Raw genomic sequence first — 57,671 nt, 5'->3', positions numbered from 1 at the left:
TTACGTTGATGGGATTGTTTACTACACCTGATGTATTTAAGGCAGGAGCCGCATTAAGACCCGTAACCGATTGGGCTCATTACAACCATGGATATACAGCCAATATTTTAAATGAACCAGTGCAAGATTCTATTGCTTATGCAAAATCATCTCCCATCAATTTTGCAGGGGGCCTAAAAAATCATTTATTGATTTGTCATGGCATGGTAGATGTGAATGTGCATTTTCAAGATGTGGTGCGCTTGTCTCAAAAACTCATTGAACTCAAAAAAGAAAATTGGGAACTTGCGGTATATCCAATGGAAGACCATGGCTTTGTAGAGCCTAGTAGTTGGACCGATGAATATAAAAGAATTTTGAAATTGTTTGAAGAGAAATTGAAACCCTAAACCATTGGTATTACCAAATCATGAACACAAGGTTATCATAATGTAACCATATAATTATCAAATAGTTAAGAAGGGCCGCTGCTATAGCGGCTTTTTTTATTGCAGTATACTTTCGCGCTTGAATAAAACAAAACTGCATTATGAAAAACTTTTTACAAAAAACTGTTGGCTTGCTCGCACTTATTTTAGTGATGATGCAAACTCAGTTGGTTCATGCACAAACTACGGCAGACCTTATGGGTACTGTACTAAATGAGAAAGGAGACCCACTTCAAGGGGTAACAGTAGTACTTCAAATAAAAGGAGCAAGCAGCCAAACGGTTAGCACCAATGAAAAAGGAATTTATAGCATTAAGCAATTAACCGTAGGTGCTAAGTACAATTTAAAATTTTCGTACGTTGGATATGCTGAATTAGAACAGACTGTTTCCTTCACCAAGTCTGGTAATAATATTGTTACCAGAATGAGTTCAACGGCTGGAGAATTGAATGAAGTGGTAGTAACTGCATTGGGAATTAAGAAACAAGAAAAAGCTTTGGGCTATTCTGCACAAACTATGAAAGAGAGTGATGTGCTAGATGCTCGTTCAAATAACTGGGTTAGTTCTTTATCAGGAAAAGTAGCAGGATTAAATTTATATTCTGCTGGTTCTGGTCCTGGTGGATCGGTAAGGGTTTCTTTAAGAGGAGACGCTTCAATGAACCCAGACGGAAACAATGCATTGATTGTATTAGATGGAGTACCCATGAATGGTGGTGGTACCAGTTCTGGTGTAGGCAATGCTTATGGTGCAGGATCTGGATCGGATGTGCCGGTTGATTTTGGAAACGGTATTTCAGATATTAATCCCGATGATATTGAGAGCATAACAGTATTAAAAGGACCGGGTGCTACTGCATTATATGGAAGCAGGGCTGCAAACGGTGCTTTATTAATTACTACTAAATCTGGTGCCAGAAAAGACAAGGGTATTGGTGTTTCTTTCAATTCGAATGTGAGCATGAACACTGTGTTAAGATGGCCCGATTATCAATACGAGTACGGTCAGGGTACTGGCAGAGCGTTGAATGCTGCTGGAGAAAAATATTATAGCTATGGGGCTTCAGCTGATGGAGGAAGTACAAGCGGAACCAGTAGTGCATTTGGTCCAAGATTCAATGGACAATCTTATTTTCAATATGATCCAAATGTGGAAGGACAGTCTGCAACAAGATTGCCTTGGGTAGCACAGCCCAATAATATCAAAGGCTTCTGGAGAACAGGTTCTACCATCACCAATAATATTTCTTTGGAAAGCGGTAATGAAAACGGATCGGTTAGGGCTTCATTAACTCATTCAAAAAATGAATGGATTATGCCGAATACTGGTTTTGAAAGAATGACTGCTGCATTGAGTGTTAGTCAAAAAGTATCAGAGAAGTTGAAGTTTGTTGCTAAAGTGAATTACACCAATAAGTCTAGTGATAATTTACCTGCAACGGGTTATAATAACCAGTCGATTGCCTATTTCATGATTTTCCAAAATCCGAATGTAGACTTGAGTTGGTATAGACCTATTTGGAAAAAGGGACAAGAGCAAGTAGATCAAGTACACCCGTTCAGCAGCTTTATAGATAATCCGTATTTGATTGCATATGAAATGACCAATGGGGTAAAAAGCAATGCCTTCTTAGCAAATATGGCAGCTACTTATACCATCAATAAAAAATTTGATTTAATGCTTCGTTCTGGTATAGATTTATCTAGCGAAATAAGAAAGCAACAAAGACCCTATTCTTCTGCCAACTATTTAAGGGGTTTTTATAAAGAGCAAAATATTCAGGATTACGAAATCAATAGCGACTTCTTATTGTCTTATAAAGACAAAATAGGATCAGACATTAATGTAACGGCTTCTGTTGGAGGAAATGCCATGAGTACCAATTACAATAGAATGGATGCAAGTGTAATTGGATTAGTGATACCTGGCGTATACATGTTAAGCAATGGAGTAGGTACCCCAGAAGTAATCAATATTGCTAGAAATAAAAGAGTGAATTCATTATACGGAACAGCTTCGTTTTCTTATAAAAATAAATGGTTTGTAGACGTTACAGGAAGAAACGATTGGTCAAGTACTTTGCCTGTTCAAAACAATTCTTTCTTTTATCCTTCTATTAATACCAGCATCATCTTAAGTGATATATTAAGATTACCCGCAGCTGTATCTTTTGCAAAACTTCGTGTATCAGCAGCTCAAGTAGGTAATGATACCGATCCTTACAAAACCAGCAAATACTATGGTACCAGTCCTTTCCCTGGTTCAGGTTCTGTTCCTACCTTATTACATAATGTAAATTTTAAACCAGAAATTTCTACCAACTATGAAGCTGGTTTAGATATTAGATTATTCAAAAGCAGACTGAATTTAGATTTAACAGTATACAGCAATACTACCCGTAACCAAATTTTAGAAGTGCCAATGGATCCAACAACGGGATATGCTAGAGCTGTATTGAATGCAGGTGCTGTAAGAAACCAAGGGATTGAAGTGGTATTAACTGGAAGCATTATTAAAAAGAAAAACTTTAGTTGGAACACTATTTTAACCTGGGCTAAAAACCAAAACCGTGTGATGGAATTAGCTGAAGGCATGGAGGGAAAACAAGATATTGGTTATGGCGGTAATGCAACCATTCAAGCAAGAGTAGGTGGAACAACTGGAGATATTTATGGTTTTGGTTTCTTGCGTTCTCCTGATGGACAAATTGTTTACAATGCAACTGGTTTGCCAGCACGACCACAAGAAATTCAATACATCGGTTCTGCTTATGCCGATTGGAAAGGGGGTATCAGAAATGAATTTACTTATAACAATTTCAGGTTTAGTTTTTTAGTAGATGGACAATTGGGTGGAATGATTTATTCTCAAAGCCACCATAAAATGATGGAGCAGGGAAAGTTGAAATCTACATTAGCTGGTCGTGAAGAAAACTTTATTATTGGAGCAGGGGTGGTACAAAATCCTGACAAGTCTTATTCACCTAATACTAGAAAAGTATTACCAGTTGAATATTATGGAGATTATTATAGAAGAGCCAATGTTGAGTCAAATAGTTTTGATGCTTCTTATTTAAAACTACGTGAAGCCAGGTTAGAGTACAATTTTCCTAAGTCAATTTTAGGTAAATCATTCTTTAAACAATTAAGTGTAGCCCTTTATGGTAGAGACTTATTGATGATCACCAGCTTCCCCATTTTTGATCCAGAAACAGCTGCTTTAAACGGCTCTACTATTTTACCAGGAGTAGAAATGGGTCAATTGCCTTCGAGCAGAACCATTGGAGCCAATATCACCGTTAAATTTTAATTGACCTCCAATTGTATTCAGCCCTACACACACAAAAAAAAACTCATGAAAAATAAAATATCAATTGTCTTTTCCGCACTGATGCTATTATTTATGGCGTCTTGTACTAAAAATTTTGAAGAAGTTAACACCGATCCAAATAGGGTGAATAAAATAAGCCCAGGAACTTTATTGAATCCTATTTTGTATGAAGTCTCTTCTTTCAATATGCGTCAATCGGATAATTTTACCTTCAGCTTAATGCAAGATATGTTGCCTTTCCCTAGTACTTCAGGTGGAGTGCACAGATATGATATCACCGAAACAGCAGGTAATTCAACTTGGACCACTTATTACAGATGGTTAACCAATGTAAAAGAAATGTATACTGCTTCGGTAGAACAAAAAGATCCCAATTATCAGGCCATTGCTATGACTTTAAACGCAATGATTTATTCAAACTTAACGGATTGTTTTGGGGATATTCCTATGGAAGAAGCAACCAAAGGAGATGAGGGAATTTTTAGACCGAAGTTTACTACTCAGCAAAAAGTGTATGAAAAAATTATTGCAGATTTAGATTCTGCCAATAATTTATATGTAACAACCAGGCCAATGGTTTTTGGAACTGAAATGTTGTTTGCCAATAATGTAGCTAGTTGGAAAAGATTTACCAACTCATTACAAATGCGTTTGTTGTTGCGATTGTCTAAGCGAACCGAAATGGGAACCTTAGCTAAATTAAAAACCATCATTGATAATCCTGTTAAGTATCCCGTATTCACATCTAACGACCAAGGAGCATTGGTAAAGCTATCAGGCGTAACGCCTTTTGTTTCACCATGGGGAAGAGCTATTGACTTTACTACATTTAGAGCAGCTGGATTATTTTTTACAGACAACTTAAATGATTTGAATGATCCAAGAAGAGCTAGATGGTTAACTCAAGCAAGAAACAAAATTGGTAATGCTAATATTGGATATAAAGGAATCCCCAGCGGATATGCTGGAAGCGATAATCAGTTTGATTATATTCCTTCTAACAAAAATATTGCTTTGGTAACTGCTCCACTAAGTGTGATTTTAATGAGCTATGCTGAAGTAGAAATGATTAAAGCAGAAGTAGAGTTTAGAAATAATAATGCAGTAGCAGCAAAAGCAGCCTATGAAAAAGGCGTAAAAGCTTCCATAGAGCAGTGGGGTGCCGTAATGCCAGCAGATTATTTTACCAATACCAAAGCCGCCTATAATGCTACATTGGAGCGAATCATGTTGCAAAAATATTATGTCTTGTATTTTACCGATTTTCAACAATGGTTTGAGTATAGAAGAACTGGCTTTCCTGTTGTGCCAACAGCAGATGGTATGTTGAATAATAAAATTATGCCTGTACGCTATCGCTATCCGCCAGCCGTGCAAAGCACTAATACCGAAAACTATAATCAAGCAGTTCAAGCAATGGGCGGAGACAATATCAATATTAAAGTTTGGTGGCAGAAATAATTTACCTGTTTAAAATTTCATTATGAAAAGAAGAAACTTTTTAAAAAACTTAGGATTAACAGGTGGCGTGTTTGCTTTGCCCGCTGCATTAACCGAAACTAATGCAGCTGCATTTGAAAAAGAAAATGAATTAGTAGTAAAGGGTAAAGTGGTGAGTGAAGGAAAAGGTATTGCCAATGTAGTTATAACAGATGGTACCCAAGTTTTTAAAACCAACCAAAAAGGGGAGTACCAGTTTACGGTGAAAGAAAATGCTGATTTTGTTTATATCAGTTCACCAGCAGGCTATGCTTTTGACCATGATAATTATATTGCTAGCTTCTTTATTTCTGTAAAAGGAAAGCGAGGAACTTTGAATCATGATTTTGTATTAACCAAATTATCCACTAATGATGCGCAACATAATTTTGTAGTATGGGCCGACACACAAATGATATCTGCATCAGATTGTGAACAGTTAAAAGCAACTACTGTTCCCGATTTTAAAAAACTGATGCAACAATATCCAGCTAATACTTTGTTTCATGGTATTGGTTGTGGAGATTTAGTTTGGGATAAGTTTGAGTACTTTAAAGATTATAAAGAAGCCATTGCAATGACTGGTGTTCCATTTTATAACGTGATTGGTAATCACGATATGGATTTGAACTCAAGAACCGATGATTATTCTGCAGAAACATTTAAAGCACAGTTTGGACCAACTTATTATTCTTTTAATAGAGGTGCTATTCACTATGTAGTGCTGGATGATGTTTTCTTTATTGGTACAGCTAAAAAGTATATTGGTTATTTAACCGAGAATCAATTGGCTTGGCTTGAAAAAGATTTGCAAATGGTTGCACCTGGAACAACGGTGGTGGTGAGTTTACATATTCCCACATTTACGGGTGCACCCAAAAGAAATAAAAAAGAAGAAGACTTTGGTGGAACCGTTTCCAATAGAAAGAAACTCTACAGTTTACTAGCGCCATACAAAGTACATATTCTCTCAGGTCATACGCATTTTAATGAAAGTTGGGAAGAAGGAAATATCATGGAACACAACCATGGAACTGTTTGTGGCGCTTGGTGGACCGGTCCAATTTGCGGTGATGGAACGCCAAGAGGTTATGGGGTATATGAAGTAAACGGAAGTGATATTAAATGGTATTACAAAAGCACCGATAAAGAAAATAATCACCAGCTACGTATTTATCCTAAAGGATATGCCAAAGCATATCCAGAGGAACTAGCCGTGAATATTTGGAACTGGGATGCAAAGTGGTCCATTGAGTGGTTTGAAGATGGGATTTCTAAAGGCGCTCCCGAACAAAGGGTTGCCAAAGATCCTTGGGCCATTGAGTTATACGAGGGTCCATCGCTCCCACAAAAACATAAGTTCATTGAACCCACATTAACCGAGCACTTGTTTTTTATAAAACCTTCTGCTACTGCAAAATCAATTAAAGTAAAAGCGACCGATCGATTTGGAAAAATATTTGAAGAAGCGATAATGATCAGTTGATTTCTGGGGGCAGACATCAAAAAAAGGGCACCGTTATCTAGCGGTGCCCTTGTCAATTATATTCAGTCAAAAAAATTATCTATTCATACTTGCTAAGAACTCTTCGTTGCTTTTGGTTCCGCGCATGCGCTTGAGTAATTCGTTCATAGCTTCTTCTGGATTCATATCATTTAAGAATACACGCAGAATATTCATTCTTTGTAATACATCTTTATCTAATAATAAATCGTCTCTACGAGTAGAAGAACCTACTAAGTCAATGGCAGGGAAAATACGTTTGTTGGCTAATTTTCTTTCCAACTGTAATTCCATATTACCGGTACCCTTGAATTCTTCAAAAATCACTTCATCCATTTTACTACCGGTTTCAACCAAGGCAGTAGCTAAAATGGTTAATGATCCACCGTTCTCAATTTTACGGGCTGCCCCAAAAAACTGTTTGGGTTTTAGTAAAGCGTTGGCTTCAACTCCCCCACTTAAAACCTTACCACTTGAAGGTGCAACGGTATTATGGGCTCTAGCTAAACGAGTAATAGAGTCTAATAAAATAACCACATCGTGTCCGCATTCTACTAAGCGTTTTGCTTTTTGTAAAGCAATAGCAGAAACTTTCACGTGTTTTTCGGCGGGCTCATCAAAAGTGGAAGCAATAACTTCTGCGTTTACGCTGCGCTCCATATCGGTTACCTCCTCTGGACGTTCGTCTATCAATACCACCATCAAATAACACTCGGGGTGATTGGCTGCAATGGCATTGGCCACTTCTTTCAACAACATGGTTTTACCCACTTTTGGTTGAGCTACAATCAATCCGCGCTGACCCTTACCTATTGGGGTAAATAAATCAATAATACGGGTGCTATAATTGGTAGGTGAAGTAAATAAGTTCAGTTTCTGAAAAGGAAACAAAGGTGTTAAGTAATCAAATGGTACACGATCACGCACTTCGTCGGGGCGCTTACCATTAATGAAATCTACTTTTAATAAAGCAAAATATTTTTCGCCTTCCTTAGGTGGACGCACAGATCCTGTTACCGTATCACCTGTTTTTAAACCAAATAATTTGATTTGAGACGGAGATACGTACACATCATCCGGAGAAGATAAATAGTTGTAATCGGAAGAACGCAAGAAACCATATCCATCGGGCATCATTTCTAAAACACCCTCACCAGGAATTACCCCTTCAAACTCAATGTTGAAAACGGGCTCTTTTTTAATAGGTTGGTGTCTGGGACGTTCTTGTTGTAAAGTGGTTTCTGGTGCTTGAGCAGATTCACTATTGTTATCACTTGCTTCCAAAGTTTGAATAATGGCCGCTGCTATATTAGCTGTTGGGTCATTCTCTGGTTCATCATTGTTATTGGTTTCTGGTGCTTCGGCAGGCTTATCTGTTCTAGGTCTTGGGCCAGGTCCCTTTTTAGTAGGTGGCATGGCTTTTCTAATGGGTCTGGCTGCACCTGCATTTTCATTGTTCCTTTGATCAGGAGCAGCAGCTGAAGCTGGAGCGGCTTTTGCAATGGGAGCAGGTTTTGCAATGGGCGCAGCTGGCGCTTCTTGCATTACTTCTGCTTCTTCCGTAGCGCCAGTAGAAGTTTTAATATTCACGGCCTTCTTAGGACGACCCGCTTTTTTAGGTGCTCCATTCTCTTTAGCGGTACTTTCTTGTACAGCTTGCGAATCAAGGATCTTGTAAATTAAGCCCTGTTTGTCTTGTTTTTTTGCACCAGTGATTTTTAAACGTTCTGCTATATCCAGTAACTCTGGTAGTAGCATGTCATTTAACTGAAGAATGTCATACATAAATGGAAAAATTGTTTGGGGGGTATCAAATTCAGACTATAAAAAAGGTTAGGCCTGTCTAAGGAAAAAAAGCTCAGAAAGGTTTATTGGGTTGATTTGGAAAGAGAGTAACTGAAATTTTGGAGCTCAATAACGGGCTAATCAGCATTGTTTCCACTGCAATGTTACAAAATTTTTGATAAAACCTAAAAAAATGCTTTTTAAGTGCTTTTTATATAGATTGTTTGAGAGGGGAAAGCAAATTCAATTTTTTTCTCTTTAAAGCTGCTTGCAATAGACAAACAAATTTGTTGATGGGTATCCATATATTTAATAAAATCATCACTTAATACAAAATAGACCACTTCGTAATTGATGCTTGAGTCTGCAAAACCAGACAAGTGACATCGAATCAATTCTGTGTCTGCTGTTTTACTGATGATGTCTTTTATAATATTGGGTATTTCAGCAAGTACTATAGGGTCTGTACTATAAGTGACGCCAATCAAAAAAAGCTTTCTTCTTTTCTCTAATCTTTTAAAATTTTTAATGGTTGCTTTTACCAATTCTGAATTAGGCATAATTAGTTGCTCACCACTAATGCTTCTCACATGAACTGTTTTTACACCAATTTTTTCAATGGCTCCTTGTTCGTTGCCAACAACAACAAAGTCTCCTACTTCAAATGGTTTATCAAAAAAGATAACGAAATAACTGAATAGGTCGCCAAGTATATTTTGGGCAGCCAAGGCAATGGCAATTCCACCAACGCCTAGTCCTGCAATAATTGTAGTTATATCGTAGCCAATATTACTTGCCAATAAAAGAATCCCTAAAAACCAAATGATTACTTTAATTACAGTAAGAATACCGGTCAATTGTTTCATTCTTCCCGAAGGCTCAGCCTTCATTTCCATATAGGTCCTTACGCCATAATGAATGGCATAATTAATCATATTAACAATAAAAATCATTGTAATTAAACTAACAGCTACACTTAAAACTCTTTCCGCTTTTGTAGAAAGGGTTAAAATATGTATGAGCGAATAGTTCACCATTAAATAAACAATGGGGAGCGCAAAACGATCAACTGCATTAACAATTACATCGTCAAACTGATTGGCAGTCTTGGAAGCCCAACGGGTCAATTTTTTTACAGCTAAGTGTTTTATTAGTCGTAAAAAAACCCAAGCCAGTATCATTCCCCCCAAAACCAAAAAATATTTTTCTAGACTATTGCCCCAATAAATTGTATTCAAAATTTTTTCCATAATAAGCTGTTTTTATTCAACCTGATTCATCAAAAGAATAGAGCCGGCCCCTTGTTTGCTTATATTTGCAAAAACCTTGCCCAAATAAGCAATTCAATCGTAAAATCATGTTTAACACTAGAATCAAGATAAAAACCCTGTTGGCTGCTGGAAAGCCAGGCGATCAGGTAACTTTAATGGGATGGGTGCGTACATTTCGCAACAACCAGTTTATTGCATTAAATGATGGGAGCACCAATAATAATTTGCAAGTTGTAGTAGCGTTGGGATTATTAGACGACGAAACTTTGAAAAGAATTACAACAGGGGCATCACTGAAAGTAATAGGGGAAGTGGTGGAAAGTGTAGGTAAAGGACAGACCATTGAAGTAAAAGCGGTATCACTAGAAATATTAGGAGATTCAGATGCAGAGAAGTATCCGCTCCAACCGAAAAAACATAGTTTAGAATTCTTAAGAGAGAAAGCACATTTGCGTTTTCGTACCAATACATTTGGTGCAGTATTTCGCATTCGTCATTCGTTGGCGTTTGCAGTACACCAATTTTTTAATGATAAAGGATTTGTGTATTTACACACCCCAATCATTACTGCAAGTGATGCAGAGGGCGCAGGTGAAATGTTTAGAGTAACTACTTTACCCATGGATGGTTCTGCACCAAAAGATGCTGCTGGTAATATTGATTATACCGAAGATTTTTTTGGTAAGAGCACCAACCTAACGGTGAGTGGACAATTAGAGGGGGAACTAGGCGCCATGGCATTCTCGGAGATCTACACTTTTGGACCTACTTTCAGGGCAGAGAATTCGAATACAACCCGCCACCTAGCTGAGTTTTGGATGATTGAGCCTGAAATGGCTTTTCATGATATTGAAGACAATATGAATTTGGCTGAAGAATTTATTCAGTACCTGATTCGTTATGCAATGGAGCATAATAAAGAAGACCTTGAATTTTTAGATCAGCGCTTGGCGGAAGAAGAAAAACAGAAGCCACAAAATGAGCGTGCAGAAATGGGCTTGTTAGATAAGTTGAATTTTGTAATCAGTAACCAGTTTGAACGCATTACTTATACAGAAGCCATTCAAATTTTATTGGATAGCCCTGCATATAAAAAGAAGAAATTCAAATACGATGTTAGCTGGGGTATTGATATGCAGAGCGAGCACGAACGCTACCTGGTAGAGAAGCATTTTAAAAAGCCAGTGATTGTAACTGGTTATCCAGCAAAAATTAAAGCATTTTATATGCGATTGAATGATGGTTGCGAGCCAGGCAAGGAAACCGTAGCCGCAATGGACATTTTAGCACCAGGTATTGGAGAAATAGTAGGTGGATCTCAAAGAGAAGAGCGGTTAGAAAAGTTGGAAGCTAGAATGAAAGAAATGCATATTCCTGCCGAAGAAATGAGCTGGTATTTAGATACCCGCCGTTTCGGAACCGTGCCACACGCGGGTTTTGGCTTAGGCTTTGAAAGAATGGTGCAGTTTGTAACGGGCATGACCAATATCAGAGACGTGATTGCATTTGCTAGAACTCCAAAGAATTGCGAATTCTAAAGAAAAAAATAGTGGATAATGCGTGAATAACCATTCCACTCCTTATATTTGCAGCCCCGAAGGGGAAATATCTACGGAAGGTGCGGTAGCTCAGTCGGTAGAGCAAAGGACTGAAAATCCTTGTGTCGCCGGTTCGATCCCGGCCCACACCACAACAACCTCAACAGCAATGTTGGGGTTTTTTGTTGCCCATATCTTTACAGATTAAATCAAAACTTGAGCTAAATAAAAATTAAATTAGCTGACAAAGATTTAGTTACTCCTCGAATAAATATACAAATGTCAAAAAAGACAATCATAGTGATTCTTGTACTAATATTTGTTTTATATAAATTCTTTGATTCAAATTATTTAGTAGTTCAAAAACATGAAAAGTTTGCTAATGAAATAGCAGAACTACTCTCTCCCAAATATTTTTCTAATAAGCTGACTGGAAAGCTTTACTCTGTTCGTGAAATAATTCAACCTACCGACTCTATTTTTAAGGTTTTAAAACAAAAAGGAATCATCAACGATCAATCCTATTTTTCCTATTCAACCGAAGGATGTATCACTTTGGTTTCTAGAAAATCAAAAAAAATTCTTGGAGGATTCTCAGATATTATGATAACTAGAAACGAAAATGGAGAACAATTCATGTGCGGTGTTAATGCTATTTATTCACTGAATAACGACGAAAATGCAGAGTCCTTAAATATTCAATGCCACAATCTCGCCGGCCATATGACTCTAGCTTTTATTAGTACTCTTTTTTAGTATTAAGTGCTATGACACGCATTGATTTTCTTAAATAGAAAGATTGACTCCAATGCGGTGATTAATAACTTTATTCTCCGCAAAATTTAAGGCGAAAATTGCAAATGCGGTAATTATTTGGTATATTCACCGCAAATAATGCGGAAAATGTCGGTTTATATTCACCAATTACCTCAGTGGCCAAAGTTTAGCTGGAACCAAGAAAGCTTAACAACTTTGCTGACTTACATCAGAAATAGGCAAGGACGGTTGATGGGTAGAATGGAAGCGATGGGTTTTCAACTGAAAGCAGAGGCCAACCTTCAGACACTTACATTGGATGTTTTGAAGTCAAGTGAAATTGAAGGAGAACTTCTGGATGTAGAACAGGTTCGGTCTTCTATTGCCCGTAAACTGGGGATGGATATAGCTGGCTTGGTACCAACAGACCGTTATGTGGATGGTGTAGTAGAAATGTTGCTCGATGCCACCCAAAATTATCAGCATCCTTTGTCTGCCGATAGGTTGTATGGTTGGCACGCGGCTCTTTTTCCAACAGGCAGAAGTGGCATACACAAAATTACAGTTGCGGCCTGGCGAGATAATACAAAAGACGATCCAATGCAGGTAGTTTCTGGTGCATTAGGAAAAGAAAAAGTACATTTTGAAGCACCGAACGCAGACCGCCTTGAAGCAGAAATGAGGCAATTCATAGACTGGTTTAATGAGGACATAAATATGGACCCAGTTATAAAAGCGGCAGTGGCTCACTTATGGTTTATTACCATACATCCCTTTGATGATGGCAATGGCCGTATTGCTCGGGCTATAGCGGATATGCTGCTTTCACGTGCCGATGAATCTGCCCAAAGGTTTTACAGCATGAGTGCTCAGATAAGAAAAGAACGAAAGCATTATTACGAAATCCTAGAAAGCGCACAGAAAGGTTCAATGGATATTACTGAATGGCTCACCTGGTTTTTACATTGCCTTGATCACGCTCTTGAAGCGAACACTGAAACACTTTCAGGCGTATTAAAAAAAGCGCGTTTTTGGGAAAAACATGGGACAACTATTTTAAACATACGACAGCAAAACATGTTAAATATGTTACTAGATGGATTTGAAGGAAAACTGAATTCATCGAAGTGGGCAAAAATTACCAAAACTTCTTCGGATACTGCATTGAGAGATATTCAGGATTTAATGAACAAAAACATTCTAATGAAGGAAGTAGATGGAGGAAGGAGTACAAGTTATGTATTGATAGAATGACAAATCTAATATGATCTATTCAATTTATAAAATTGCATAAGCAACCCATCAATATCGTCTGGTTTAAAAGAGACCTTAGAACCCAAGATCATGCAGCATTGCAGGCGGCAGAGCAAGCCGGGTTGCCTTATTTAATTGTTTTTGTGTTTGAACCATCTATCATTCAATATCCAGATACCAGTGTAAGGCATTTACAATTCCAGTACCATTCAATTCTAGCATTAAATAAAAAGTTAGCCAACTACAATAGACAAGTCTATTTATTTTATGCAGAAGCGGCAGAAGCTTTTCAAGAGATAGCTGAACAATACAAACTTCAAACCATTTTTAGTTACCAGGAATCGGGCACACAAATAACTTACGACAGAGATAAAGCGATTGCTACATTTTGTTCAAGCAATCAAATTCTTTGGCAGCAGTTTCAAAGAGATGGAATTATTAGAGGAATCAGAAACAGAAAAGACTGGGATAAAAAATGGAATGTTACCATGCATAGCCCCATCATCAACAATGAGTTTAGCCAAAACAAACTTCCGCTTTTAAACCGCGTCAATGTTTGCCCATAGAATTTGTACAATCTCTTGAGGTTTATCCATCTGTATTTCAACCCGCTGGTGAAGACAATGCGTTCAAGTACCTCGAAAGCTTTATTGCAGAGCGAGGAATGAACTATAGTAAGCATATTAGTAAGCCAGCCGAAAGCAGAAAAAGCTGCACTCGTCTTTCTCCTTATATCAGTTGGGGTAATCTAAGTGTAAAGCAAGCTTATCAAGCATTGAACGAAGCGCAAAAAATCTCCAATTTTAAAGGACCTATTAAAAATGCCATCACAAGATTAAAATGGCATTGTCATTTTATTCAAAAATTTGAAGTGGAGGGAAACTATGAATTTAAGTGCATTAACAAAGGATATGAATTACTTGCGCATCCTAAAAATGAATTATTTATTAAAGCATGGGAAGAAGGAAAAACTGGTTTCCCCTTAGTGGATGCTTGTATGCGCTGTTTAATTACAACGGGTTGGATTAATTTCCGGATGCGCGCTATGCTGATTTCTTTTTTATGTCATCATCTTTACCAAGATTGGAGACAAGGCGTTCATCATGTGGCCAGACAATTTTTAGATTATGAACCAGGTATTCATTATCCGCAATTTCAAATGCAGGCTGGTACTACTGGAGTGAATACTATTCGAATTTATAATCCTGTTAAGCAATCCAGCGACCATGATCCCGAAGGAATCTTTATTAAACAATGGATACCTGAATTACAAAATATTCCAAATTCATTCATTCATGAACCGCATAAAATGAGTTTGATGGAGCAGCAACTTTGCAATATTATCATTGGGAAAGATTATCCTTTTCCAATTTTGGATGCAACTATTGCAGGCAAGGCTGCTAGAGATAAAATATGGGGTCATCGAAGAGAGATACTCGTAAAACAGGAGAGTGCTCGAATTTTATTCACCCATACTAGAAACTGATATATTTGTATTGATTGCTTTTTTGCACTATTTTCAAGCGAGCCAATATCATAATAAATATTTGAACCCAGTATTTCTAAAACAATGGTCAATAATAAAAGAGAAGAGATTCTATTGTTTCCAGATGCTGATTCTTCGCAATTAGGTCAATCCCCTGACGAAACGGTCTTTTTCATCAATGGGGTTAAATGTATAAGTGGTCTTTTTACTCCAAAGTTGGAAGTGTTTGTTCCAGCGCAAAAGGCAAATGAACTTTCCATTATTATCTGTCCTGGTGGCGGATATGAAAAACTAGCTATTGACCTTGAAGGAAATGAAGTTGCAGAAAAATTAAATGAGTGGGGAATAACTGTTTTTGTTTTGAAATATCGGCTGCCCCATGGGGAAATTGCTAATAGCAAAATTCCCCTACCCTTAATTGATATTAAAAAAGCATTTTCCGTAGTTCAAGAAAGAGCCAATGATTGGGGCTTAAATCCTTCATGCATCGGATTAATGGGATTTTCTGCTGGTGGACATTTGGCTTCTATTGCCTCTTCTATATTAAGTAGTGTAAATAATGGAATGAATGATTTGAAATTATTGCCACCTCTTTTCTCCATACTTATATATCCAGTTATCAGTTTCTCTAATGAAATAACTCATTTGGGCTCAAGGAATCGTTTTATTGGTCTTAATCCCAGCGTTGAACTAATTCAACAATATTCTGCTGAATGTTTAGTGCATCCATTGTCTCCACCTGTTTTTTTAGTGCATTGCTCCGATGACAAAGATGTATCTGTTGAAAATAGTATAGCATATCATAAAGCCTATATTAATAATGGGGTATCTGCTGAAATGCATATATATCATAGAGGAGGGCATGGTTTTGGGATGCTTAATACACTAGTAGATGAAAGTTGGATGGATCATCTTCAAAAATGGTTGTTACAATTTTCTTCGATTGCTACAAAATTTTAAAAGGTTTATTATTCATGCCCAAGAAATTACAGAACCAACTTTTATTTCTAATTATACTGGGATTTATTTCACTCAAAATTTCAGGGCAGAATAATATTCATTTTAATCGTTTTTCGGTTGAAGATGGATTGTCTTCGGAATCTGTGTTGTCTATTACTCAAGATAAAAAAGGGTTTTTGTGGATTGGAACTATGGATGGGCTAAATCGGTTTGATGGTAAAAGGGTTAAAGTGTTTAAGTCCTTTTATAATGAAAATCCTATTGGACCTAGTGTAAAAATTACCTGTTTATTATCTGATAGCTTAAATAGAATTTGGATTGGTACCAACAACGGTTTGTATATATATGACAATAGGTCTGATTCTTTTTCCTTTTTATTTCATTCACCCAATGATCCCTTCAGTATATCGAACAATTCGATAAACACTTTATATGAAGATCGAAAAGGTAATATTTGGGTAGGAACAGCTAAGGGATTAAATAAAGCTGTATTAAGAAATGATACTACTTTATTTATTCATATTCAATTGAATGAGTATCCTGAATTAGCGTTTGCAAATATTTCGTGTACTTATGATTCCGATAATGGTAAAATATTGATTGGTAGTACGAAGGGGCTTATTGAGCTGGCAATTGATAATAAGAAGGAAGAATACAAAATTGAAAAGACAATATTTAATAAGCTTGATGTGACTTCGGTTACGAGGGATAGCCTTACCAATTATTGGATTGGAACATCTAATAATGGTGTTTTTGTAGTCAATAAAGATTTTAAAATTACCCAACATTATCAGCACAATATTGGTACTCAAAAACTACTTAGTAATGTGGTGCGTAAAGTTTACACAGATCAATTAGGACAAATTTGGGTAGGCTCTTTAAAAGGATTGGATTTGTTTTCCCCAAAAGCAGGAAATCATTTTTCTTTTATTCATCATCCAGAAAATAAGTATTCGCTTACTTCAAATTCTGTTTATCAATTAATGGAGGATAGGCAAGGTAATCTCTGGGTAGGCACTTTTTTTGGAGGATTAAATTATATTGAAGCAAATAGCTCACCCTTTATTATTCATCAGCAGTCTATAAACAAAAATTCCATTAGTAGTAATATCATCAGTGGAATTGTGGAAGATCAAAAAAATAATCTTTGGATTGGAACAGAAGCTGAAGGGCTTAATTATTTTGATAGGAAAAAACGGCAATTCAAAAATATTATTTACGATGAAAGCGACAAACCTAAGCTTAGTTCTAACCTAGTTAAGTCATTGATAATTGATGATCAACAAAATTTATGGGTTGCCATGCATGGTGGAGGTGGTGTTAATGTGCTTGATAAAACTGGCCGAAAACTAATTGAGTTCGGCAGAAATAAAGGCAAAAACACTATTAGTTCAAATGCAGTAAATGCTCTCTTGTATGATGATAAGCAAAATATTTGGATAGGAACTGAGGAAAGTGGAATTGATATTTTTAGTCGCGCTAATAGAAAAATTGAAACTTTCAGTAATTTCTTCAAAGGGCAGGTATTATCTAATGAATCTATTACTTATTTATTTGAAGACTCCCAAAAAAGTATTTGGATTGGAACAAAAAAAGGGATTAATCTTTTGTCGAATATTGATGGCAAAACACGAATTTTTTTAAAAGGTAATAATGAAGACCAATTAAAATCGGACTATATTAATTGTATAGCGGAGGATAAGTCAAATCAAATTTGGGTGGGAACTTATGCTGGTTTATCTGTATTTAATAGAGAAACGAATCAGTTTAAAACGTACACAGTTAAAGATGGTTTAGCTGGAAATAGGGTTGTTGGAATAGTTGCTGATGACGAAAATAATTTATGGGTAAGTACTAATAACGGCCTTAGTTTTCTTGGTCCTGATAGAAGTAAGTTTTATACATTTAATACTTACGATGGGTTGCCCGGTAACGTTTTTAATTATCGCTCTTTTTTAAAGGATAAGCAAGGAAACCTTTTATTTGGAACGCACAATGGATTGGTTGAATTTGATCCAAAAAAAATTTCCTTGAACTTAAAAGCCCCTGAAATAATATTTACAGGTTTAATGATCAATGGTCAGCCGATTAACAGTTTTGATTCATCTGGTATTTTATCTAAAGATATTTCGCAAACCAATAATTTAATATTGAATTACAATGAGAATGTAATTTCAATTGAATACGCTGTAATAAACTTTATTAAATCATATAAGAACAAGTCGGCGTATCTGCTGGAAGGATACAATAAAGATTGGATTTACACCAACGATCAGAAAGCAGCGTTTACCAATGTTCCATCAGGAAATTATAATTTATACATCAAGGCTTCTAATAATGATGGTGTATGGACTGAATCTCCTTTAGTCATTCAAATAACCATTCTTCCGCCGCCATGGAAAACATGGTGGGCATATACTTTATATGTTCTAGTTATTTCGTTAATTTCTTTCTCCATTATATTTTTTATTTCATCTCGTATTGCTCTAAAACGAAAACTACGTTATGAACATTTAGTAAATGTTAAACAACAAGAATTGCATCAGATGAAAATGGACTTTTTTACCCATATTTCTCATGAAATAAGAACACCCCTAACTTTAATCATGGGTCCAGTTGAAATGCTATCTGGGTTATTGTCTCAAAATGGGCAAGTTCAAAAGTTATTATTGACCATTAAGGGAAATGCGGATCGACTTTTGAGGTTGACAAACCAATTGCTTGATTTTAGAAAAGCAGAATCAGGTCATACTCATCTAACTATTAGCTGCTCAAATATTGTAGCATTTGCAAAAGGACAATTTGAAAAATTCATCAACGAAGCTGATGCAAAAAAAATTGCGTATACTTTTAATTCTTCAAAAGAAAATATCCCCTTGTATTTTGATTCACATTACATGGAAATTGTGCTTTCAAATTTGTTATCTAATGCTTTAAAGTTTACCGCTGACGGGGGTATTGTTTCAGTTGATTTGTTGGAATCTACTCCTGAGTTTATAGAGATAAAAATCTCTGACAATGGCATTGGAATTCCACCAGAAGCACATAGTAAGATATTTAATAATTATTATCAGGCCGATACGGGTAGCTTGAAACATATTGGATCAGGCATTGGTTTGGCTTTTTCAAAAGCTTTGATAGAATTGCATAAAGGAAAACTTAGTTTTTATTCTAGCATAAATAAAGACACAGGATCTAATGAAACCTGTTTTATAATTAACTTACAAAAAGGATATAATCATTTTGATGGTAATTTCACAATAGTTGAGTAGTGCCCAATTTATTAATATGGGAAACAAAAAAATTTTGATTATTGAAGACAATGATGAACTAAGGGGTTTTATCAAAAACTGCCTAGAGCATCTTTATGAATTATATGAAGCGCCAGATGGCAAGAAAGGTTGGGAAATTGCGGTGAACGAGCTACCAGATTTGATTGTTACCGATGTGATGATGCCTGAAATGGACGGCAACGAGTTTTGTAAAAACTTGAAAAAGGACGAAAGAACTAGTCATATCCCTGTGATTATGCTTACCGCAAGAGCAGCCGAGGAACACCAAATTGAAGGACTTGAAAGCGGGGCAGACATTTATATTAGCAAGCCTTTTAGTGTACTTGTCTTGCAAAACTATATCACCAATATTTTAAAATCAAAGGAATCATTAAGGCAGCACTATAGTCAGAAAATATTTTTAGAACCGTTAGATGTAGAAGTTGGTACTGTTGATAAAAAATTTATGGAAAGACTAATGGCTATAGTTGACGAAAACTTAGAGGAGCCAAATTTTAGTGTGCCAGTTTTATCAAAGGAGTTAGGCATGAGTAAGGCTGTTCTCTATAAAAAGTTTAGTGCATTGGTAAAAATTCCTATTGGAGAGTTTATAAAATCTTTGCGCCTTAAAAGAGCAGCTAATTTACTTATAAAAGATAAGTTGAATATTTCTGAAATTGCTTGGAAAGTTGGATTTAATGATCGAAAGTATTTCAGTAAAGAGTTTAAAAGATTTTATGGAAAATCTCCATCTGAATACTTAACCGAATACGAAAAGGGGTCAGATTCTGCAATAAAATAAAAAACAACCCCTATTTCAAGATATTTCTACCCCTTTTGTTTTAAAGAGATTGTTAAGATTTGTGTATTGGTCATTTAACGAAAAAAGCTTGCCAATATGCAGTTAAAAAAGACGCTCTACAGAACGATTGTTCTGTTTGTTCTTATCACCTTTTCCTTTGCTTTTGTTTTTATTGAAAATACCGACAACAAAGCGAAGCCTATAAAAGAAGTGATGGAAGTTGCAAAACAGCAGTATAGTCAAATGCTTAAGCACTCCTCTGAACTTAAGAACTATCCTAGAACAACCGATAAAAATGGGAATACTAAATATGTGTCCATTGACGACTGGACTGGAGGATTCTGGCCTGGTAATCTTTGGTATTTATATGAGTATACCCAAGATGCTAATTTTAAAAAAGAGGCTTTAAGGTGGACGGAAAGCTTAGAGAGTAATCAGTTCAACAAAAGCCACCATGACCTAGGCTTCATGATGTATTGTAGTTACGGAAATGCTTATAGAATCACCCAAAACAAAAAATATAAAGACATATTAATTCAATCAGCTAAATCGTTGATTTCAAGGTTTAATCCAACGGTAGGCAGCATCAAATCTTGGGATTATCGTGCTTCATGGGATGGTAAAACTGTTTGGTATTATCCTGTTATTATGGATAACTTAATGAATCTTGAATTACTTTTCTTTGCTACAAAAGAAACTGGAGATCCAATCTACAGAAACGTTGCTATCAAGCATGCAGAAGCAACTTTAAAAAATCACGTTCGAAAAGATTATAGCTCTTATCATGTGGTTAATTATGATTCGGTTACTGGAAAAGTATTGAATAGGCAAACCTGTCAGGGATATGCTGATAATTCAACTTGGGCTCGTGGACAAGCTTGGGGAATTTATGGATTTACAATGATTTACAGAGAAACGCAAGACGTTCGCTTCTTGGAAGCTGCAAAAGGAATGGCTAATTTTTACATCAACCACCCAAATCTTCCATCAGATAAAATTCCTTATTGGGATTTTAATGTTAATCAAAAAGGGTTCACTCCAGACTGGAAATACAATCCTAATTTATTTAGCTATATTCCAAGAGATGTTTCTTCTGCTGCAATTGTTAGCTCTGCTTTGTTTGAGTTAAGTGAACAGTTAGGGATCAACGGAAAAGAGTATAAAGACTTTGCCTTATCTACCATCAATACCCTATCCTCTTCAGCCTATTTGGCAGATACTGGTACCAATGGGTATTTTATTCTTAAACATTCAGTTGGAAGTTTTCCGCACGGTAATGAAATTGATGTACCTCTTGTATATGCAGACTATTATTTTCTTGAAGCGTTATTGCGAAATAATCAACTCACCAAAATTAGTGCCCCATAAATCAACTTTTTTTAATTGCTAAACATTATATATGAAAAATTGCTTGCTTGCTTTAATTCTGCTTTTAATTGCAGATGGACTACTTGCTCAATCAGTGGTTATTAAAGGTGTCGTTACTGGCGCTGATGGAAAGCCCTTAGAAGGCGTTTCTGTAATTGCAAAAGGAACCAAAATAGCTACTGCATCCAACGGAACAGGTAGTTATAGTATTAGTGTACCACAAAAAAGTGTAACATTAGTTTTTTCATCTGTTGGATATAGCAACAGAGAAATTTTGGTTGAAAAATCTACCACGTTGAACATTTCGCTTAAAGAAACCATAACCGAAGATGAAGAAGTTGTTGTGATTGGTTATGCAACGCAAAGAAAGAAAGATGTAACAGGATCAGTTGCTAAAGTTAATGTTCAAGATTTAGACAAAGCACCTGTAAGGTCATTTGATGAAGCTTTAGCTGGAAGAGTAGCGGGTGTTCAAGTAAGTTCTGAAAGTGGTCAACCTGGATCAGGTATTAATATTGTTATTAGGGGAAACAACTCTATCACACAAGATAATTCACCATTGTATGTTGTAGATGGTTTCCCAATAGAAAACCAAGATAACAATATCATTAATCCTAAAGATATTGAATCCATAGAAGTTCTAAAAGATGCATCTGCTACAGCCATTTATGGAGCACGTGGCGCAAATGGTGTAATCATAATAACAACTAAAAAGGGAAAAGAAGGACCTGCTGTAATTAGTTTTGATGCTTCATACGGTGTTCAAAATAATTTGAGAAAAATTCCAATGATGAGTGCTTATGATTTTGTGAAATATCAAATTGAGTATGATCCAACGCCAGTTTCTCCAACTAATTTTCCTTCTCCTACTCAAGTTTATTTAGCTAATGGTAAAACATTGGATGATTACAAATCTGTAAAGGGAACTGATTGGCAAGATCTTGTTTTGAGACAAGCACCCATGGCGAATTATAATTTATCAATAAGGGGGGGGAATGCTCAAACAAAATACTCAATTTCTGGCTCTGTGTTAAATCAGGATGGAATTATGATTGGCTCAGGATATAAACGGTATCAGGGTAGAGTAGTGTTAGACCAAACAGTAAATAGCAAACTTAAAGTTGGTATTAATGCAAACTATAGCAGCCTGCAACAATCAGGTATAAGTCCTAGTCAATCCGTTTTTGCTTTTTCTCATAATATTATGGTTGCGGTTTGGGGAGCTAGACCTGTTACACCCAATGTTGATGATATTGAAAACGTTTTACAAGATCCTAGTATAGACCCTGCCAATGATTACAGGGTTAATCCAGTTATCAACCTGAATAATTTAGTTCGCGAAAACAAAACAAAAAGTTTAGGAGTAAACGCCTATGCGGAATATGCAATTATCCCTTCTCTTAAATTAAGGATGAGTTTAGGCTTTGTTGATAATATGCGTGAAAACGATGTTTTCAATAATTCAAGAACACAATATGGATTTCCAGGAAGTGCAAACGGAGTTAATGGCTCTATTACTTTCAATAAATTTAATTCTTGGTTAAGCGAGAATACACTCACTTGGGATAAAAAATTTAATAAGCATCAGATTAATTTGCTAGGCGGATTTACTGCACAAGGTGCAAAAACTGCAACCTACGGAATATCGGCAGATAAATTACCCAATGAAAACTTAGGCTTAAGCGGTTTGGATGAAGGCAACTTGCTACCAGTGACTGCTACAAGTTCTTTGTGGACCATGGCTTCCGTATTGAGTCGTTTAAACTATAGTTATGATTCAAAATATTTATTAACCGCATCCTTTAGAGCGGATGGTTCTTCTAAATTTTCATCTGCCAATCATTGGAGTTATTTTCCATCGGCTGCAGCGTCTTGGCGTTTCAGTAATGAAAAATTTGCCAACAATCTTAAATTTCTTTCTGATGGTAAATTAAGAGTCAGCTATGGAGTAACTGGAAACAATAGGGTTGGAGATTTCGCCTACCTAACTACCTATGGATTACCAATTGGAAACAGTTATGTTTTCAATAATAGTTATGCAAGTGGAATTGTTCCAACTGTTTTAGGAAATACAGATTTAAAATGGGAAACCACTAAGCAAACTGATATTGGACTAGATCTTGGATTTTTAAATCAGCGAATTTTGTTGACAGTTGATTATTATAAGAAAACGACTTCTAATTTATTGTTATTTGCAAGTTTACCTACATCAACAGGATTTGATAGGGCGTTTAAAAATGTTGGAAGTGTAGAAAATCAAGGATTTGAATTCACTTTAACAACACTAAACATAAAAAATAAGAATTTTAGCTGGAGCTCTAATTTTAATATAACGCTAACAGGTAGTGGAAGCAGGGTTTTAGGACTAGCAGAGAACCAAAACTTTTTATTGAGTTCTATTAATTGGGATAATGGTTGGAGAAATACGCCAGCATATATTGCTCGTGTAGGTCAACCCTTAGGTCAAATGTATGGGTATTTATCAGATGGGGTTTATCAGATTGCTGATTTTGATCAACCAACTCCAGGTAATTATGTTTTGAAAACTACAGTACCAACAAATGGTAACACTCGAGCTAATATTAGGCCCGGAGATATTAAGTATAAGGATCTAAATGGTGATTTAGTAGTAAACGCAAATGATTATACAGTAATTGGTAATGGTGTACCCAAGCATATCGGAGGTTTCTCAAACAATTTTACATACAAAGATTTTGATTTAAATATCTTTTTTCAATGGTCTTATGGAAATGATATATTGAATAATAATCGACTTTTATTTGAAGGTAATGGGGTGAATAGATTAAACTTTAATCAATTTGCCGGGTATGCAAACAGATGGTCTCCTGATAATCAGAATTCTACTATTCATAGAACCAGGGGTTACTTTGGTGGCGGCTATTCGTCTTCATTAGTAGAAGATGGCTCATTTTTAAGACTAAAAACCGTTTCATTGGGCTATAATTTAAATGGCTCAGTTTTAAAACGATTAAAGATCAGAGGTTTTAGGGTTTATGTTTCAGCCCAGAATTTGATTACATGGACAAAATATACTGGTATGGATCCCGAAGTTAGTGCCTATCATTCTGCATTAACACCAGGATTTGATTATTCAACTTACCCTAGAGCAAGAACGATAACTTTTGGTGCAAATATTTCTTTTTAAATTTCCAAAATTGATTGTATGAAAAAAATAACAGTAACAATAATAGCGGTTTCGGCAATAGTTGGTTTATCTGGTTGTAAAAAATTTCTGGAGACAAAACCAACAGACTCTTTAACTCCTGTAGAATATTATAACTCTGAAGCAAAATTAACCAGTGCTTTGGCTGGGGTATATGATGTGATTGGAACAGAGGCAATGTACGGGAACAATTTATGGTTAGAATGGAGTGGTGGTACCGACGATGGATATTATGCTAGATCAGGTCAAACTACTGGGATTATGGTACACAACTTTGATTTTGCTAATGATCGAGTAGCAGCATTATGGGCGAATTGTTATATTGGAATCAATAGAGCCAATCAATTAATTGCCAATATTAATATTCCTCAAATGGATGCTGTTCAAAGAGATGCCATTCTTGGAGAAGCGTTGTTTTTAAGAGGATACTATTATTTTTTATTGGTGTCAAAATTTGGTGATGTTCCTCTTCGTCTCACGCCAACAAGTTCACCCAATAATGCGGATATTGCTCGGACTCCTTCAGCTGATGTTTATAAGCAAATATTAAAAGACATGACTGATGCAGAGGGAAAAGTGAAAACTGCAACTACAATAGGATACGCGAGCAGGGTATCTAAAACTGTTGTACAGGGAATATTAGCAAGGGTTTGTTTGTATATGGCTGGTAACCCAGTAAACGATAAAACAAAATATGCTGAAGCTTTGTCTTGGGCTAAAAAAGTGCAGTCTTCAGGTGAACATGCGTTGAGAACAACTTTTAATGCTGCACTTACCAATAGTGCATATAGTCAGGTATTCATTAATCATTCACAAGATATTTATGATGTGAAAGAAAGTATGTGGGAGGCTGATTTCAAAGGAACCAGGGCTGACGGATATCTTGAAACAGGTAGAGTAGGAAATACAATGGGAATTACCATGACTGCTGTAAGATTTGAGGCAGACTCTGGTTATTGTTATGGTTTTATAAAAGGTACGGGAAGACTTTTCAAGTTGTATGCAAATGCAGATTTAAGGAGATCTTGGACACTCACTACTTATACTTATAATAACACAACTGGAGCAAGAGTACCTATTGCCCCTACCGTTAATATTTATGGTAGAGATGCAGCTAAATGGAGAAGATCATATGAATTGCTCTATCCTAAAAACAAAAATCATGGCCCTACTAATTTTCCTATTTTAAGGTATGCCGATGTATTGCTAATGTTAGCTGAAGCAGAGAATCAAGTTAATGGTCCTACCGCAACTGCTTATGATGCTATTAATCAAGTTAGAAGACGTGGGTATGGATTACCTATTGGAACGCCAAGTGTTTTAGCAGACCTAGCTCCAGGATTATCTAAAGATGCATTTCAACTAGCCATTGAAGATGAAAGGTCAAGGGAATTATGTTTTGAAGGTTTAAGAAAAGACGACTTAGTGCGTTGGGGAAAATTGGTAACTGCTATGAAGGCAGTGGCTGCTGATCAAAGGGCTAATGGGGGTGGATTTGCCTATGGCGCTTTGAGTGGTGAAAATGTTGGAGATAAACATAAGCTTTATCCAATACCAGCAGCTGAGATAACCGTTAATAAGTTGATGAATCAAAATCCAGGATGGTAATTTGAAATCAAAACTATTCAAATGCAGATGTATAAATCCAATATTCTTTTTGTAACACTTCAGTTGTTTTTCATCTTATCTATCTCAGCTCAAAAAAGAGCTGAGATACTAGATGAATATGCGAAAAATCCATCAACTTCTATACTCCCCAATTTTTCATACGTAGGATATCATCATGGAGAAAAAGCAATACCAGATGTAAAAGCCAAGGTTTTTGATATTACCCAATTTGGTGCAATTCCAAACGATGCAATTTCAGACAAAATAGCGATTGAAAAAACCATCGCAGAAGCCACTAAAAATGGAGGAGGGATTGTCTATTTTCCTAAAGGTCGTTTTTTAATCAATGAAGATGGAGATGATCATAAGCCAATAAAAATCAACTGCAGTAATATCGTTTTCAGAGGAAGTGGCTCAGGCAACAATGGTACTGAATTATTTATGAAGAATAAACTAGAACCAGTAGATCCTAATAAAATGTGGACGACTCCTTCTATGATTCAGTTTAATGCAGCCTCCAAAAATGTCAATATTGGACAAGTTGTTTCGGCTACAGATAAGGGTAGTTTTAATATTACTTTGAATAGTGTAAAAGGAATAAAAGCGGGTGAATGGATTTTATTAGAAATGAAAAGTACCGATCCCAATTTATTAAAGTATGAGATTGGTGACTTAAAAACAGATGATACATGGACCTATATACTGAATGAAGGAGTGCATGTAAAACTGGTGCATCAGGTTAAATCGGTTTCCAATAACACGATTACGTTGGTATCACCTATTATTTATCCAATTGATCCAAAACATCAATGGGAAATATATAAATATTCAAATAATACCGAAGTAGGTATAGAAGCAATTGCGTTTGTAGGCAATTGGAAAGATAAATTTATTCATCATGGTTCTGCTACCGATGATAGTGGCTGGTCTTTAATTCAGTTTTCTAAAACAACCAATTCTTGGATTAGGAATGCCCGATTTACCGACGTAAATGTGGCTGTTCAAATTGGTGGAGGAGCCAATGTAAGTGTATTGAATTGTGTAATAGATGGTACTCCTGGTCATGAAGCAATTTTTAATTTGGGAGGCACCAACGTACTGATGGCAAACCTAGTTGATAAAGCAGGAATGTGGCATTCTTACGGGGTGAATGGATTTTCTACCAATACAGTATTATACAAAGTAACTTATCCACCTACAACTTGTTTTGAATCTCATTCTTCACAACCAAGAAATACTTTGCTTGATAATGTAACTGGTGGTTTACTAAGTGGAAGAGCTGGTGGAGCATTATTCAATATGCCGAATCATTTATCTGGATTGGTTTTCTGGAATTATAAACAAACCAATGAAGCCTATACCAATTTTGATTTTTGGCCAACCGTAAAAGAGAATCAGTGGTGGAGAATGCCTTATCCTATTTTAGTAGGGTATCATGGTGCTAATACAAGTTTTGTTGAGAAGCATCTTAAATATGCGGAGTCAATGGGTCAGCCTGTTAGTCCTGCTTCATTGTATGAAGCCCAATTGTTATTGCGTTTGGGAAAGCTTCCTGAATGGCTTAACATATTAAAATCAAATTAGTCTATTACCCTTATTTAATCAGTGCTTCAATTGTAGTTATATGAACACATTAGCGTCTTTTAGTTTACACGGTAAAACAGCCTTAGTTACTGGCTGCGATACAGGCCTTGGTCAAGGCATGGCATTGGCATTGGCAGAAGCGGGTGCAGATATTGTAGGTGCATCTATTGTGGATGATTGCACTGCAACCCAGTCTGTAATTGAAGCAACGGGAAGAAGTTTTACTTATCACAAAGTGGATATCTCCGATAGAGAGCAACTTTATGCATTCATTAATAATGTAAAATCAACTAATAAGCAGATTGATATATTGGTAAATAATGCAGGGATTATTATGCGTAAACCCGCTGCAGAACATCCAGATGAATATTGGGATAAAGTGATCTCTATTAATTTGGATGCACAGTTTATTATTGCGCGAGAGTTTGGAAAACATATGATTGAAAATGGAGGCGGTAAAATTATTTTCACTTGCTCTTTACTCAGCTTTCAAGGAGGTATTAATGTGCCGGGATATACTGCCAGCAAATCTGCTGTGGCAGGCCTTGTAAGAGCATTTGGTAACGAGTGGGGAAGCAAAGGCATTTGTGTGAATGGAATTGCACCTGGATATATTGCAACCAATAATACACAAGCTTTAAGGGAGGATCCAGAGAGAAGTAAATCAATATTAGATAGAATACCTGCTGGTCGATGGGGAGTGCCAGCTGATTTTAAAGGGCCTGTTGTATTTCTTGCTTCAGCTGCTTCTAATTATGTAAACGGAACAGTATTATTTGTCGATGGTGGATGGATGGCTCGATAAAACTGATCTAAAATAAATGTAAAATGGAAACCCGATTTGCCAATAGCCCAAATGAAGTAAAACAGTTTGGAACAGAAGAACTAAGAGCCCAATTTCTTGTACAAAACTTATTTGAAAATGATTGTATCAAATTAGTTTATTCTCATTTTGATAGAATCATTATTGGTGGCGTTAAGCCAGTTGATACAACAATTGTTTTGTCTAATGAAGAAGAATTAAAAGCCGATTATTTTTTGCAAAGAAGAGAAATGGGCATTATTAATATTGGAGGTGCAGGTATTGTACATGCTGATGGGGAGAACTTTACGCTTAACAAACTGGACTGTATTTACCTTGGAAAGGAAACAAAAGAGGTGAACTTTAAAAGTTTAGATTCAAAGGATCCAGCTCTTTTTTATCTATTATCAACACCAGCTCATCATAAATATCCTTCAACAATCATGTTGAAAGAGAAATCAGCTCCATTGCAATTGGGGGATCAATCTACTTCTAATAAAAGAACCATTTATAAATACATTCATTTAGATGGAATCAAAAGTTGTCAGTTAGTGATGGGCTTAACTGTACTGGAAAATGGCAGTGTCTGGAACTCGGTGCCGCCTCATACACATACAAGACGAATGGAGGTTTATTGTTATTTTGACTTGTCTGTTGAGCACCGAGTTTTTCATTTTATGGGAGAACCACAAGAAACCAGGCATATTGTTATGGCAAACCATGAGGCAGTTATTTCTCCTCCTTGGTCTATGCACTATGGTTGTGGTACATCAAATTATGGATTTATCTGGGGGATGGCGGGTGAGAACATGGAGTTCACCGATATGGACCCACATCCCATCCCTACCTTAAAATAAAATACTGTTTCGTTATCAGTTATTTTTTGAACTCAATTCTTCTTTATGCTACATAAAATTTTTACAGCTGTTATAGGCTTGGTCATATGTTTTCAACAGACAGATTTGTTTGCTCAAGACAAAAAAGAATTTACCATTCGTGTAACACATAATGCTAAAAAGGCGCAACGAAAAAAAATTGTTTCAATTGAATGGCAGCAAATCCTAAAAAACTATCCCTCAATTGACACCACTAATTTTAAGATAATTGATTGGTCTTCTAAAAAAGAAGTAATGTATCAGTTAGCATACTTCGGAAATAAAGTTCCTCAGCAGTTGTTATTAGAGGTTGATTTAATTCCAGGACAAATAGGACAATATAATATTATTGCTGCACCACATACCCCATTTGTATCAAAAACATATGCTCGATATGTTCCTGAGCGCAAAGATGATTTTGCATGGGAGAACGATAAAATTGCTTTCCGTGTATATGGGAAAGCGTTGGAAGGCACCAATGAAAATGCCAACGGAATTGATGTATGGGTAAAGCGTACCGATCAATTAGTGATTAACAAAAGATATGGACTAAAGGATTACCATACGGATAATGGCGATGGACTAGACTATTACCATGTGGGTCTTACATTAGGTGCAGGAAATATTGCGCCATTTATAAACGATTCAATTTATTTTCCTAAAAATTATCAAAACTGGGAAGTACTAGATAATGGTCCACTTCGCACTACTTTTAAATTAACTTATGCGCCTTGGAATGTTGCAGGTGATCTGGTAAGCATGACGAAAACGATATCGATTGATGCTGGTTCCCAGTTGAGCAAAATAGCCATTCATTTATCAACTATATCGCGTGATTCATTACCGGTAGTTGTTGGAATTATCAAAAGACCCGGAGAAACAAATCATTATTTTAATCAAGCTAATGGAATTATGGCTTATTGGGAGCCTACTGATCCTAAGTTTGGAACAACTGGGGTGGGATGTATTTTCCCCAACACAGTAAAAGCAATGCTCAATACCAAAGAACATTTTCTTACAAAATTTACCATTAAAACAAATAGCAATTTTAGTTATTACACCGGGGCAGCTTGGGATAGGGCAAATGAAATTACTAATGCAAAAGATTGGTATGCATATTTAAATGATTATAAAAACAAGCTCAATACAAAAGTGAATGTGGTTATTGATCATCTAAATAAAACCAATAAATGATTTGCTCATTTGGTGAATTATTGCTGCGATTTTCTCCACCTTTAAATAGAAAGTGGATACTTGATGCAATGATCCCTACCTATATAGGTGGAGCAGAACTGAATGTTGCTGCAGCACTCGCGTGTTGGGGATTGCCAGTGAGGTATTGTACTCGATTACCCAATCATACATTGACACAAGAAATTATTGGTGAACTTCAGGATCAACAAATAAGCCTTGCCATTGAATTGGGCGGTGAGCGAATTGGTACTTATTATTTACCACAAGGTGCCGATTTAAAGCAAAGTGGGGTCATTTACGATCGTGCCCATTCCGCATTTTCTGAACTACAAGTGGGAATGATTGATTGGAAAAAATTATTCACTGATTGCACTCATTTTCATTTTAGTGCCATTAATCCCTCATTAAATCAACAGGTAGCAGATGTATGTATTGAAGCGATTGGCGAAGCTAAATTGAAATCCATACCGGTTTCTATAGATCTCAACTATAGAGCTAAACTTTGGCAATATGGTAAAGAACCTCAAGAAGTGATGCATCCTTTGATTGAGCAAGCAGATATTGTAATGGGTAATATTTGGGCTGCAGAACAGCTATTAAAAATTCCATCTACAATCAAAAATAGTCAAGGCAAAAGCAAAGATGAATTAATTCAAGCAGCATTGCAGAGTATGCAATTATTGCTGCAGAAGTACCAACAAGTAAAAACGATTGCTTATACTTTTCGATTGGATCAAATTTATTTTGCGGTATTGCATCGTCAGGGTCAAACTGTTGTGTCTCGAGAATTTTTACTACATCAGGTAGTGGATAAAGTTGGAAGTGGCGATTGCTTTATGGCAGGCCTATTGTTCGGAATTCAGCAACTGCAATCACCCCAGCAAATAATCGATTTTGCAGCTTCAGCAGCAGTGGGTAAAATGGGTGAAATAGGCGATCAAACAAAACAAACCGTCAACCATATTTTAAATAGGATAGGTGTATGAACAATCAGTCAACAAGCATACAGACAATATTAAAACAGCAGAAAATACTTCCGCTTTTTTACCATCCTGATCCCTCAGTAACTGTTTTATTAACGCAGGCATTGTATAATACTGGCATTAGAATGGTTGAGTTTACAAATAGGGGAATAGCTGCAAAAGATTGTTTTAAAGCGCTGGTAGAAGCACGAAATCTTTTGATGCCTGAACTCATTTTAGCTGTTGGAACAATCGCTAAAGCCGATGATGCAATTGATTTTATTGCAGCAGGTGCAGATGTATTGATTAGCCCTTTTTTTGATGAAGGGGTAGCCAGCGTAGCAAAGGAAAAAGCTGTTTGTTGGATACCTGGCTGTATGACACCAAAAGAAATACATATTGCTGTTAATGAGGGTTGTACTATAGTGAAATTATTTCCAGGTAATGTGTTAAAGCCTGAATTTGTTATTGCAGTAAAACCAATATTTAGTAATACCGATTTTATCATAACAGGAGGCGTAGAGCCAGAAGCCAGCAATGTGAAAACTTGGCTAGATGCAGGTGCATTAGCAACAGGGTTGGGCAGCAAGTTGATTACAACCAAAATTTTGGAAGAGAGATTATTTGAAGAGCTACAGCTACAAACAACCAAGCTCATGGAAGCATTATAATAATATTAATCATCATAAATAAAATAGTATGCAACGTATTGGAAAATATCGGTGGACTATTTGTGCGCTACTTTTTTTTGCTACTACTGTCAATTATTTAGATAGGCAGGTACTGAGTTTATTAAAGCCCACATTAGAAGATCAATTTGGATGGAGCAACACCGACTATGCCAATATAGCTTCTGTTTTCCAATTCACTTATGCGATTTCCATGTTATTTGCTGGACGGTTTATTGATTGGTTAGGTACTAAATGGGGTTTTGGTTGGGCGATAATTATTTGGTCTATTGGAGCCATGCTTCATGCAGCAGCAATACCAATTGGAGAGAGTGTTGGAGCTCTACTAAGTTGGGCTGGTTTTGGTGTTTTTTCTGTGAGTGTTTTAGGATTCATGTTTTCAAGAGCTGTATTAGGTTTTGGTGAGTCAGGAAATTTTCCGGCTGCTATAAAAGCAACAGCTGAATATTTTCCTAAAAAAGAGCGTGCTTTAGCAACGGGTATTTTTAACTCTGGAGCAAATGTTGGCGCAATACTTGCGCCCCTTACTGTGCCATGGATGGCAATAAATTGGGGTTGGGAAGCAGCTTTTATTGTGGTGGGTATATTGGGATTTATTTGGTTATTTATTTGGCTGTTTTATTATGAAAGACCTCATCAGCAAAAAAGACTTTCGAAGACTGAACTTGCCTATATCCTAAGCGATAAAGAGCAAGATGCCGTAGCAGAAAACAAGAATGAAAAAATACGTTGGATTCAGCTCTTAGCATACAAGCAAACCTGGGCATTTGCAGTTGGTAAGTTTTTTACTGATGGAGTATGGTGGTTTTTTCTTTTCTGGTTGCCTGCTTATTTAAAAGATCAGTACGGAATGACTGGTACAGATATCATGTTCCCTTTGGCAGTGCTGTATAGCATGACGATGATTGGAAGCATTGGGGGTGGATGGTTCCCTATGTATTTTATGAAAAAGGGCTATGAGCCTTACGATGGTAGGATGCGCGCGATGTTGTTAATTGCTATTATACCATTAGTTGTTTTAGCAGCACAGCCATTGGGAGGAATTAGTTTTTGGTTACCTGTTTTACTAATTGGTTTAGGGGCTTCAGCACATCAAGCTTGGAGTGCTAATTTGTTTACTACAGTGAGTGATATGTTTCCCAAGAAAGCGGTAGCTTCTGTAGTAGGTATTGGTGGTATGGCTGGGGGTATTGGTGGTGTTTTGGTTACAAAAGTAGGTGGCGCTCTTTTTGATAAATATAAAGCCATAGGGCATATTGAAACAGGTTATACCATTATGTTTGTTTTTTGTGGGGTTGCCTATTTGATTGCCTGGACTATTATGAAAACACTAGTGCCAAAGTATAAAGTTATAAACGACTTGTAACGGTTTCCTAAAACACCCCACACTTATACTTCAGTAAACTCTTGTCTTTGTTTAAGGTATAGTACAATGAAACTTCGTTAGAGTAACGCAATTGTCCTGCGGTAATGCGGTTGCTAAAACTCATATCGTTGGTATATCCCAGTCTCCAGTAATTCCATTCAATACCAATATAAGGGATGATACTTTGGTCTGTTCTATACCAAGCACCCAAGTATAATTCAACATAAGAGCGCAAAGCATCTTTAATATAATGACTGTAAGCGCCTCCAATTAACAACTGGTTAAAAGACTTTTGCTGTTGAAAATAAAAACTTGCATGAAAGGTACCCGCATAACCAACAGGAATCATCATACCTCCATGAATCGTTTTGCGTAAAGGCGCAATACTAGTGTTGCTACCAAATTCTTTTTGAGATTGAAGTAAATTAAAAAGAGAAGCTCCAATATAATAATGATGTTCACTGGTGGGCGCATATTGGAATACTATTCCAGTATTGATATCTATAGCCGATTTACTCAAGTTGTTGTTTAAAAGAATGTCTCCGCTTGGTAGCGTAAAACCGCCAGGCGTAAGCTGGTCTTCAAATTGTGCATTGGCAGAATTAAATCTACGATTGCTATAATTGCTTTGGAAACCTAACGTGATAGACCTTTTTTGTTCATCATCTAATCCCTTCATATACGACAATGAAATACCTAAATTATTTTGCGTAATAATTTTATTTCCAGTTTGATCAGATAGAAAAAGAATACCCATACTTAGCCGATCAATTGATTTTATTTTATTCGACATTAAATTAAAATCTACCGAAACGGTTTTAGTGTTATATGCATTGTTGTAGTCCGCATTTTGAGAACGAATATTACTTACCGCTCTCATGGTACCATTAAAGTTTCCCGTTAATGCTGGGTTCACCGTTAACGGTGAAGAAAAAAATTGAGAAAAACTAGGGTCTTGTGCATCCGCCATATTACTCAATGATGCCACTAACCCAATGGCCATCCATGCTCTAATTAAAAAGATTTTCATTGGCTGTTGCATCATCTGAGTAGCGTAATATTTCCTTTATAAGTTTCTGTTGTACCATCTGATAGCAACACCATTAATTGATAAATATAGGTTCCAGCTTCTGCTGGTTTTCCGTTATAGGTTCCATCCCATCCATCTTTATAACTATTGGGTAAAGTTCCTGACTTATTAAAAACAGTTGCCCCCCATCTATTCATTATTCTAAACAGTTTTACTTGTGTTACTTCTTTTCCTGCTATCACATAAAAATAATCGTTCTTGCCATCTCCATTGGGTGAGAACACATTGGGCAACGATAAGTGAGAAGTAAAATAAGCATTCACAGGAATGGAAGCCGTATCTATACATCCATATTGGCTACTCGCAATTGCTGAAATAATGGTGGAAGAATTTGTTTTAAGTATGGGCGTTAAACAATCGGTGCAATTGAATGCAAAGCTTGGGGTCCAAAGAATATTGGTAACAGGTTCTCCCAATTGTAAAATAGACAAAGGATATGGATCTCCTCTAGGAATAGCCAATTGAGTTATTGGTAAGCCAATAGCAAATACTTTATAAGGTGCAGATATATTATTATTATTGGTTTGCTCCTCGTAAATAGCCAAGTCTGGATTCATGTAAACATAAATATTGTTTGCCCCTTTTCTAGCAAATGAATGACTGATTGTAGCGCAGCCATTGCTAAAAGCAGTAGACGCTGGAATAATCACTTCGTACAATAGCCTAGCGCTTGGCTCAGTTTTTAGTGTATCAAAATATTGAACCTTAATTGATTTTGTTAATTGTTCATATCCGTTGAGTAAACAAAGCTTTGTGCTGGTAAAAACACTGTCATTGTTTTTATAACAAAATATGGCTTGATCACTCACTATTAAGTCGTTCGGAAAAATATTTATAGTAGCTGTAGCCGAATCTTCGCATCCATACTGCGTAACAGTTTTTACTTTCAAATAAGTGGTATCCAATATTTTCATAGACGGCGTTAAACAATTGGTACAACTAAAACTTCCTGTATTACTGGTCCAAAGTATTGAGCTTAGTGGATCAGGCGCATGATTTAGTCTAAAACTTTGTGTACTATTTACCAATACAGTAGTATCTTTTGGAGTAATGCTTCGGGTTGGCTGAAACAAAAATCTTCGTGTGCGGTTATTGGTTTTACTAATTTCCTGAATGGCATTTTCTTCATCTAATATTAAGTAAATAGAGTCTTGTCTGTTTCTATCTACTTTTACATAATGTACATAAGTGGCCGAACAATTACCCGAGATATCGGCTGGCAGTTTAAAAAGCGAGTCCAAGGCTTTTCTGCCAGGCAATAAAGTGTCTTTATCATAAAACCGAACGGTAGTGCCTGCGGGTATGGTATCTACACCAATATTTCTAACGCCAAAAAACAATCTGATTGAATCGTTATTGTAGCAGTTAACCGAATACAAATCAAGCACCGCATCACTGGTTGCTTCTGTAACATTTAAACTAAATATTTGTGAATTGGCAATACAGCTTCCTTTGGTTGCCCTTAATGAAATACTATAATTAGCAGATGATGGAAAAGAATATTTTAAATCAACCGCTGTACTTACCAATTGTTGAATACCCGTTGTATTGTTTCTGATATACCATTCAAAACTATCTGCGTTTTCTGAATAGTTTTTAAAAGTGACTGTGTCTTCGTAAATAGCGTTCTTAGATGCAACAATTCTTTTATCAGGCGAAAACCGAGCAACAGTTCCGCAGCTTACTATTATTTGTGTATAGTAGCTACTCGTACAAGTGCCCGAACTAGTGAAAGCCTTCAGTTTAACTGCATACGTACCGGCCGTAGAAAAAAGATAGGTAAGGTTGATGGTAGTTGCCGCTAAAGACTCGGCACCTGTTGCGGTGTTCTTAATCCACCATTCATAATTACTTGCACCAATAGAACGGTTAGTAAATTCTACTGAAGTACCTATCAAAGGAAAAGGATTGTTTGTTACTTCATACAATGCATTAATATTATCGGCACATACAGGTGTTGCGCCGTCACTCACCAACAAACTCCCACCATTAAATACGGCTAAGAATGCTCGCATACGCTCTCCTTGTCCGGGTGTAAAAACAGTTGGACAACTGGTACCATAATCCATAAAGTTGGAAATATTGTCGCGCATGTCTACTGTAAAGGGACCTGAAAGGGTATCTGTTCCACAAGAATTTTCTGGATTGTTACAGTCGGATCCTTGTGTGCTTCTGTCTGGAGGGGTATCACATACCCGATCACCGTCTGTGGTGCAGTCATTGTTTACACAATTGGTTCCTTGAAATGTATGCAACAAAGACAAGTAGTGCCCCAATTCGTGAGCAATAATAGAAGTCACTAAACCTGCTACTACCATTCCACCACCAGCAGATGCATAACCACCATAAGCCATTCGGGTCCATTGGCCACATTCAAAAACACTGGGTTGAATTTCACCATTGATTTTTTTTACCACCCAAATATTGGCATACTTAGCAGGGTCCCATTTAATCTGGTTTTTTAATGCAGCGTCTTCAAGGTCAACATCAACTGTATCATAAAATGATTTAATTCTATTAATGCCATTTGACTTTTCACCAGTAGGCGTTCTTTGAGCTAACTTAAATTGTATACGAGTGTCGGCTCCTAAAGTATCAACTCCATAAGCGCCTTGGTGTGCAAAAGCTTTATTTAAATCATCTACAGCTGCTTGCACCATTGCATCTGTTATAGAGAAAGGATTTTCATCTATGATATGAAATACAACGGGAATATAAACAGTAGCGGGTAAAGGAGACGTGCTGGTACTTTTAATTCCAGTTGACTTATTTTGAAGTTCGCCTTTTGAAAAAATGCTTGCCCTTGATTTTAAAATTTGCGCACGAATGGCAAAATTCATTTTTTGTTCTTCGGCCCTAAAAAAGTTTGCTTTAGCACTGTCTGCTCTTCCGAGATCATAACCACAGTATACCTGTGCTTGTATAGTAAAGCTGATTAACCATGCAACAAGAACCAGTAATATGTACCAAGATTTTTTCATCAGGATTGATTCTAAGGTAATTGTTTTAAAGATGCTAACGAAACCAAGTATGCAGCCTTGAAAATAATATTGACGACACAATATTCAAACGAACGAATTAAATTTAGTTTATGAAAAATACAGTTGTCATTACAGGGGCTGGCGTTTCTGTAGAATCGGGCATTCAACCTTTTAGAGGAAAGAATGGAATATGGAATGAAAACCCAACGGAAATGGCAACCTATCAAAATTTTAGAACCAACACTGGATCGTTTTTACAATGGTACTATCATCGCTTTGTAAGTTGTAAAGATGCATTGCCCAATAAGGCACATAAAATATTGGCCACGAAGAATATAAAAGTCATCACACAAAATATAGACAACCTTCATATTAAGGCTAAGCATCCATTAGAAAACCTAATTGAAATTCACGGAAACATTAATTATAAGAGAAGAATTCATGCGCAATATCGCGAAGAATTAGCGTTAGCCAACTGGGATACCGTAGACGAAAATAATTTAGAACAGGAATTATTTGAGTTATTTCATATCCACAGCAACGGAAGCATTGATGAAAATAAATCGGAGCGACCGCATATTTTATTGTTTGATGAATATTATACCGAATTATATCAATACGAAGAAGCGCATCAATGGATGGATGAAGCAGATACCATTATTTTTATGGGCACATCCAATTCCGTAGGCTTTACCTATGGGGCATTACAAATGGCCATCAATAATGGTAAAAAAACCATGGTGGTAGATCCCAACCCAGCGCCTTCTTTTAACCATCCTAGTGTAGAAATCATTAGAGAAACTGCCACTGATTTTTGTTCAAGCTTTTTTTAGACCTGCTGTATTTCTTTTTATCTTACAAGAATTATTTGATAGTCCTTTTTAAACCCCAACGCATGAAACAAAAAATGCTATTCTCCTTGCTGGCTCTTTCATTATTGAGTTCGCAAACAATTACAGCACAGAATGCTGGCACAACAACAGCCAAAAGAAAATTACAACCCGCCGACGTGTATCGTTTGCAAACCTTAGGTGATCCGCAAGTATCACCAGAAGGGAATTGGGTTGCTTATACCGTATCATCTGTTGATTCTGCTCAAAACAAACGCAATACCGATATATGGATGGTGAGTTGGGATGGAAAGCAAACGATACAATTGACGAATAGCCCCGATGCGGAATCACAACCAAGATGGAGCCCAGACGGCAAATACCTTTCTTTTGTTTCAGCACGAAATGGTGCAACCAATAGTCAAATTTGGTTAATGAATAGATTGGGTGGGGAGGGCAAACAACTGACCAATCTAAAATCTAACTTGATGGATTATTCCTGGAGTCCAGATGGGAAAAAAATATTGATGACCATCAAAACACCAGCAGACACATCAAAGCCAAAGACCCCCAAGCCCATTGTAATAGATCGTTATAAGTTTAAGCAAGACGTAGTGGGATATATTACGCAGCGTGATCCCATCCACCTATACCTATTTGATGTTGCAAGCAAGAAAATAGATACACTTACTAGTGGGGAGTTTGATCAACGTGGTGCGGTTTTTAGTCCTGATGGAAAACATATTGCTTTTGTGAGCAATACCACAGCAGATCCAGATAGAAATATCAATACCGATATTTTTGTAATGGAAGCAAAGCCCAAAGCAGTAGCTAAGCAATTAACTAAATGGCCAGGTTCAGATGATAGCCCGGTTTGGAGTTTGGATAGTAAAACCATTGCATATTTAAGTTCCGCTTCTGAAACTTACACAGCATACCAAGAACAATACCTAACCATTATTGATGCAGCAGGAACTACTCAGCCCAAACTACTTTCTAAGTCTTTGGATAGACCTGTGAGCAATATCAAATTTTCAAAAGATGGAAATAGTATTGCGGTATTAATTGCAGATGATAGAGAAAGATATATTGGTCAGTTTAATCTTGCAACGGGTGCGCTAACTAAAGTTGCTGGAGGCAAAAGAAGTTATGCCGCTTTACAAGCGCATAGCAATAACAACTGGGTGGCAAGTATGAGCGAACCTCAATTGCCAGCTGAATTATATGCAGTTGAAAATGGTGTTCCAAGAAGATTAACCAAACACCAAGATGAATTTGTTGCTTCGCTAGAACTCGCTTCTGTAGACGGTTACAGCTCTACTAGTTCAGATGGAACCAAAGTATCTAGTGTTATGCTTCGCCCTGCCAATATTCCTGCTACACAAAAATTACCTACTTTATTTTATATACATGGTGGGCCAGTGGCACAGGATGAATACGGTTTTGATTTAACAAGACAAATGCTTTCAGCTGCTGGTTATATGGTAGTAGGTGTAAACTATCGCGGTAGCAGTGGACGTGGTTGGGATTATTCTAAAACCATCAGTGCCGATTGGGGAAACAAAGAAGTAATCGATATTCAAGGTGCCGTAGATTATGCAGTTGAAAAAGGTTGGGCCGATAAAGACAAATTGGGAATTGTTGGTTGGAGTTATGGAGGCATATTAACCGATTATTTAATTGCTTCCGATAATCGTTTTAAAGCAGCTAGTAGTGGTGCGGGTGTAGCAATGGTTTCTTCGTTATATGGCGTTGATCAATATATTAACCAATACGACAACGAGTTGGGTGCTCCTTGGAAAAATATGGATCGTTATTTAAAATTGTCTTATCCATTTTTGAAAGCAGATAAAATAAAAACGCCTACACAGTTTATGGTAGGAGAAAAAGATTTTAATGTACCTGCAGTAGGGAGTGAGCAAATGTATCAAGCACTCCGTTCATTGGGAACCCCTACGGAGCTGATTATTTATCCAGGACAATTTCATGGTATCAGTACCCCTAGTTATGTAAAAGATCGTTTTGAAAGATATATTGGCTGGTTTAATAAATACCTTAAATAATTCTTGTGCAAAATAAATTTCGATTGCTGCTTTGTTTGTTATCCTGTTTATGTATTCAAACAATTCGTGCACAAAAAATTGTAAAAACAGATGTACTAGTGGTGGGAGCGAGTGCCAGCGGAATTGCTGCAGGCATTCAATCTGCCAGAATGGTCGTTAACACAATCATTGCAGAACCCAGCACTTGGTTGGGTGGAATGATTACCGCCGCGGGTGTTTGTGCATTTGATGGCAATCATAATTTGCCCTCTGGAATTTTTGGTGAGTTTAGAGCTGCTTTGTATAAAGTGTATGGTGGTCCTTCTAAAGTAGCAACTGGCTGGGTTAGCAATACTTTGTTTGAGCCACATATAGGCGACAGTATTTTTAAAACCATGGCGGCGTCTACTAAAAATCTTACTGTAAAATATCAACTGCATTTTCAAAAAACCATTGTAGAAAACGGAGTGATTAAAGGCGCCGAGTTTACGCAATCGCCTACAAGCGAAAAACTAATAATCTATGCAAAGCAAGTGATTGATGCCACCGAATTGGGAGATGTATTGGCTAGTGCTGGTGTTCCCTATGATTTGGGAATGGAATCGAATGAAATGACTCATGAGAATGTGCATAAGGGCCCAAGCAATAATATTGTACAAGACATTACTTATGTGGCTATCCTAAAAGATTATGGTGCTGGTAAAGACTGTACCATTCTAAGACCACCCAATTATGATCCCGCAGAATTTGATGGCGCCTGCACCGATTATTATTTTGATAAAGCAAAACAAAAGCCCAGTGTAGATGCACAAAAGATGTTGAATTATGGAAAGCTTCCGAATAATAAATACATGATTAATTGGCCTGGTTATGGAAATGATTTGTATTTGAATGTGGTTGAAATGAAAGAGGCTGACCGAAACAAGGAATTGATTAAAGCAAAAGAGCAGACCCAGCGCTTTATTTATTTTATTCAACACCAATTGGGTTTTAAGCAGTTGGGATTGGCCAATGATGAGTACCCTACTAAGGATCGTTTTCCATTGATACCGTATCACCGAGAAAGCAGACGAGTAAAGGGTTTGGTGAGAATGGATATTCATCATATTGCAAAGCCTTTTCAAATTGAAATGCCTTTGTATAGAACAGGTATTGCGGTGGGGGATTATCCAATTGATCACCATCACAAGAAAAACCCAGATGCGCCGCAGCATCTTGATTTTTACGGGGTGCCTTCTTTTAATATTCCATTGGGAGTTATGATTCCTGTAAATGCCAAAGGATTAATTATAGCAGAGAAAAGCATTAGTGTTAGTAACGTGGTGAATGGCACTACCCGACTACAGGCCATTGCTTTATTGATTGGTCAGGCTGCTGGAACATTGGCCGCTGCAGCAGCAAAAGAAAATATTTCTGCAGAAAAAGTAGCAGTAAGAAAAGTACAAGCTGCATTGTTGGCAAGCAATGCCTATATCATGCCTTATTTTGATGTACCGTTAACACATCCACATTTTGAAGCGGTTCAAAAAATAGGTGCTACTGGAATCTTAAAAGGACAAGGTGTTCCTACTGGTTGGGCCAATAGAACTTATTTTCATCCAGATTCATTGGTAAAAAGAAATGAGTTGGTAAAAGATATGGCACCCTACCATGCAGTAAAAACGAATGCCTCAAAAAACCTACATCTTTCAGAAGCCATTGATTTGATTATGCAAATGGCAAAAATTCATAAACCATTCAATCGTCAAAAAGCTCCCCCTTTTAATAATAGCACAAACTGGAATTACACCAATAAGCAACTCTTTACCGAGCAAATTAAAACCGCATGGGTAAAATGGAAGCTGGGTTATTTTAATGAACAAATGCCGTTGACCCGAATAGAGTTGGCGGTCCTTTTAAACGAAACCATTAACCCCTTTGCTTTAAAACAAATTGATCACCAAGGAAGAATTATTGAATAACCAGTTTCTTTAAATAATAACCTGCTGCATCCACCATTGGAACAGTATTGCTTTTTACTGATATTCCATCTTTACCCAACATCATTCGAGTAGCTCTGCCGTTTAGGGTAATTTCAAACGGCAAATCCATGAAATAATTCAGGGGTTTAATTTGGTATTGCTGATAGCCGGTTTCTTTAATAGATACTTCAATCACCTGAGTTGTTCTTAAATGAAAATCAAAAAATGGTTTCAACGAATAACCCGCCGCTTTACTAAATAATTGTTCAACATCGGTAGAAGTTACAGTATTGTCATAAGTATATGCTTCATCGGTTGCCAATTGCTTCAATGTTTTCAAAAACACTTCGTCGCCTAAAACATAGCGCAAGCTGTGCATGAAAAAAGAACCCTTTGTATAAATATCATTGCCCGCATAAGTTTCATCTTCCGATAATTCTTCGCCACCCACCAATGGTTTTTTATAACGGATGCCTCTTTTGTGTGCAGCAATGATTTTATTATATTCTTCTTGACCTCCTAATTCATACATGGCCAAAGCTTCTGCATAAGTGCCAATCCCTTCCTGAATCCACATATGTGCCCAGTCTTTATTGGTTACTTTATTGGCCCACCACTCGTGCGCGTATTCATGAAACAGGTTAGCTGAGTAATCTTGCCCGCCTACTTTCGTGAAAATAAATTTATTGTCAAAAGTAATCATGGTCTGGTGTTCCATACCAGAGTTAGGAACAGCGGCAATGCCAATTTTTTCTTTGTACCAAGGGTATTCACCAAAATATTTTTCTAAGATTTTCGAGTCTCTTTTTTTAGCTTCAATTACTCTTTTTGCCTGTGATGAATCTTCTTCCAAAATATAATATTCAATGGGAACAATATTGTTGTTTATGGTATTATAACTGTCTTTAAAAACCCGATACTTTCCAATATTAAATAGTATGCAATAATTGCTAATGGTATAATTGGTCTTCCATGAAAAAGTAGACTTGTTTTTTTTGGTAACAGTTTTTTGTAATAAGCCAGGACCAGCAACGGATAAGCCAGCAGGAACAGTGATATTCATTTCTACACCCTCATTGGGTTCATCACTGGGATGGTCTTTGCAAGGGAAGTACATTCTTCCCCCTTCTTTTTGAATATTAATAGACACCCAATCATTTCCAGAACGGTCTTTAGACCAAGTAAAACCGCCTAACCAAGGAGGTCTTACTGCTTCAGGCGGGTTGCCTCCATACGCAATAAATACACTATGATTGCCAGCAGAAAACGGACTGTTCGAAGCAGTTTTTATATAAATCTTCTCTTCTTTATGATCAAATAAAACGGTTTTGCCATCCACTTTGATTGATTCAATAGTATAGTGCTGAATAAAATCTAAAAGAATGGTATCGGCCCCATTTTTTAATTGCAGGTTTACCGTTGTATTTCCTTTAATGAATTTATTGGCAATGTCTACGTCTAAGTTGAGGATATACTTTCTAATATCCATATTGGCCTGAACAGGCTTTAGTTTCCCGCCCGAAGAAAGCTTACCAATATCGGTTTGCTGCCCAAGCGCGTTTGGTGAAGTGCAGAAAAGGGCAATACCCATCAAACCAGCTGCTGCAATCAATTGAATATTTTTAGCGTATAACATGGTAATAATTATTGAATGATTCTAATTTTTATATTTCTAAAAGATACACCTTTTGCCCAATCTTGTAAACCAATATGACCTATTGTTGCTTTGCTAAAATCAGGAAATACCGAAGCTTTGCTGTTGGCCACTAAACCCTTCCAACGATCAGAACCAATTTGTTCTTCGCTAGTCATTACGCCGTTCAGCCAAAAATTGATTTTTCCATTTACTTGCATAATTCTACTGATATTCCATTCTCCTGCGGGTTTAGGTTCTACAGGGTTTGCAAGGGGAGCTAAGCCGTAGAGGGCGCCAGCCCCCTTTTTTCCACCATCGAGGTAGCCAGGTTGCATGTTGGGATTGTCTAATAATTGGTACTCAGGACCAGTAGCCCATGTGGCTATATAACTGGTATCGTCTTGCACATTTATAAAAACGCCGCTATTCCCTTCGCGGGCAATTTTCCAATCAAAAACCAATTCATAGTTCTCATATACCCCATCGGTAACAATATCACCATGCGTACCCGAAGTATCATTGGTGCTGGTGGTTAGTTCCCCATTAATGGCTTTCCAGGCATGCTTCATAGTGGGCTTACTAAACATATGCCAGCCATTGGTGGTTTCACCATCAAATAATAAAACCCAACCAGCCGATTGTTCTTCAGCTGAAAGGGTATTCTGTTCGGGGACAGCTTCCCCCAAAAAATTCGTAATAATAAAGTAGATGAAAACAAAGAAAGCTACTACTAGCCCAACAATTTTGAATAGAGATGAACTTTTCATATTGATTGAGAATTAATAAATAGTAAGGTAAGACTGTTTAAAATAAAAACCCTATTCACCGATTAATAGCCCTAATTCTCCCTAGCTATCAAACAAAATATAAATTTTTATCATGTTTTATAGGATAAAAACGAAATATTGAGTAATTTTATAATCCCCTTTTAATTTTTAAATTTTATAATATGATAGATCAAAGTCAGGTTTTAATCACTTTACCAGACGGAGTTTTCATGGAGGGTCATTTTAAAACAAAGCATTCACTTAAAATTGAAAGCAGTATCAATGGCACGCTTTTGTCTAAGCAAAAAGTAATCCTAGAATCTAATTCAGTATTTAATGGTGATTTAATTTGCTCTGAATTGGTATTATCAGGAAAATTTAGTGGTAATATATTTTGTACAGGTAAAGTTCAAGTAAAGCAGGGCTGCCAAATTTCAGGAAGAGTATATACCTATCGTTTTGAGAACGACGAAATGACCAATTTAGATTGCATTATTAGTGTGCCAGATACCAATACCATCAACAGAATCAAAGAAATCATTGATGGCATAGATGTTGACCAAAAACTAAGCTCTGATCCTAATTTACCAAGCTTAATCAAAATTTACGAAGACAATTTAGCTGCCAAAGAAAAAGTGAAATTACCAGAACTGGTTAAAGAACAAGCAAAACCTATTCCTGTTCCAAACGGAATACCAACAGGCGCAACCAATGGTGTACATACCAATGGTGTTTCAAAATAATCATCAACTTAAGCATATGTAAAAGGCTGCCCCAACGGGCGGCCTTTTTTATTATTCATAATTCCGTAATAATTCCTTAACCCTGGGGTAATATAGTAGTGGGAGATTTGTAAAACACTACCCATGGAAAAACGCTCGGTGAACGTAGTAGTAATCAGCGATTTGCATTTAGGAACATATGGTTGTCATGCAACTGAAATAGTCAACTACTTAAAAAGCATAGCTCCTCAAATTTTAATATTAAACGGCGACATCATAGATGGTTGGCAGTTTAGTAAAAGGTATTTTCCTGCAAGTCACTTGCAAGTGATTAAAGAAATCATGAACCTCGTAAGCAATGGTACACGGGTTATTTATATTACAGGCAACCACGATGAAATGCTTCGCAGATACAGCGATGTAGAGATTGGCAATTTTAAATTAACCGATAAGGTAGTCATGGAAATTGATGGAAAAATGACTTGGATTTTTCATGGCGATGTATTTGACGCAACCACCAAAGGAAGTGCCAAGCTGCTAGCAAAACTAGGCGGACATGGATACGACTTACTCATTTTATTAAATCGATTCATTAATTACTTTCTAAAAATTGCGGGAAAAGAAAAAATGAGTTTGAGTAAGAAAGTAAAAGACAGTGTAAAACAGGCAGTTTCTTGGATAGGTAATTTTGAACAAACCGCTGCAGAATTAGCCATTTCTAAAAACTATGATTATGTAATATGTGGTCATATACATCAGCCACAAGTACGAACAGTAGAAACAGCAGAAGGCAAAGTGGTGTATATGAATAGCGGAGACTGGATTGAAAATTTAACCGCTTTAGAATATACTGATCATACTTGGTCCATTTACCAATATGACCCAAAGGCATTTACCAGCGAGGTTAATACAACAAAGCCAAGCAAGCCAAAACAGCCTGCAATCAATGTGATTACCGACGAAGTAACCCTGTTTCTAAACTCATTAATACTACAAGCATGAAAATATTTTATGCCGTACAAGCCACTGGTAATGGACATATTGCTCGTGCAAAAGAATTAATACCCTATTTGCAACGCTATGGGCAAGTAGATGTTTTTTTGAGCGGCAACAACAGCAATTTAAAAGTAGACTTACCAGTAAAATACCAGAGCAAGGGAGTTAGTTTGTTTTATGGCAATAGAGGTGGATTGGATTATTGGAAGATGGCAAAAGAGTTGTCGCTATTCAATATTATAAAAGAAGCAAGGGAGTTACCTGTTGATCAATATGATTTAGTTATTAATGATTTCGAAAGCATTACTTCTTTGGCTTGTAAAATAAAACAAGTTCCTTCTATAGGGTTTGGTCATCAAGCTAGTTTTAAAAGCAAGTTAACTCCAAGACCAGTTAGCAAAGATTGGATGGGAGAATTGGTTCTAAACAATTATGCAACTGCAACAAAATATATTGGATTACATTTTGAACAGTACGATGACTTTATTTATTCGCCTATCATAAAAGAGCAGGTATTATTGGCAAACCCCAAAAACCTAGGACATATTGCAGTTTATCTTTCACATTATAGTGATGAAGTGGTAGCCAGTTATTTAAATAAATTACCTGACCAGCTATTTCATTTGTTTAGTAAGAAAGAAAAAACAATTAATCAGCGAGGCAATATCATTTACATGCCAATAGATAATGCCATGTTTACTCAAAGCATGATAAACGCAACAGGCGTAATTACAGGTGCGGGTTTTGAAACACCGGCAGAAGCACTTTACATGAATAAAAAATTACTCTGTGTGCCTATTAAAGGACAGTATGAGCAATTGTGTAATGCAGCGGCACTCAACAACTTTGGCGTTCCTATATTAACTAGTTTAACTACCGATTTTACTTCGCAAGTAAATAATTGGTTGAGTGGAGCCCCCCAAACTAAACTTAATCTTAGTTTTGATACAACAACTATTGTAGAAAAACTAATGGAGCAAGCAGATTCATTGCAAGTACAAGAGCAGGAGTATAATCAATATGAACTCGATCATCTTTCCTTAAAATTTCGCTAATTGAGTAAGGAAGCCATTTTAAAAGCCAGTGATTTTGGGGATGATTTTTTATGGGGTGTTGTAATTGCTGCTGCACAAAATGAGGGCGCTTATAAAACAGACGGTAGAGGGCTTTCTATATGGGACCAGTTTGCCAATAAACAAGGAAAAATTAAAGGAAGTGCAACGCCATCTGTTGCTTGTGATTTTTATCATAGATACAAAGACGACTTGTTATTAGTAAAAGCCTTGGGTTTTAAGGTATTTCGTTTTTCTATTTCTTGGAGTAGAATTTTACCAATGGGAATTGGGAAAGTTAATCCGGAAGGGATTCAATTTTATCATCTTTTAATAGACGAGTGTATAAAGTTAGATTTGATTCCTTATGTAACCCTTTACCATTGGGACTTACCAGCAGCTTTAGAAAAAGAAGGCGGATGGACTTCCACTCATTTAATTAAATGGTTTAGTAGGTATGTACAAATATGCACCCAAGAGTATGGCAACAAAGTAAAAAATTGGATAGTGTTAAATGAGCCCATGGGCTTTACTTCTTTGGGATATATGATTGCAAAACATGCTCCAGGAAAAATGGGACTCAGTAATTTTTTACCAGCAGTTCACAACGCAGTGATGGCACAAGCAGAAGGAGGAAGAATTATTAGAGCCAATGTGCCCCATGCAAATATTGGAACCAGTTTTTCTTGCAGTGAAGTTATTCCAGCAACCCAAAATAAAAAAGACATTGATGCAGCAAAGCGAATTGATATATTATTGAATAGATTGTTTATAGAACCCAGTTTGGGAATGGGTTATCCCTCCGATGATTTTGCATTAATGGATAAATTGTATTTACACAATAAAGCCTGGAAGTTTACCGAAAGAATGCAGTTTGATTTTGATTTTATTGGCGTACAAAACTATTTTCCAGTTGTAGTAAAACACAATGCCGTAATACCCATTATTCAAGCATCGGATAGTAGTGCTAAATCTAGAAAAGTACCCATTACAGATATGGGCTGGGAAGTAAATCCAAATAGTTTCTACAATATCATTCAGCAGTTTGCTGCATATTCCAATGTTAAAAAAATCATCATTTCCGAAAACGGTGCGTTTTACAAAGACAAAATAATGAATGGCGTAATCAACGACACCAATCGCATCCAATATTTTCAACAATATTTAGAGGCTTTGCTAAAAGCAAAAAATAGCGGAATAAATATTGCCGGTTATTTTGCTTGGACGCTAATGGATAATTTTGAATGGTCAGAAGGCTATCATGCAAGATTTGGATTGGTGCATGTAGATTTTAAAACCCAGCTAAGAACAGTGAAACAATCAGGACATTGGTTCAGGCAATTTCTTGCACAATAATGTTGTAAATTGGTTGCATGAAAACCAATTTGAAAAACCGCTTGCTTGTTTCAGCAGCAGCAATGCTCTTGTTATTTTGTAGCAATATAGTCATCATTACCACTTGCAATGCCCAAGTATTCTCAAGCAATAATCTTGTTTATTATATTTCTGCTGGTAAAGTTTTTGATGGAGAAAATATGCAGCAAAATTGGGCGGTGATTGTTCAAGGAAATACCATTACTGCAGCAGGACCAAAAGATAAAATAGCTGTGCCTGCAAATGCAAAACTGATCAATTATCCCAATGCTACATTAACACCTGGCTTAATTGAAGGGCACTCTCATATATTATTATATCCTTACAATTTAACCGACTGGGATACACAGGTAGCTAAAGAGTCGGATGCTTATAGAACAGCAAGAGCTACAGTACATGTAAAGAAAACCTTGATGGCTGGTTTTACTACCGCTAGAGATTTAGGATCGGAAGGTGCTGGTTATGCAGATGTAGCCATAAAAAGAGCTATTGAGGATGGCATAATACCTGGACCTCGTTTAATGGTTGCCGGAAGGGCAATAGTAGCAACAGGTTCTTATGGTCCTAAAGGCTATGACCTAGATCAACAAATTATGATTGGAGCAGAAGAAGCAGATGGAAATAATTTAATTAAAGTGGTGAGAGATCAAATTGGTAAAGGAGCCGACCTTATTAAAGTATATGCCGATTATCGTTGGGGATTAAATGATGAAGCCATGCCTACTTTTACTTTAGATGAATTAAAACTTATGAATGAAGTAACCAGAAGTAGTGGAAGAGTAATGGTAGCACATGCTAAAACCAATGAAGCCATGCAAAGAGCCATATTAGGTGGAGCAGTAACTATAGAGCATGGAGACTTGTTAAATGCAGAAACTGCATTATTGATGAAACAAAAAGGAGTAGTTTATTATCCAACATTGGCTGCAACAGAATCGGTAACACAATACAAGGGTTGGAAAAAAGGAGTTGACACAGAGCCTGAAGCAGTAACCCAAAAACGGAAAGCATTTAAAATTGCAATGGACCATGGAGTAACTATTGGTATGGGTGGAGACGTGGGGGTATTTGCTCACGGAGAGAATGTATTAGAAATGGAGTTGATGGTTAATTATGGAATGAAACCTTTACATGTATTGCAAGCTGCTACAAGTATAAATGCAAAAGCCCTGCAATTACAAAACAAAATTGGATTTATTAAAGCAGGACATTTAGCAGACTTAGTTTTTTTTGAAGGCGATCCTTCTGTTTCAATTTCTGCATTACGTAAACCTTTGTGGGTAATGAAAGACGGAGTGATTTATATACCTTAGTCATATGTTGTACCAACGATATAAGAAAGAAATGGCCATGCTAATTGGTTTAGCTATTGCATTGCTGTTTTATTTTGTTAACCCTTTTTTGTTGTCGCCCAAATCGGTGACAGTGTTGTCTATTGCTTTTGCAATGATTACCTGGTGGGTATTAGAAGCAGCACCATTAGCGGTAGTAGCGCTCGTGCCAATTGTGGTCTTTCCATTATTGGGTATAGCATCCATTAAAGAGGTTACTAAGGCATACTCCGATTCAACTATATTTTTATTCATGGGTGGCTTTTTTATTGCATTAGCAATAGAAAAGTGGAACCTGCATAAACGCATAGCACTTGGCATCATTAATATTACAGGAACCAATGGAGATAGAATAATATTAGGCTTTATTTTGGCCACTTGTTTTTTAAGTCTTTGGTTGAGCAATACCGCTACCACTATGATGATGCTTCCCATTGCGGGCTCGGTTATTCATGTGATTACCAAGCATCACAATGAAGATGGAAATATCAAAAACTTCTCGTTGGTGTTGATGTTGTCAATTGCTTATGCATCCAATTTTGCACTCGGTACCATTATAGGAACGCCACCGAATGTTGCGTATGTAGCCCATATTAGTGAGCGTTTTAATTACACGATTGGTTTTACCGATTGGATGATGGTGTTTATGCCCTTAACTGTAGTAATGATTTTTGGACTCTATTGGGTCATGGTTAAATGGCTGTATCCAAATAAAATTAGTCATAGTGTTGAAGGCAAGGCGTTCATACAAGAAGAGTTGGCTAAGCTGGGTAGGGTTTCATTACCCGAAAAAAGAGTACTAATTATTTTTTCCGTCACGGTTTTTTTATGGATTACCAAAGATTTAATTAATGGTTTTCAAAAGATCATTCAGTTAGACGATGCTATTATTGCTATGGCGGGAGGATTAACACTGTTCATTGTTTCGGCAGGCTCTAAAGATGCTGAAACAGTTTCTGATGAAATAAAATATAATACAACAAAAGAAGGCGAAACGGAATTGAACGCTCGATTGTTAGCATGGGAAGACACTAGTAAAATGGCTTGGGGAATATTATTGATGTTTGGCGGTGGTATTGCGTTGGCCAAAGCTTTGGAAGACGCTAATTTATTACAACAACTAGGAACTTATATTGCTTCTTTTTCTTCGAGTAATTTGTTGTTGATGATTTTGGTGGTTACCACACTCTCTGTTTTTTTGAGTGAAGTAATGAGCAATGTTGCGCAAGTAATTGTGTTGGCTCCAGTTATTTCTTCTGTTGCTATTGCATTAAATATGGATCCGTTGTCATTAGGTATACCCATGACATTGGGTGCAAGTGTAGCCAGTATGTTGCCCATGGGTACACCACCCAATGCCATCGTATTTGCCAGTGGTCATGTTAAAATAAAAGACATGATTAAAACAGGGTTTGTTTTAAATATTATTTGCATTATCATTATTACTCTCTTCTGTTGGTTGCTTCAGCCTTATTTAATTCGATTACATTAATAGTAAAACAAACCAAACTATAAAGCCTATTTGTTTTTCTTTTTGTTGGGTTTCATACTATGTTGAAATAACCAACTCATAAAAGTTGGTTCTGCAAATGCATTGTCCCAGCTATTATGATTTACGCCTCGGTATTCAATATATTCTACTGGTACTTTTAGTTCATTTAAACGTGCCACCATTTTTCTAGATAAGTCTACACTCACAACAGCGTCTGCATCGCCATGAAATACACGGAAAGCAGTATTCTTAATGCTATTATTATATAATGAATCGTTACCGCCACCGCAAATTGGTGCGGCAGCAGCATAAAAATTAGGGTTGCGATAAACAGATTCAAAAGTACCCATACCGCCCATTGATAAACCAGTAATATAGATACGAGATTGGTCTACCGATTCTTCATTGGCCAATTGTTTAGCCAATGCGTTGGCAGCTGCCTGTGGCCAATTTGGAATACTATCGTAATTGAACCTGAATTGAACTGGGCTCTTTGAACGATCTATTGAAGATGTGGCCCAATATGAATTAGAAGGACATTGTGGAAATACAACAATAGCAGGGTATTGTGTTCTATTTTCTGGAGTCAAAAACATTTTTGCTCCATGCATTAATTGTTTTTCATTATCGTTCCCCCTTTCGCCTGCACCATGCAACACTAATATCAAAGGATATTTTTTATTGCGATCGTAATTTTCAGGGTATAAAATTCTATAGGGTAAATTTTTATCAGTTGCATATGCGAATGATTTTTTCTCATATGCTTTATATGCAGGATTATAATTGCTTTTAGACATCCAATTGTTCATTTCCAACCAATCAGTAAATCGCTCAATCCAAGTGTTGGTGGGTTTTTGTGCACTCATACCAAATCCATGTCCACCTTTTGCATACAAGTGTAGCTCGGCTTGCTGCTTATTTGCCAACCACTGACTATATAAATCTACACTATGACTTGTCAAATCTAAATTATCATCCGAAGCAGCTAAAATAAAGGCAGGAGGTGCTTTAGCATTTAGTTTTCCTTGCATTGCTTTAGGATAAAATGCATAAACAGGGGCTATAAAATTGGGCTTATTGGCTTCAGTGTAACCGTAAGCTGTTCCGGCAGTTACCGTTCCTCCAGCAGAAAAACCCATGATGCCAATACGATTTGGGTCTAGTTTAAATTCATCGGCATGTTCTCGAACATAAGCAATAGCGTTTCTTCCATCTTCAATAGCCAATGGAATCAGCTCCATATTTTGTTGGTTAAATTTCTCGGTACCCCAAATGGCATTCATTTCGGTAACTGGGTCGGTAGTATTGCTCTTTATTAAGCGGTATTTTAATACAAAACAGGTAATGCCTTTTTTAGCCAACCATTTGGCAACATCATATCCTTCGTTGTCTATAGACAAGGCACGGAAAGCACCACCTGGGGCTATTATTATAGAAGTACCATTCTCTTTGCCAACTTCAGGTTTAAAAACAGTTAGGCTTGGTTTAGCAACATTGTATACAATTCTTAGGCCCCAATCATTTTTGGTATTCTCTGCCTCTTCCCAATTCCAGTTTTCTGATCCCTTTATGGAACTTTTGTACAAAGGAATTACTTGATTTTGGCCAAAAATGGTACTATCTAGTCCAATTAAGATTGTTAAAAAAAGCAGGAATCTGGTCATTTTATTGAAGTTTTTAGATAAAAAAGGTAGGTTTTGTTTATCAATTGCGCTTTTTTGGGTGGTTTTTTAGTAAATTTCTATTAAATCAATAGGTTATTAATATTGTTTTACTATTAACTTATTGTAATTTAATATCTTTGCAAATGTTTCAGCCTGAATAAATAATAAAATTCAGCAGATTTTTTTGCTACCGAAACCTGCGTTTCAGTTCAAAATTGTCAAAATTGTATAAAGAATGATTCAAGAGAGTTTACTGGAAAAAATTAGAAGTTTTACTACCCCCGACGAATTAAAAAGCGCAGGTATTTACCCCTATTTCCGTGCAATTGAAAAGAACAATGACACTGAAGTAATGATTGGGGGTAATAAGGTATTGATGTTTGGTTCCAATAGTTATATGGGGCTAACCAACCATCCGGAAGTGTTAAAAGCGGCAAAAGATGCCATTGATCAGTATGGCAGCAGTTGTTCTGGTTCACGTTTTTTAAACGGTACTTCTAACTTGCACGTTGAATTAGAAGACGCTTTGGCCAAGCATATTGGCAAAGAAGCCGCCCTAACTTTTACCACCGGATTTCAAACAAACCTAGGCGCTGTTTCTGCTATTACTGGTAGAAATGGGGTGATTATATTGGATGAATTAGATCATGCATCTATTATTGAAGGAGCGCGTTTGTCGTTTTCTAAAGTGCTTAAATATGCACACAATAATATGCAAGACCTTGAGCAAAAGCTCAGCACTGTTCCATTAGATACCATCAAAATGATTGTGGTAGATGGTATTTTTAGCATGGAAGGTGATATTTGTAAACTTCCTGAAATTGTTGCACTCGCAAAGAAATACCAATCACTGGTAATGGTAGATGATGCCCATTCTTTAGGTGTGTTGGGTAAGTTGGGTAAAGGAACCGCAGATCATTTTGGATTAACCAATGAAGTTGATTTAATTGTTGGAACTTTTAGTAAATCATTGGCTTCTTTAGGAGGTTATGTTGCTGGAAGCAAAGAAATGATCAACTTTTTAAAGCATACTGCACGCCCAATGATTTTTAGTGCAAGCACACCTCCGTCTGCAACTGCATCTGCATTAGCAGCTTTGAGAATTATACAGCGTGAGCCAGAACGATTAGAAGCACTTTGGAAGAATACTGCTTATATGGTGAATGCTTTACAAGATTTGGGTTTTGAAATGGGTGCATCCGAAACTCCCATCATACCAATTTATATAAGAGATAATTTCCTCACTTTTAAATTTACACAACGCCTTTTTGAAGAAGGTATTTTTGTAAATCCAGTGGTTTCCCCTGCGGTTAAAAGTGATTCATCGCTTATTAGAATGTCTATCATGGCCACACATACGAAAGAGCAATTAGATTCTGCATTAGAAAAATTGCAGTTGGTTGCCAACGAGCTAAATATAGCTAGACACGTATCTGTAGCATAATACCGCTTCCATTATGGATATTACCATTCAAGAAGTAACTGGTAAAAAGCAAATGAATGCTTTTCTAGACTTTCCGTATGCGTTGTACAAAAACAACCCCTATAATATTCCTAAGCTACGCTTTGATGAGGCGGCTACGCTCAACCCAAAAAAAAATCCAGCTTTTGATTTTTGTGAAGCTCGCTACTGGTTGGCTTTTCAAAATGGAGTAGTGGTAGGAAGGGTTGCAGCCATTTACAATAAGAAATATGTAGAACGTTGGAATAATAATTATTTGCGTTTTGGATGGATTGATTTTATAGAAGACATTGATATTGCCCAAGCATTGATAAACCAAGTAGAAAATTGGGCAAAGGAATTGGGTTGTACTGCAGTGCATGGTCCATTGGGTTTTACCGATTTGGATTATGAAGGCATGCTGGTAGAAGGATTTGAAGAGCGTGGCACTATGGCTACTATTTATAACTACCCATACTACCCTCGGTTCATGGAACAATTGGGTTATGGTAAAGCGGTAGATTGGGTAGAGTATCGCATTAATGTTCCCAAAGAATTACCAGAAAATATTTTAAAAATTGCCAACCTAGTAGAGCGAAGGTTTAAGTTGCATGTGGTGCCCATGAAATCTACTAAAGATTTAAAGCCCTATGCAAAAGAAGTATTTCAATTGGTGAATGAAACCTATGCGGAGTTGTATGGTGTAGTAGAATTGACCCAACGCCAGATTGACTATTATGTAAAAATGTATTTTTCAATGATTAGGGTAGAGTTTATCACCCTAATTGCCAACGAGCAAAATAAATTGGTGGGCTTTGGAATTTCTATGCCTTCGCTTTCAAAAGCTTTACAAAAAGCTAATGGGTCATTGTTTCCTTTTGGGTTTATTCATTTGTTAACTGCCCTTAAGAAAAATGATGAAGTTGATTTATTATTAATTGGTATAGATAAAAGTTTGCAGGGCAAGGGTGTAAATGCCATTGTATTAAGAGAGTTTAATAAGAACTATGCAAAAGCAGGAATTGTTTTTGCAGAAAGCAATCCTGAATTAGAAGAGAATACCAAAGTGCAAAGTACCTGGCAGCATTTTGATGCCAAACAACATAAGCGCAGACGTTGTTTTATTAAACAACTATAACCAGCATTTCAATGAAAAACATACTGATAACAGGTGCCAGCGGATTCATTGGGAGCTTTTTAGTGGAAGAAGCGTTGAAAAGAGGTTATCGCACTTTTGCTGGTATAAGATCTTCGAGTAGCAAAGGATACTTAAATCATCCCGACCTGCATTTATTTGAAATGGATTTTTCTAACAAAGAAAAATTGCAAAACCAACTCCGTAAAAATGCTGAAATATTTGGTCCATTTGATGTGGTTGTTCATTCTGCAGGACTCACAAAAAGTAGGGTCTTAGACGAATATTATAAAGTTAATTTACACAATACTGAAAGATTGGTTGATGCACTGATTGAACTAGAAATGGTTCCAGCGCGTTTTGTTTTTTTAAGTAGTTTGGCTTCTTATGGGCCAGGTGTAGGTAAAACACCCGTTGCTGAAACCAATATGCAAGCGCCTATTACTGCATACGGAAAAAGCAAATTGGCCGCAGAGCAAATGTTGGCAACCAAAAATCAGTTCCCTTTTGTTATTGTTCATCCTACCACCGTTTATGGTCCTAGAGAAAAAGACTTACTGGTTTTAATACAATCTTTGAATCAACACCTAGAATTGTATATTGGTAATACAGCGCAACAACTCAGTTTTATTCATGTTGCAGATGTATGTAAGGCCGTTTTTTTAAGCATTGATAAACCCATTGTTGCCAGAAATATTCTTTTAAGTGATACGGCTAATTATACCGCAAAGGAATTTAACAATATGGTGAAAGCGGTATTGGGTAAAAAAACACTACCCATTGTTGTTCCCGTTCCAATTGCAAAAGCAGCGGCACAAGTAAGTGAGTGGGTAGGCAATTTAAGGGGAGTAACGCCGGTTCTGAACAAAGAGCGGTTGAAAGAATTTCAGGCACCCAACTGGGCGGTGGATGCAACTGTTTTAAAGCAATGGGGATTTTTGCCCGACTTTCCCCTGCAGAAGGGCTTAGAACATACCATTGATTGGTACAAGAAAAATGGTTGGATCAAAGGCTGATAAAATTTTCTTAATATTTTTTTCAAATACAACGTGTAGTTGTTTTACCTTAAATTTACGCTTACAACTTAGCGTTGTATTTATGCGTAAAGCCACACGAAGCCATATTATTTTTCAAAAACTGAATGCATTATTTTTTGTATTGGCTTTATTATGGTTAACGGTAAGTACTCCATTTATAATGGCTAATCAATTTAGTCAAGACCAATTGACCAGCATAGAATCTCCAATAGACAATGGGGGTGAAGAGGAAACCGCCAATCCATTAAATAGCAATTCTGAAGAAAAGCCGCATAATTGCAACAATTTATTAGAAGAATATATTCATCATTCTGCTTCTGTTATAGCTTTTAATTATATCGCCTTATCTCACGCTATTGGTTTAGACGGTGATAGCTATAAAGCATATCACGGCGAATTATTGGTGCCCCCTCCAAATAGGGCATAGTTTAATCCTGCACATTTGTTTTACACTTTTTGTTGAACAAGATGTTAATGCCCGTCTTGAGCATTAACCAGAATAATATAATTATGAGAAAACATTCTAAAGAATACTTAGAAAATTTAACTCCCGCCAAAGCATTTGAATTATTGGTAGAAGGGAATCATCGATTTGTAAATAACCTAAGTAAAGACCACGAT

Annotated in this window: 43 protein-coding genes and 1 tRNA gene (2 of these 44 cut by a window edge); 37 read left to right on the top strand and 7 right to left on the bottom strand. The window is 36.7% G+C overall.

The window, feature by feature from the left end:
• From Q8S25_RS12555 to Q8S25_RS12540, 4 genes are all read left to right on the top strand, one after another.
• On the top strand, positions 1-389 hold the end of the coding sequence (locus tag Q8S25_RS12555; protein ID WP_305538269.1) for a prolyl oligopeptidase family serine peptidase. 2,002 nt of this gene lie to the left of the window's left edge; the window shows 389 of its 2,391 coding nt (coding positions 2,003-2,391); its start codon lies beyond the left edge, outside the window; it ends in the stop codon at positions 387-389.
• Between the two features lie 140 nt (positions 390-529).
• Positions 530-3,739: a SusC/RagA family TonB-linked outer membrane protein gene (locus tag Q8S25_RS12550; protein ID WP_305538267.1), complete on the top strand. Its 3,210-nt coding sequence runs from the start codon at positions 530-532 to the stop codon at positions 3,737-3,739.
• 45 nt (positions 3,740-3,784) lie between these two features.
• Positions 3,785-5,221 carry a SusD/RagB family nutrient-binding outer membrane lipoprotein gene (locus Q8S25_RS12545; protein ID WP_305538265.1) on the top strand — a complete coding sequence of 479 codons (1,437 nt, stop codon included), beginning with the start codon at positions 3,785-3,787 and terminating at the stop codon, positions 5,219-5,221.
• Positions 5,222-5,243: 22 nt separating this feature from the next.
• Entirely contained in the window at positions 5,244-6,725 is a 1,482-nt protein-coding gene (locus Q8S25_RS12540) for a calcineurin-like phosphoesterase family protein (RefSeq protein ID WP_305538263.1), read from the top strand.
• A 75-nt stretch (positions 6,726-6,800) separates the two neighbouring features.
• Here Q8S25_RS12540 and rho read toward each other — a convergent pair whose 3' ends face one another.
• Positions 6,801-8,501, bottom strand: a complete 1,701-nt coding sequence (gene rho / locus Q8S25_RS12535) for a transcription termination factor Rho (protein WP_371131605.1) — start codon at positions 8,499-8,501, stop codon at positions 6,801-6,803.
• A gap of 227 nt (positions 8,502-8,728) precedes the next feature.
• The gene (locus Q8S25_RS12530; RefSeq protein ID WP_305538259.1) at positions 8,729-9,778 is read right to left on the bottom strand and encodes a mechanosensitive ion channel family protein; all 1,050 of its coding nucleotides are present in this window, start codon (positions 9,776-9,778) and stop codon (positions 8,729-8,731) included.
• 107 nt (positions 9,779-9,885) lie between these two features.
• On the opposite strand from Q8S25_RS12530, the gene asnS reads away from it, so the two are divergent.
• The 19 genes from asnS to Q8S25_RS12435 all read left to right on the top strand — a co-directional run bounded on the left by asnS (position 9,886) and on the right by Q8S25_RS12435 (position 33,499).
• Entirely contained in the window at positions 9,886-11,337 is a 1,452-nt protein-coding gene (gene asnS, locus Q8S25_RS12525; RefSeq protein ID WP_305538257.1) for an asparagine--tRNA ligase, read from the top strand.
• A 79-nt stretch (positions 11,338-11,416) separates the two neighbouring features.
• Positions 11,417-11,489, top strand: a tRNA-Phe gene (locus tag Q8S25_RS12520).
• Between the two features lie 127 nt (positions 11,490-11,616).
• A complete protein-coding gene (locus Q8S25_RS12515; RefSeq protein ID WP_305538255.1) occupies positions 11,617-12,093 on the top strand; it encodes a hypothetical protein in 477 nt (158 codons plus the stop codon).
• A 147-nt stretch (positions 12,094-12,240) separates the two neighbouring features.
• Entirely contained in the window at positions 12,241-13,347 is a 1,107-nt protein-coding gene (locus Q8S25_RS12510) for a Fic family protein (RefSeq protein ID WP_305538253.1), read from the top strand.
• A 32-nt stretch (positions 13,348-13,379) separates the two neighbouring features.
• A complete protein-coding gene (locus tag Q8S25_RS12505) occupies positions 13,380-13,913 on the top strand; it encodes a deoxyribodipyrimidine photo-lyase (protein WP_305538251.1) in 534 nt (177 codons plus the stop codon).
• Positions 13,904-14,833 (top strand): FAD-binding domain-containing protein, encoded by a 930-nt coding sequence (locus tag Q8S25_RS12500; protein WP_305538249.1) that lies wholly within the window; start codon positions 13,904-13,906, stop codon positions 14,831-14,833. The genes Q8S25_RS12505 and Q8S25_RS12500 overlap by 10 nt, the downstream gene beginning before the upstream one ends.
• 84 nt (positions 14,834-14,917) lie before the next feature.
• A complete protein-coding gene (locus tag Q8S25_RS12495; protein ID WP_305538247.1) occupies positions 14,918-15,793 on the top strand; it encodes an alpha/beta hydrolase in 876 nt (291 codons plus the stop codon).
• A gap of 14 nt (positions 15,794-15,807) precedes the next feature.
• Complete coding sequence (locus tag Q8S25_RS12490; RefSeq protein WP_305538245.1) at positions 15,808-19,065, top strand: two-component regulator propeller domain-containing protein; 3,258 nt, start codon at positions 15,808-15,810, stop codon at positions 19,063-19,065.
• Positions 19,066-19,081: 16 nt separating this feature from the next.
• Positions 19,082-19,867: a response regulator gene (locus Q8S25_RS12485; RefSeq protein WP_305538243.1), complete on the top strand. Its 786-nt coding sequence runs from the start codon at positions 19,082-19,084 to the stop codon at positions 19,865-19,867.
• A 96-nt stretch (positions 19,868-19,963) separates the two neighbouring features.
• On the top strand, positions 19,964-21,235 hold the full coding sequence (locus Q8S25_RS12480) for a glycoside hydrolase family 88 protein (protein WP_305538241.1): 1,272 nt from the start codon (positions 19,964-19,966) through the stop codon (positions 21,233-21,235).
• Positions 21,236-21,266: 31 nt separating this feature from the next.
• Positions 21,267-24,401: a TonB-dependent receptor gene (locus Q8S25_RS12475; RefSeq protein WP_305538239.1), complete on the top strand. Its 3,135-nt coding sequence runs from the start codon at positions 21,267-21,269 to the stop codon at positions 24,399-24,401.
• Between the two features lie 18 nt (positions 24,402-24,419).
• Positions 24,420-26,027 (top strand): RagB/SusD family nutrient uptake outer membrane protein, encoded by a 1,608-nt coding sequence (locus Q8S25_RS12470; protein ID WP_305538237.1) that lies wholly within the window; start codon positions 24,420-24,422, stop codon positions 26,025-26,027.
• Positions 26,028-26,048: 21 nt separating this feature from the next.
• On the top strand, positions 26,049-27,611 hold the full coding sequence (locus Q8S25_RS12465; protein WP_305538235.1) for a DUF4955 domain-containing protein: 1,563 nt from the start codon (positions 26,049-26,051) through the stop codon (positions 27,609-27,611).
• A gap of 40 nt (positions 27,612-27,651) precedes the next feature.
• On the top strand, positions 27,652-28,416 hold the full coding sequence (gene kduD, locus Q8S25_RS12460) for a 2-dehydro-3-deoxy-D-gluconate 5-dehydrogenase KduD (RefSeq protein WP_305538233.1): 765 nt from the start codon (positions 27,652-27,654) through the stop codon (positions 28,414-28,416).
• Between the two features lie 23 nt (positions 28,417-28,439).
• Positions 28,440-29,270, top strand: a complete 831-nt coding sequence (gene kduI, locus Q8S25_RS12455; protein WP_305538231.1) for a 5-dehydro-4-deoxy-D-glucuronate isomerase — start codon at positions 28,440-28,442, stop codon at positions 29,268-29,270.
• Positions 29,271-29,315: 45 nt separating this feature from the next.
• Positions 29,316-30,482, top strand: a complete 1,167-nt coding sequence (locus Q8S25_RS12450) for a DUF4861 family protein (RefSeq protein ID WP_305538229.1) — start codon at positions 29,316-29,318, stop codon at positions 30,480-30,482.
• A complete protein-coding gene (locus tag Q8S25_RS12445; protein WP_305538227.1) occupies positions 30,479-31,468 on the top strand; it encodes a sugar kinase in 990 nt (329 codons plus the stop codon). The genes Q8S25_RS12450 and Q8S25_RS12445 overlap by 4 nt, the downstream gene beginning before the upstream one ends.
• Positions 31,465-32,115, top strand: coding sequence for a bifunctional 4-hydroxy-2-oxoglutarate aldolase/2-dehydro-3-deoxy-phosphogluconate aldolase (locus Q8S25_RS12440; RefSeq protein ID WP_305538225.1), 651 nt, complete (start codon positions 31,465-31,467; stop codon positions 32,113-32,115). The genes Q8S25_RS12445 and Q8S25_RS12440 overlap by 4 nt, the downstream gene beginning before the upstream one ends.
• A 28-nt stretch (positions 32,116-32,143) precedes the next feature.
• Entirely contained in the window at positions 32,144-33,499 is a 1,356-nt protein-coding gene (locus tag Q8S25_RS12435) for an MFS transporter (RefSeq protein WP_305538223.1), read from the top strand.
• A 7-nt stretch (positions 33,500-33,506) separates the two neighbouring features.
• On the opposite strand, the gene Q8S25_RS12430 is transcribed toward Q8S25_RS12435, so the two are convergent.
• Positions 33,507-34,529, bottom strand: coding sequence for a PorP/SprF family type IX secretion system membrane protein (locus tag Q8S25_RS12430; protein ID WP_305538221.1), 1,023 nt, complete (start codon positions 34,527-34,529; stop codon positions 33,507-33,509).
• Between the two features lie 11 nt (positions 34,530-34,540).
• On the bottom strand, positions 34,541-37,570 hold the full coding sequence (locus tag Q8S25_RS12425; RefSeq protein ID WP_305538219.1) for a gliding motility-associated C-terminal domain-containing protein: 3,030 nt from the start codon (positions 37,568-37,570) through the stop codon (positions 34,541-34,543).
• 110 nt (positions 37,571-37,680) lie between these two features.
• On the opposite strand from Q8S25_RS12425, the gene Q8S25_RS12420 reads away from it, so the two are divergent.
• The 3 genes from Q8S25_RS12420 (at position 37,681) to Q8S25_RS12410 (ending at position 42,403) form a co-directional block, all read left to right on the top strand.
• The gene (locus tag Q8S25_RS12420) at positions 37,681-38,403 is read left to right on the top strand and encodes a Sir2 family NAD-dependent protein deacetylase (RefSeq protein WP_305538217.1); all 723 of its coding nucleotides are present in this window, start codon (positions 37,681-37,683) and stop codon (positions 38,401-38,403) included.
• 62 nt (positions 38,404-38,465) lie between these two features.
• Positions 38,466-40,463 (top strand): S9 family peptidase, encoded by a 1,998-nt coding sequence (locus Q8S25_RS12415; protein ID WP_305538214.1) that lies wholly within the window; start codon positions 38,466-38,468, stop codon positions 40,461-40,463.
• Positions 40,464-40,468: 5 nt separating this feature from the next.
• Positions 40,469-42,403, top strand: coding sequence for an FAD-dependent oxidoreductase (locus Q8S25_RS12410; protein WP_305538212.1), 1,935 nt, complete (start codon positions 40,469-40,471; stop codon positions 42,401-42,403).
• Here Q8S25_RS12410 and Q8S25_RS12405 read toward each other — a convergent pair.
• Positions 42,393-44,039, bottom strand: a complete 1,647-nt coding sequence (locus Q8S25_RS12405; protein ID WP_305538210.1) for a M1 family metallopeptidase — start codon at positions 44,037-44,039, stop codon at positions 42,393-42,395. The two genes, Q8S25_RS12410 and Q8S25_RS12405, sit on opposite strands and share 11 nt — an antisense overlap.
• Before the next feature lie 8 nt (positions 44,040-44,047).
• Entirely contained in the window at positions 44,048-44,806 is a 759-nt protein-coding gene (locus Q8S25_RS12400; RefSeq protein WP_305538208.1) for a DUF1080 domain-containing protein, read from the bottom strand.
• A gap of 182 nt (positions 44,807-44,988) precedes the next feature.
• On the opposite strand from Q8S25_RS12400, the gene Q8S25_RS12395 reads away from it, so the two are divergent.
• From Q8S25_RS12395 to Q8S25_RS12370, 6 genes are all read left to right on the top strand, one after another.
• Positions 44,989-45,549 carry a polymer-forming cytoskeletal protein gene (locus Q8S25_RS12395; protein ID WP_305538206.1) on the top strand — a complete coding sequence of 187 codons (561 nt, stop codon included), beginning with the start codon at positions 44,989-44,991 and terminating at the stop codon, positions 45,547-45,549.
• 123 nt (positions 45,550-45,672) lie between these two features.
• Positions 45,673-46,530: a UDP-2,3-diacylglucosamine diphosphatase gene (locus tag Q8S25_RS12390; protein WP_305538203.1), complete on the top strand. Its 858-nt coding sequence runs from the start codon at positions 45,673-45,675 to the stop codon at positions 46,528-46,530.
• A complete protein-coding gene (locus Q8S25_RS12385; protein WP_305538201.1) occupies positions 46,527-47,579 on the top strand; it encodes a glycosyltransferase family protein in 1,053 nt (350 codons plus the stop codon). The genes Q8S25_RS12390 and Q8S25_RS12385 overlap by 4 nt, the downstream gene beginning before the upstream one ends.
• A complete protein-coding gene (locus Q8S25_RS12380; RefSeq protein ID WP_305538199.1) occupies positions 47,580-48,932 on the top strand; it encodes a GH1 family beta-glucosidase in 1,353 nt (450 codons plus the stop codon).
• Between the two features lie 17 nt (positions 48,933-48,949).
• Positions 48,950-50,263 (top strand): amidohydrolase family protein, encoded by a 1,314-nt coding sequence (locus Q8S25_RS12375; RefSeq protein WP_305538197.1) that lies wholly within the window; start codon positions 48,950-48,952, stop codon positions 50,261-50,263.
• A 4-nt stretch (positions 50,264-50,267) separates the two neighbouring features.
• Entirely contained in the window at positions 50,268-51,773 is a 1,506-nt protein-coding gene (locus tag Q8S25_RS12370; protein WP_305538195.1) for an SLC13 family permease, read from the top strand.
• 26 nt (positions 51,774-51,799) lie between these two features.
• On the opposite strand, the gene Q8S25_RS12365 is transcribed toward Q8S25_RS12370, so the two are convergent.
• Positions 51,800-53,437 (bottom strand): alpha/beta hydrolase fold domain-containing protein, encoded by a 1,638-nt coding sequence (locus Q8S25_RS12365; protein WP_305538193.1) that lies wholly within the window; start codon positions 53,435-53,437, stop codon positions 51,800-51,802.
• Positions 53,438-53,672: 235 nt separating this feature from the next.
• On the opposite strand from Q8S25_RS12365, the gene Q8S25_RS12360 reads away from it, so the two are divergent.
• The 5 genes from Q8S25_RS12360 to Q8S25_RS12340 form a co-directional block, all read left to right on the top strand.
• Positions 53,673-54,881 (top strand): aminotransferase class I/II-fold pyridoxal phosphate-dependent enzyme, encoded by a 1,209-nt coding sequence (locus Q8S25_RS12360; protein WP_305538191.1) that lies wholly within the window; start codon positions 53,673-53,675, stop codon positions 54,879-54,881.
• Between the two features lie 13 nt (positions 54,882-54,894).
• A complete protein-coding gene (locus tag Q8S25_RS12355) occupies positions 54,895-56,016 on the top strand; it encodes a hypothetical protein (protein ID WP_305538189.1) in 1,122 nt (373 codons plus the stop codon).
• An 11-nt stretch (positions 56,017-56,027) separates the two neighbouring features.
• Positions 56,028-57,029 carry an NAD(P)-dependent oxidoreductase gene (locus Q8S25_RS12350; RefSeq protein ID WP_305538187.1) on the top strand — a complete coding sequence of 334 codons (1,002 nt, stop codon included), beginning with the start codon at positions 56,028-56,030 and terminating at the stop codon, positions 57,027-57,029.
• Positions 57,030-57,111: 82 nt separating this feature from the next.
• Entirely contained in the window at positions 57,112-57,477 is a 366-nt protein-coding gene (locus Q8S25_RS12345; RefSeq protein ID WP_305538185.1) for a hypothetical protein, read from the top strand.
• A gap of 83 nt (positions 57,478-57,560) precedes the next feature.
• Positions 57,561-57,671: the 5' portion of a carbonic anhydrase family protein gene (locus tag Q8S25_RS12340; RefSeq protein ID WP_305538183.1), read on the top strand. 549 nt of this gene lie beyond the right edge of the window; 111 of the gene's 660 nt are visible here — the first part of the coding sequence; it begins with the start codon at positions 57,561-57,563; its stop codon lies off the right edge, out of view.

The organism is Sediminibacterium sp., assembly GCF_030695065.1.
GTDB lineage: Bacteria > Bacteroidota > Bacteroidia > Chitinophagales > Chitinophagaceae > Sediminibacterium.
Note: the sequence above shows the minus strand (reverse complement) of the source record. Positions and strands in the feature narration are given on the sequence as shown.

Coding starts and splice junctions, on each gene's coding strand:
- Q8S25_RS12550 (WP_305538267.1), top strand. CDS start 530: ATGAAAAACTTTTTACAAAAAACTGTTGGCTTGCTCGCACTTATTTTA.
- Q8S25_RS12545 (WP_305538265.1), top strand. CDS start 3,785: ATGAAAAATAAAATATCAATTGTCTTTTCCGCACTGATGCTATTATTT.
- Q8S25_RS12540 (WP_305538263.1), top strand. CDS start 5,244: ATGAAAAGAAGAAACTTTTTAAAAAACTTAGGATTAACAGGTGGCGTG.
- rho (WP_371131605.1), bottom strand. CDS start 8,501: ATGCTACTACCAGAGTTACTGGATATAGCAGAACGTTTAAAAATCACT.
- Q8S25_RS12530 (WP_305538259.1), bottom strand. CDS start 9,778: ATGGAAAAAATTTTGAATACAATTTATTGGGGCAATAGTCTAGAAAAA.
- asnS (WP_305538257.1), top strand. CDS start 9,886: ATGTTTAACACTAGAATCAAGATAAAAACCCTGTTGGCTGCTGGAAAG.
- Q8S25_RS12515 (WP_305538255.1), top strand. CDS start 11,617: ATGTCAAAAAAGACAATCATAGTGATTCTTGTACTAATATTTGTTTTA.
- Q8S25_RS12510 (WP_305538253.1), top strand. CDS start 12,241: ATGTCGGTTTATATTCACCAATTACCTCAGTGGCCAAAGTTTAGCTGG.
- Q8S25_RS12495 (WP_305538247.1), top strand. CDS start 14,918: ATGGTCAATAATAAAAGAGAAGAGATTCTATTGTTTCCAGATGCTGAT.
- Q8S25_RS12490 (WP_305538245.1), top strand. CDS start 15,808: ATGCCCAAGAAATTACAGAACCAACTTTTATTTCTAATTATACTGGGA.
- Q8S25_RS12485 (WP_305538243.1), top strand. CDS start 19,082: ATGGGAAACAAAAAAATTTTGATTATTGAAGACAATGATGAACTAAGG.
- Q8S25_RS12480 (WP_305538241.1), top strand. CDS start 19,964: ATGCAGTTAAAAAAGACGCTCTACAGAACGATTGTTCTGTTTGTTCTT.
- Q8S25_RS12475 (WP_305538239.1), top strand. CDS start 21,267: ATGAAAAATTGCTTGCTTGCTTTAATTCTGCTTTTAATTGCAGATGGA.
- Q8S25_RS12470 (WP_305538237.1), top strand. CDS start 24,420: ATGAAAAAAATAACAGTAACAATAATAGCGGTTTCGGCAATAGTTGGT.
- Q8S25_RS12465 (WP_305538235.1), top strand. CDS start 26,049: ATGCAGATGTATAAATCCAATATTCTTTTTGTAACACTTCAGTTGTTT.
- kduD (WP_305538233.1), top strand. CDS start 27,652: ATGAACACATTAGCGTCTTTTAGTTTACACGGTAAAACAGCCTTAGTT.
- kduI (WP_305538231.1), top strand. CDS start 28,440: ATGGAAACCCGATTTGCCAATAGCCCAAATGAAGTAAAACAGTTTGGA.
- Q8S25_RS12450 (WP_305538229.1), top strand. CDS start 29,316: ATGCTACATAAAATTTTTACAGCTGTTATAGGCTTGGTCATATGTTTT.
- Q8S25_RS12445 (WP_305538227.1), top strand. CDS start 30,479: ATGATTTGCTCATTTGGTGAATTATTGCTGCGATTTTCTCCACCTTTA.
- Q8S25_RS12440 (WP_305538225.1), top strand. CDS start 31,465: ATGAACAATCAGTCAACAAGCATACAGACAATATTAAAACAGCAGAAA.
- Q8S25_RS12435 (WP_305538223.1), top strand. CDS start 32,144: ATGCAACGTATTGGAAAATATCGGTGGACTATTTGTGCGCTACTTTTT.
- Q8S25_RS12430 (WP_305538221.1), bottom strand. CDS start 34,529: ATGAAAATCTTTTTAATTAGAGCATGGATGGCCATTGGGTTAGTGGCA.
- Q8S25_RS12425 (WP_305538219.1), bottom strand. CDS start 37,570: ATGAAAAAATCTTGGTACATATTACTGGTTCTTGTTGCATGGTTAATC.
- Q8S25_RS12420 (WP_305538217.1), top strand. CDS start 37,681: ATGAAAAATACAGTTGTCATTACAGGGGCTGGCGTTTCTGTAGAATCG.
- Q8S25_RS12415 (WP_305538214.1), top strand. CDS start 38,466: ATGAAACAAAAAATGCTATTCTCCTTGCTGGCTCTTTCATTATTGAGT.
- Q8S25_RS12405 (WP_305538210.1), bottom strand. CDS start 44,039: ATGTTATACGCTAAAAATATTCAATTGATTGCAGCAGCTGGTTTGATG.
- Q8S25_RS12400 (WP_305538208.1), bottom strand. CDS start 44,806: ATGAAAAGTTCATCTCTATTCAAAATTGTTGGGCTAGTAGTAGCTTTC.
- Q8S25_RS12395 (WP_305538206.1), top strand. CDS start 44,989: ATGATAGATCAAAGTCAGGTTTTAATCACTTTACCAGACGGAGTTTTC.
- Q8S25_RS12390 (WP_305538203.1), top strand. CDS start 45,673: ATGGAAAAACGCTCGGTGAACGTAGTAGTAATCAGCGATTTGCATTTA.
- Q8S25_RS12385 (WP_305538201.1), top strand. CDS start 46,527: ATGAAAATATTTTATGCCGTACAAGCCACTGGTAATGGACATATTGCT.
- Q8S25_RS12375 (WP_305538197.1), top strand. CDS start 48,950: ATGAAAACCAATTTGAAAAACCGCTTGCTTGTTTCAGCAGCAGCAATG.
- Q8S25_RS12370 (WP_305538195.1), top strand. CDS start 50,268: ATGTTGTACCAACGATATAAGAAAGAAATGGCCATGCTAATTGGTTTA.
- Q8S25_RS12365 (WP_305538193.1), bottom strand. CDS start 53,437: ATGACCAGATTCCTGCTTTTTTTAACAATCTTAATTGGACTAGATAGT.
- Q8S25_RS12360 (WP_305538191.1), top strand. CDS start 53,673: ATGATTCAAGAGAGTTTACTGGAAAAAATTAGAAGTTTTACTACCCCC.
- Q8S25_RS12355 (WP_305538189.1), top strand. CDS start 54,895: ATGGATATTACCATTCAAGAAGTAACTGGTAAAAAGCAAATGAATGCT.
- Q8S25_RS12350 (WP_305538187.1), top strand. CDS start 56,028: ATGAAAAACATACTGATAACAGGTGCCAGCGGATTCATTGGGAGCTTT.
- Q8S25_RS12345 (WP_305538185.1), top strand. CDS start 57,112: ATGCGTAAAGCCACACGAAGCCATATTATTTTTCAAAAACTGAATGCA.